The organism is Amantichitinum ursilacus (assembly GCF_001294205.1).
Taxonomy (GTDB): domain Bacteria; phylum Pseudomonadota; class Gammaproteobacteria; order Burkholderiales; family Chitinibacteraceae; genus Amantichitinum; species Amantichitinum ursilacus.
In genome coordinates this window covers 113878-169851 of sequence record NZ_LAQT01000003.1, presented here as the reverse complement: position 1 = coordinate 169851, position 55974 = coordinate 113878, and the positions used below count along the sequence as shown (strand labels likewise).

Annotated in this window: 56 protein-coding genes (2 of these 56 cut by a window edge); 17 read left to right on the top strand and 39 right to left on the bottom strand. The window is 60.5% G+C overall.

Translation table 11 applies throughout. The annotated features are described in order from the left end of the window. From WG78_RS05605 to WG78_RS05585, 5 genes are all read left to right on the top strand, one after another. On the top strand, positions 1-711 hold the 3' portion of the coding sequence (locus tag WG78_RS05605; protein WP_053936813.1) for a TolC family outer membrane protein. It extends 633 nt beyond the left edge of the window; the window shows 711 of its 1344 coding nt (coding positions 634-1344); its start codon lies off the left edge, out of view; the stop codon is at positions 709-711. A 193-nt stretch (positions 712-904) separates the two neighbouring features. Further along, complete coding sequence (locus WG78_RS05600) at positions 905-1231, top strand: H-NS histone family protein (protein WP_053936812.1); 327 nt, start codon at positions 905-907, stop codon at positions 1229-1231. Positions 1232-1350: 119 nt separating this feature from the next. Continuing rightward, a complete protein-coding gene (locus WG78_RS05595) occupies positions 1351-3507 on the top strand; it encodes a UvrD-helicase domain-containing protein (protein ID WP_053936811.1) in 2157 nt (718 codons plus the stop codon). Further along, on the top strand, positions 3504-5171 hold the full coding sequence (locus WG78_RS05590) for a response regulator (protein WP_053936810.1): 1668 nt from the start codon (positions 3504-3506) through the stop codon (positions 5169-5171). Before WG78_RS05595 ends, WG78_RS05590 begins: the two co-directional genes overlap by 4 nt. A 97-nt stretch (positions 5172-5268) precedes the next feature. Then, positions 5269-5568 (top strand): STAS domain-containing protein, encoded by a 300-nt coding sequence (locus WG78_RS05585; RefSeq protein WP_053936809.1) that lies wholly within the window; start codon positions 5269-5271, stop codon positions 5566-5568. 39 nt (positions 5569-5607) lie between these two features. Here WG78_RS05585 and WG78_RS05580 read toward each other — a convergent pair whose 3' ends face one another. The 6 genes from WG78_RS05580 to WG78_RS05555 form a co-directional block, all read right to left on the bottom strand. Then, on the bottom strand, positions 5608-7506 hold the full coding sequence (locus tag WG78_RS05580) for a potassium transporter Kup (RefSeq protein ID WP_053936808.1): 1899 nt from the start codon (positions 7504-7506) through the stop codon (positions 5608-5610). 82 nt (positions 7507-7588) lie between these two features. Next, positions 7589-8140, bottom strand: coding sequence for a 1,6-anhydro-N-acetylmuramyl-L-alanine amidase AmpD (ampD, locus tag WG78_RS05575; protein ID WP_053936807.1), 552 nt, complete (start codon positions 8138-8140; stop codon positions 7589-7591). Continuing rightward, positions 8137-9651 (bottom strand): ubiquinone biosynthesis regulatory protein kinase UbiB, encoded by a 1515-nt coding sequence (gene ubiB, locus WG78_RS05570; protein WP_053936806.1) that lies wholly within the window; start codon positions 9649-9651, stop codon positions 8137-8139. The genes ampD and ubiB overlap by 4 nt, the downstream gene beginning before the upstream one ends. A 51-nt stretch (positions 9652-9702) precedes the next feature. Further along, positions 9703-10251, bottom strand: a complete 549-nt coding sequence (locus WG78_RS05565) for a ubiquinone biosynthesis accessory factor UbiJ (protein WP_053936805.1) — start codon at positions 10249-10251, stop codon at positions 9703-9705. Positions 10252-10290: 39 nt separating this feature from the next. Beyond that, positions 10291-11028, bottom strand: coding sequence for a bifunctional demethylmenaquinone methyltransferase/2-methoxy-6-polyprenyl-1,4-benzoquinol methylase UbiE (gene ubiE, locus WG78_RS05560; RefSeq protein ID WP_053936804.1), 738 nt, complete (start codon positions 11026-11028; stop codon positions 10291-10293). Positions 11029-11041: 13 nt separating this feature from the next. Beyond that, positions 11042-11422 (bottom strand): gamma-butyrobetaine hydroxylase family protein, encoded by a 381-nt coding sequence (locus tag WG78_RS05555; protein WP_053936803.1) that lies wholly within the window; start codon positions 11420-11422, stop codon positions 11042-11044. An 868-nt stretch (positions 11423-12290) separates the two neighbouring features. Between WG78_RS05555 and phoB the strand changes: the two genes are divergently transcribed. From phoB to tal, 3 genes are all read left to right on the top strand, one after another. Then, entirely contained in the window at positions 12291-12977 is a 687-nt protein-coding gene (gene phoB, locus WG78_RS05550) for a phosphate regulon transcriptional regulator PhoB (RefSeq protein WP_053936802.1), read from the top strand. A 177-nt stretch (positions 12978-13154) separates the two neighbouring features. After that, entirely contained in the window at positions 13155-14444 is a 1290-nt protein-coding gene (phoR, locus tag WG78_RS05545) for a phosphate regulon sensor histidine kinase PhoR (protein WP_053936801.1), read from the top strand. Between the two features lie 235 nt (positions 14445-14679). Further along, positions 14680-15759, top strand: coding sequence for a transaldolase (tal, locus tag WG78_RS05540; RefSeq protein ID WP_053936800.1), 1080 nt, complete (start codon positions 14680-14682; stop codon positions 15757-15759). An 83-nt stretch (positions 15760-15842) separates the two neighbouring features. On the opposite strand, the gene WG78_RS05535 is transcribed toward tal, so the two are convergent. The 19 genes from WG78_RS05535 to WG78_RS05445 form a co-directional block, all read right to left on the bottom strand. Next, positions 15843-17075, bottom strand: a complete 1233-nt coding sequence (locus tag WG78_RS05535; RefSeq protein ID WP_053936799.1) for a beta-ketoacyl-ACP synthase — start codon at positions 17073-17075, stop codon at positions 15843-15845. Beyond that, positions 17072-17806 carry a 3-oxoacyl-ACP reductase FabG gene (fabG, locus tag WG78_RS05530; RefSeq protein WP_053936798.1) on the bottom strand — a complete coding sequence of 245 codons (735 nt, stop codon included), beginning with the start codon at positions 17804-17806 and terminating at the stop codon, positions 17072-17074. The genes WG78_RS05535 and fabG overlap by 4 nt, the downstream gene beginning before the upstream one ends. Continuing rightward, on the bottom strand, positions 17803-18261 hold the full coding sequence (locus tag WG78_RS05525) for a hotdog family protein (protein WP_053936797.1): 459 nt from the start codon (positions 18259-18261) through the stop codon (positions 17803-17805). The genes fabG and WG78_RS05525 overlap by 4 nt, the downstream gene beginning before the upstream one ends. After that, the gene (locus WG78_RS05520) at positions 18258-19421 is read right to left on the bottom strand and encodes a beta-ketoacyl-ACP synthase (RefSeq protein WP_053936796.1); all 1164 of its coding nucleotides are present in this window, start codon (positions 19419-19421) and stop codon (positions 18258-18260) included. The genes WG78_RS05525 and WG78_RS05520 overlap by 4 nt, the downstream gene beginning before the upstream one ends. After that, positions 19418-19957 (bottom strand): DUF3261 domain-containing protein, encoded by a 540-nt coding sequence (locus WG78_RS05515; RefSeq protein WP_053936795.1) that lies wholly within the window; start codon positions 19955-19957, stop codon positions 19418-19420. The genes WG78_RS05520 and WG78_RS05515 overlap by 4 nt, the downstream gene beginning before the upstream one ends. Next, positions 19957-21195, bottom strand: coding sequence for an NAD(P)/FAD-dependent oxidoreductase (locus WG78_RS05510; protein WP_053936794.1), 1239 nt, complete (start codon positions 21193-21195; stop codon positions 19957-19959). Before WG78_RS05510 ends, WG78_RS05515 begins: the two co-directional genes overlap by 1 nt. 16 nt (positions 21196-21211) lie before the next feature. Further along, positions 21212-23533, bottom strand: a complete 2322-nt coding sequence (locus WG78_RS05505) for an MMPL family transporter (RefSeq protein WP_152969072.1) — start codon at positions 23531-23533, stop codon at positions 21212-21214. Continuing rightward, complete coding sequence (locus WG78_RS05500) at positions 23526-24140, bottom strand: outer membrane lipoprotein carrier protein LolA (RefSeq protein WP_053936793.1); 615 nt, start codon at positions 24138-24140, stop codon at positions 23526-23528. The genes WG78_RS05505 and WG78_RS05500 overlap by 8 nt, the downstream gene beginning before the upstream one ends. Further along, a complete protein-coding gene (locus tag WG78_RS05495) occupies positions 24137-24592 on the bottom strand; it encodes an acyl-CoA thioesterase (RefSeq protein WP_053936792.1) in 456 nt (151 codons plus the stop codon). The genes WG78_RS05500 and WG78_RS05495 overlap by 4 nt, the downstream gene beginning before the upstream one ends. Further along, the gene (locus WG78_RS05490) at positions 24579-26108 is read right to left on the bottom strand and encodes an HAL/PAL/TAL family ammonia-lyase (RefSeq protein ID WP_053936791.1); all 1530 of its coding nucleotides are present in this window, start codon (positions 26106-26108) and stop codon (positions 24579-24581) included. The genes WG78_RS05495 and WG78_RS05490 overlap by 14 nt, the downstream gene beginning before the upstream one ends. After that, on the bottom strand, positions 26105-27040 hold the full coding sequence (locus WG78_RS05485; RefSeq protein ID WP_053936790.1) for a lysophospholipid acyltransferase family protein: 936 nt from the start codon (positions 27038-27040) through the stop codon (positions 26105-26107). The genes WG78_RS05490 and WG78_RS05485 overlap by 4 nt, the downstream gene beginning before the upstream one ends. Next, positions 27040-27792, bottom strand: coding sequence for a glycosyltransferase family 2 protein (locus WG78_RS05480; RefSeq protein ID WP_053936789.1), 753 nt, complete (start codon positions 27790-27792; stop codon positions 27040-27042). Before WG78_RS05480 ends, WG78_RS05485 begins: the two co-directional genes overlap by 1 nt. Then, positions 27789-29510, bottom strand: coding sequence for an ApeI family dehydratase (locus tag WG78_RS05475; protein ID WP_053936788.1), 1722 nt, complete (start codon positions 29508-29510; stop codon positions 27789-27791). The genes WG78_RS05480 and WG78_RS05475 overlap by 4 nt, the downstream gene beginning before the upstream one ends. After that, on the bottom strand, positions 29497-30033 hold the full coding sequence (locus WG78_RS05470) for a COG4648 family protein (protein WP_053936787.1): 537 nt from the start codon (positions 30031-30033) through the stop codon (positions 29497-29499). The genes WG78_RS05475 and WG78_RS05470 overlap by 14 nt, the downstream gene beginning before the upstream one ends. 1 nt (position 30034) lies before the next feature. Beyond that, positions 30035-30289 carry an acyl carrier protein gene (locus WG78_RS05465; protein WP_053936786.1) on the bottom strand — a complete coding sequence of 85 codons (255 nt, stop codon included), beginning with the start codon at positions 30287-30289 and terminating at the stop codon, positions 30035-30037. 98 nt (positions 30290-30387) lie between these two features. Further along, a complete protein-coding gene (locus WG78_RS05460; RefSeq protein WP_053936785.1) occupies positions 30388-30654 on the bottom strand; it encodes a phosphopantetheine-binding protein in 267 nt (88 codons plus the stop codon). Then, entirely contained in the window at positions 30641-31423 is a 783-nt protein-coding gene (locus tag WG78_RS05455; RefSeq protein WP_053936784.1) for a lysophospholipid acyltransferase family protein, read from the bottom strand. The genes WG78_RS05460 and WG78_RS05455 overlap by 14 nt, the downstream gene beginning before the upstream one ends. Then, positions 31423-32142, bottom strand: coding sequence for a beta-ketoacyl synthase chain length factor (locus WG78_RS05450; RefSeq protein WP_053936783.1), 720 nt, complete (start codon positions 32140-32142; stop codon positions 31423-31425). The genes WG78_RS05455 and WG78_RS05450 overlap by 1 nt, the downstream gene beginning before the upstream one ends. 303 nt (positions 32143-32445) lie before the next feature. Then, complete coding sequence (locus WG78_RS05445) at positions 32446-35184, bottom strand: glycosyl hydrolase family 18 protein (RefSeq protein ID WP_083458790.1); 2739 nt, start codon at positions 35182-35184, stop codon at positions 32446-32448. Positions 35185-35826: 642 nt separating this feature from the next. On the opposite strand from WG78_RS05445, the gene WG78_RS05440 reads away from it, so the two are divergent. Together WG78_RS05440 and WG78_RS05435 are read left to right on the top strand one after the other, a co-directional pair. Continuing rightward, complete coding sequence (locus WG78_RS05440) at positions 35827-36423, top strand: 6-pyruvoyl trahydropterin synthase family protein (protein ID WP_053936782.1); 597 nt, start codon at positions 35827-35829, stop codon at positions 36421-36423. 38 nt (positions 36424-36461) lie between these two features. Then, positions 36462-36848, top strand: coding sequence for a nuclear transport factor 2 family protein (locus WG78_RS05435; RefSeq protein WP_053936781.1), 387 nt, complete (start codon positions 36462-36464; stop codon positions 36846-36848). A gap of 2 nt (positions 36849-36850) precedes the next feature. Here the strand turns inward: WG78_RS05435 and WG78_RS05430 are convergent, their stop codons facing one another. The 5 genes from WG78_RS05430 to WG78_RS05410 all read right to left on the bottom strand — a co-directional run bounded on the left by WG78_RS05430 (position 36851) and on the right by WG78_RS05410 (position 42268). Next, positions 36851-37966, bottom strand: a complete 1116-nt coding sequence (locus tag WG78_RS05430; protein ID WP_083458788.1) for a VanZ family protein — start codon at positions 37964-37966, stop codon at positions 36851-36853. A 50-nt stretch (positions 37967-38016) separates the two neighbouring features. After that, on the bottom strand, positions 38017-39078 hold the full coding sequence (locus tag WG78_RS05425) for an ABC transporter substrate-binding protein (protein WP_053936779.1): 1062 nt from the start codon (positions 39076-39078) through the stop codon (positions 38017-38019). Between the two features lie 387 nt (positions 39079-39465). Continuing rightward, positions 39466-40245, bottom strand: a complete 780-nt coding sequence (locus WG78_RS05420; RefSeq protein WP_053936778.1) for an ABC transporter permease — start codon at positions 40243-40245, stop codon at positions 39466-39468. Then, positions 40235-41170, bottom strand: coding sequence for an ABC transporter permease (locus WG78_RS05415; protein ID WP_236691989.1), 936 nt, complete (start codon positions 41168-41170; stop codon positions 40235-40237). Before WG78_RS05415 ends, WG78_RS05420 begins: the two co-directional genes overlap by 11 nt. A 9-nt stretch (positions 41171-41179) precedes the next feature. Beyond that, on the bottom strand, positions 41180-42268 hold the full coding sequence (locus WG78_RS05410; protein ID WP_053936777.1) for an ABC transporter ATP-binding protein: 1089 nt from the start codon (positions 42266-42268) through the stop codon (positions 41180-41182). A 176-nt stretch (positions 42269-42444) separates the two neighbouring features. On the opposite strand from WG78_RS05410, the gene WG78_RS05405 reads away from it, so the two are divergent. Both WG78_RS05405 and WG78_RS05400 read left to right on the top strand, forming a co-directional pair. Further along, positions 42445-43767: a deoxyguanosinetriphosphate triphosphohydrolase gene (locus WG78_RS05405; RefSeq protein ID WP_053936776.1), complete on the top strand. Its 1323-nt coding sequence runs from the start codon at positions 42445-42447 to the stop codon at positions 43765-43767. A gap of 104 nt (positions 43768-43871) precedes the next feature. Next, positions 43872-44111: a hypothetical protein gene (locus WG78_RS05400; RefSeq protein WP_053936775.1), complete on the top strand. Its 240-nt coding sequence runs from the start codon at positions 43872-43874 to the stop codon at positions 44109-44111. Between the two features lie 33 nt (positions 44112-44144). On the opposite strand, the gene hda is transcribed toward WG78_RS05400, so the two are convergent. After that, positions 44145-44816, bottom strand: coding sequence for a DnaA regulatory inactivator Hda (gene hda, locus WG78_RS05395; protein ID WP_053936774.1), 672 nt, complete (start codon positions 44814-44816; stop codon positions 44145-44147). 315 nt (positions 44817-45131) lie between these two features. Between hda and purM the strand changes: the two genes are divergently transcribed. The 4 genes from purM (at position 45132) to WG78_RS05375 (ending at position 49543) form a co-directional block, all read left to right on the top strand. Beyond that, positions 45132-46175: a phosphoribosylformylglycinamidine cyclo-ligase gene (gene purM / locus WG78_RS05390; RefSeq protein WP_053936773.1), complete on the top strand. Its 1044-nt coding sequence runs from the start codon at positions 45132-45134 to the stop codon at positions 46173-46175. 94 nt (positions 46176-46269) lie between these two features. Next, positions 46270-46875 (top strand): phosphoribosylglycinamide formyltransferase, encoded by a 606-nt coding sequence (gene purN, locus WG78_RS05385; RefSeq protein ID WP_053936772.1) that lies wholly within the window; start codon positions 46270-46272, stop codon positions 46873-46875. Beyond that, positions 46872-48152, top strand: a complete 1281-nt coding sequence (locus WG78_RS22325; protein WP_053936771.1) for a DUF3108 domain-containing protein — start codon at positions 46872-46874, stop codon at positions 48150-48152. Before purN ends, WG78_RS22325 begins: the two co-directional genes overlap by 4 nt. Positions 48153-48178: 26 nt before the next feature. Then, positions 48179-49543, top strand: a complete 1365-nt coding sequence (locus WG78_RS05375; RefSeq protein ID WP_083458786.1) for an RsmB/NOP family class I SAM-dependent RNA methyltransferase — start codon at positions 48179-48181, stop codon at positions 49541-49543. 102 nt (positions 49544-49645) lie between these two features. On the opposite strand, the gene WG78_RS05370 is transcribed toward WG78_RS05375, so the two are convergent. The 8 genes from WG78_RS05370 to WG78_RS05335 form a co-directional block, all read right to left on the bottom strand. Then, on the bottom strand, positions 49646-49858 hold the full coding sequence (locus tag WG78_RS05370) for a hypothetical protein (protein WP_152969070.1): 213 nt from the start codon (positions 49856-49858) through the stop codon (positions 49646-49648). Between the two features lie 385 nt (positions 49859-50243). Next, a complete protein-coding gene (locus WG78_RS05365) occupies positions 50244-50693 on the bottom strand; it encodes a ClpXP protease specificity-enhancing factor (protein WP_053936769.1) in 450 nt (149 codons plus the stop codon). Between the two features lie 62 nt (positions 50694-50755). Continuing rightward, on the bottom strand, positions 50756-51361 hold the full coding sequence (locus WG78_RS05360; RefSeq protein WP_053937021.1) for a glutathione S-transferase N-terminal domain-containing protein: 606 nt from the start codon (positions 51359-51361) through the stop codon (positions 50756-50758). Between the two features lie 185 nt (positions 51362-51546). Further along, positions 51547-52326, bottom strand: a complete 780-nt coding sequence (locus tag WG78_RS05355; protein WP_053936768.1) for a cytochrome c1 — start codon at positions 52324-52326, stop codon at positions 51547-51549. A gap of 14 nt (positions 52327-52340) precedes the next feature. After that, on the bottom strand, positions 52341-53681 hold the full coding sequence (locus tag WG78_RS05350; protein ID WP_053937020.1) for a cytochrome b: 1341 nt from the start codon (positions 53679-53681) through the stop codon (positions 52341-52343). A 22-nt stretch (positions 53682-53703) separates the two neighbouring features. Then, positions 53704-54288 (bottom strand): ubiquinol-cytochrome c reductase iron-sulfur subunit, encoded by a 585-nt coding sequence (gene petA / locus WG78_RS05345; protein WP_053936767.1) that lies wholly within the window; start codon positions 54286-54288, stop codon positions 53704-53706. Positions 54289-54465: 177 nt separating this feature from the next. Beyond that, on the bottom strand, positions 54466-54975 hold the full coding sequence (locus WG78_RS05340) for a hypothetical protein (RefSeq protein WP_152969069.1): 510 nt from the start codon (positions 54973-54975) through the stop codon (positions 54466-54468). 6 nt (positions 54976-54981) lie between these two features. Then, positions 54982-55734, bottom strand: a complete 753-nt coding sequence (locus tag WG78_RS05335; protein WP_053936765.1) for a Nif3-like dinuclear metal center hexameric protein — start codon at positions 55732-55734, stop codon at positions 54982-54984. A gap of 14 nt (positions 55735-55748) precedes the next feature. On the opposite strand from WG78_RS05335, the gene WG78_RS05330 reads away from it, so the two are divergent. Then, positions 55749-55974, top strand: partial view of a Do family serine endopeptidase gene (locus WG78_RS05330; RefSeq protein WP_053936764.1) — the 5' portion only. 941 nt of this gene lie beyond the right edge of the window; 226 of the gene's 1167 nt are visible here — the first part of the coding sequence; its start codon is at positions 55749-55751; its stop codon lies off the right edge, out of view.

Here is a 55974-nt window from a genome sequence, read left to right as displayed (position 1 = left end):
TTGCTGACCGCGCTGGACGCCAACGCGCTGGCCACGCCCTCGCCCAACCAGACGCCCACGCCGCCCGATCCGCCACGCGTCTCCGACTGGCTGAGCATGTCGGTGCAGCACAACGCCAATATCGAACAGCAAGCGTTGGCCGTGGATATCGCCACCGCCGAAATCGATAAATATCGCTGGCAAACCGCCCCCACCGTCAGCGTGGTCGGCAGTTACGGCGATCGTTGGGATCGCTCGGGCATTTCCAAATCCACCGGCATCGATACCACCACCGGCGGTTCGATTGGTCTGCAATTGTCGGTTCCGCTTTACACCGGTGGTAATCGCAGTTCGCAATATCGCGCCGCCATTGCCACGCGCGAACAACAACGTGATTTGCTCGAAGCTGCGCGCCGCACCGCCAACCAACAAGTGACCACCGCATTTCTGGGCGTGCAAAGCGGCGCGGCGCAAATCCAGTCGCTGAACCAGGCCGTTAAAAGCAGCGCCAGTTCGCTGGAATCCACGCGCGTGGGCCGCCAGGTGGGCGTACGCACCACGGTGGATGTGCTGAACGCCGAGCAAACTTATTTTCAGGCGCGATATGACCTGGAAGTCGCACGTTATCAATATTTGTTGTCAAGATTACAATTGGCCGCTGCCGCCGGGACGCTTGATTTTCCAGAACTGGAGACGGTAAACCGTTGGCTGATTCAGGATAAAAATAATTAATCTCTAATTAACGCAGATATAACAGACTCTATTTCCATTGTTGATACATCCATTAATTGGTGCGCGATGTTATGGCTTGAATTGTTAAAACCCCGCACGCATAATCAGTTAATGGCCGCCGCGTTATGGCGCCCGCAGTGCAACCCGTCCCTCACTTAAAACGGTCGCTTTATACGCCTCAAGGAGAAAACCAATGGAATTAACCGGTCTGTCGCTGCCCAAACTGTATCAACTGCAAAAAGATCTGGAACGCGAAATCGTTTCGCGCAAAGAATCCGACAAGGTTTCGTTGCTGAATGAACTGCAACAACTGGCCGCCGCGAAAGGTTTTTCGCTGAATGAAGTGCTGGGTCTGGATAGCGGCCGTAAAGGCAAAGTCAAAGCCACTACGTCGACCTCCAAAGCGCAATTCCGCAATCCCAATGATGCCACCCAGACCTGGTCTGGCCGCGGCCGCAAACCGCAATGGGCGATCGACTGGCTGTCCACGGGCAAATCGCTGGAAGATCTGCGCGTTTAAGCCGCACGCACCGGCCCGCCACCCAAAGCCGGTATAGGGATATCGATCAAAGGCAGCCAACGGGCTGCCTTATTCTTTTGTGCAGTACAATCACCGTCTGTTTCTTCTGGTTACCCCGTATGCCGCATCCGCTTACCGAATCGCTGAATCCCGAACAACGCGCCGCCGTTGAACTACCGCCCGAGCACGCGCTGATTCTGGCCGGAGCTGGCAGTGGCAAAACGCGGGTACTAACCACGCGCATTGCGTGGCTGTTATCCACCGGCCAGATCAGCCCGGCGGGCCTGCTGGCGGTGACGTTTACCAACAAAGCCGCGCGCGAAATGCTGGCACGCATTACCAGCATGCTGCCGCTTAACCCGCGCGGCCTGTGGGTGGGCACGTTTCACGGCCTGTGTAACCGCATGCTGCGTTTGCATCACCGGGATGCCGGACTGCCGCCGTCGTTTGCCATTCTGGATAGCGCCGACCAACTGGCTGCCATCAAACGCGCCATGAAAACGCTCAATGTGGATGAAGAACGTTTTCCGGCGCGCGCCACCTCGCATTACATCAATGGCAACAAAGAAAAAGGCCTGCGCGCCGCCGATGCCGAAGCATGGGACGATTATTCGCGCGTGCAACGCCAGGTGTATACCGAATACGAACAGCAATGCCGCCGTGAAGGCGTGGTGGATTTCGCCGAATTATTGTTAGCCAGTTACGAACTATTGCTGCGTAACACGGCATTACGCGAACATTATTGCAGTCGCTTCAAGCACATTCTGGTGGATGAATTCCAGGATACCAATGCATTGCAATATGCCTGGCTTAAATTACTGGCAGGCGAAGGCAATGCCTTGTTTGCCGTTGGCGATGATGATCAATCGATTTATGCATTCCGCGGCGCACGCGTGGGCAATATGATCGATTTCCAGAAAGATTTTGCGGTTAAACACGTAATCCGGCTGGAACAGAATTACCGCTCGCACGGCAACATTCTGGCCGCCGCCAATGCAGTCATCGAACACAATACCGATCGCCTGGGCAAACAATTGTGGACCTCGGAAGATCAGGGCGAGCCGCTGCGCATTTACGAAGCCGCCACCGATACCGAAGAAGCCGGCTTTGTGGTGGATGAAATCAGCACGCAACATCGCGAAGGCGTATCGCTGGATGAAATTGCAATTCTGTATCGCTCCAACGCGCAATCGCGCGTGATTGAACATGCGCTGGTGGCGGCAGGATTGCCGTATCGCGTGTATGGCGGTTTGCGCTTTTACGAGCGCCAGGAAATCAAACACGCGCTGGCTTATCTGCGCCTGGTCGCCAACGAAAACGACGATAACGCGCTGCTGCGCATTATCAATTTTCCGGCGCGTGGTATTGGCAACCGCACCATCGAAACGCTGACCGACACCGCGCGCCTGGGCGGCATGAGCCTGTGGCAAGCCGCCTGCAACAGCGGCAGTGGCCGCAGCGCCGCCGCCGTCGGCCGCTTTGTGCAGATGGTCGACGCCATGCGCCAGCAAGCGCAAGGCCTGGCAATGCCGGAACTGGTCAGCATGGTGTTAACGCTATCCGGCCTGCTGGAGCACTACCGTAATGACAAGGATGGCGAGGAACGCGTTGCCAACCTGGACGAACTGGTCAACGCCGCCGCGGCGTTTGTCAGCGAAGATGAAAACGATCTGATCACCTTTCTGGCCAATGCCTCGCTGGAAGGCGGCGAGCACGAAGCCCAACCGGGCCAGCAAGCGGTGCAGCTGATGACCATCCATGCCGCCAAAGGGCTGGAATTTCATACCGTATTTCTATCCGGCATTGAAGAAGGGCTGTTTCCGCACGATAACAGTTTGTCAGACCCGCTCGGGCTGCAGGAAGAACGCCGCTTGATGTATGTGGCGCTGACGCGGGCGCGCCGTCGCTTGTATCTGTCGCTGTCGCAAAGCCGCATGTTGCATGGCCAGTGGCGTTATGCCCCGGCCAGCCGTTTTCTGAATGAGATTCCGGCCGGGCTTTGCAAATACCTTAACCGCGGTTACGCGCCCGACAGTTTTGGCAGCAGCGCCTCGGCGCCCGCGCCCAGCCCGCGCAGCATGCCCGCCAACACCCGCGCCAATGCGCCTGCCCACGGCCTGAACATCGGCATGAACGTGCGCCATCCCAAGTTCGGTTTGGGTGTGGTGGTGGACCATGAAGGCGGCGCCAATGGCAACGTGCAGGTCAATTTTGCGGAACATGGTCTGAAATGGCTGGCCGTGGCCTACGCCAAACTGGAGCCCGTTAACGGATGAACGACGCAGTAGAGATTCCCAGCCTGGTGGGCGCGCGTGCGCTGGTCATCGATCGCGCCAATGAGATGCGCGCGGCACTGGGCACCGGGCTGGCCGAATTCGGCGTCGAGACCATTGATTACGTAGGCAAACCGGCCGACGCGCTGGCCCGCATCAACGCGCACGCCTATGACGTGGTGCTGTGCGAATACGATCTGGGCCAGGGGTTTGACGGCCTGCATCTGTTTGAAAGCTGCCAGCAACACCAACTGCTCAAGCCCTCCTGCATTTTTATGATGATCACCGGTGAACGCCGGCTGGCGCAGGTGATGGGCGCGGTAGAGCTGGTGCCCGATGGCTATCTGCTCAAGCCGTTCTCGGGCGCGGAATTTGCCAACCGGCTGGCGCGTGCGCTCAAGCGCAAGGGCGGCTTTCGCCGTATCGATGCGGCCGTGCGCAGCGGTGACTATCAGGGCGCTATTGCCGCCTGTGATCGCGAAATCCATCTGCGCCCGCTGGAAGCGCCCGAATTCCAGCGTATGAAAGGCCATCTGCAATTGATGATTGCCGAATATGCCGCCGCCGAAACCACCTACCGCCAGGCCATGTCGCAACGGCAAGCGCCGTGGGCGCAAATGGGCTTGGGCCGCGCCTTGTTTGGTTTGAAGGATTATTCGAGCGCGCGCACCTGTTTTGAAGCGGTCAGCTCGCAATATGAATTGATGATCCAGGCCTATGACTGGCTGGCGCGCACGCAAAACGCCCAAGGCGACCCCAAGGGCGCGCAAAGCACGCTGGGCCGCGCCTTGCAACGTTCGCCGCTGGTAGCGCAACGGCAGCGCGCCATGGGCCGTCTGGCCGAGCGCAATGGCGAACTGCAGCAAGCGGAAGGTGCGCTCACGCAAGCGCTGGAGTTGTCGCGCGGTTCGTTCTGGCGCGAGCCCGCCATTTACGGCGAGCTGGGTCGTGTGCAAGTGGCGCGCAGCGATGTGGGCGCGGCACGCCGCACCATGCAGCGTTTGCGCACCGACTTCAAAGGCGATACCTCGGCTGAGGTGATCGGCCAACTGGTCGAAGCGGCGGTACTGGAAGCGCTGGATGACCACAAGCGCAGCGAGCAGATGTTCCGCGCCGCGTGCGAACAACTGGATGCGCTGGAAGACGTACCCGCGAATGTGCTGCTGGAAGCGTCGCGCCATGCTTATGCGCGCCAGCAAAAAGAACGCGGGGAGCATTTTGCCCGCGCGGCGCTACGCAGTGCCCACGACGACGCCGAATTGCTGGCCAGCGTGGAAGGTTTGTATCTGGCGCAAGGCGATGCCGAAACGGGCCGCCGTCTGATCGAAAACGCCACGCGCGATATCGCTGACATCAACAATCTGGCCATCGACGCCGCCAAAGCGGGTGATTTGCAACGCGCCGCGGAGCACTTCATTACCGGGCTGGCGGCGGTTAAAGGCAACGTGCAAGTGTTGTTGAACGCGGCCAATACGCTGCTGACGTGCGTCAATCAGGAGGGCTGGAACGAACGCTATATGACGCTGGTCAACCAGTATCTACAGCGTGTGCGCCGGCTGGATCCGGCCAACGGCAAGGCCCGGCAGCTGAACGAGGCGTTCCGCCGCACCCAGTTCCGCTATGGTATCGACGCCGAAACCGGCCGCAAGACCGGTTCGATTTCATGACTATGTTTAAAGGGTTGCACTGCATAAAAGGCAGTAGGTGACTTGCGGCGCGCTCCGGTAGACTACCCGCGACGCCGACTTATAAGGAGAACGCTTGATGCACGCTGCTTTGAAGCTGGAACAGAACATTGCCCAAATCCAGCTCAACGGGCATTTCACTTTTGAAGCGCACCGCGACTTCAAGCAGGTGACGCAAGAGGCGCTGGATAACCCGTCGGTGACGGCGCTAACGCTGGATTTTGCGGGGGTCGACTATATGGATTCGGCCGCGCTGGGCATGTTGCTGCTGCTGAACGAACGCGCGGGCGGACGGCGGATTACCCTGGTCAATTGCAAAGGTACGGTAAAAGCCGTGCTGGACATCGCCAACTTCGGCAAGATTTTCGATATCAAATAAACCATAGGGTGGGACTCCGCGTCCCACCCTATGTCGTTTCTACAGCTCGACCTGCATGCCCATTTCCACCACGCGGTTGGGTGGGATACGGAAATAGTTGGTGGCCCGCGTGGCGTTGCGCGTCATCAGCGAGAACAACCTGCGCCGCCACCACGTCATTGCCGGGTACTTGCCTTCCACGATGGTCTCGCGCGACAAGAAGAACGACGTCTGCATCGGGTCAAAATCGAGCGCAGGCTGCAATTCTTCCACCTGCTTCAGAATCGACGGCACTGACGGTTCTTCCTTGAAACCATACGTCGAAATCACCTGATAGAAACTCTCGCCCAGCTTGCGCACCACCACGCGCTCACGCCGTGCCACAAACGGGATATCGGCGGTACGGATGGTCAAGAACACCACGCTTTCGTGCAGCACCTTGTTGTGCTTCAGATTATGTAATAGCGCGTGCGGCACGCTATCCATGCTGGTGGTCATAAAGATGGCGGTGCCTTCCACGCGCTGCGGCGGCGAGGATTCCAGGCTTTCCACAAAGCCCTGCAACGGCAACTCGCCTTCCCGCAGCCGCTCGCCCAGCAACACACGGCCGCGCTTCCACGTCGTCATGAAGGTGAATGCGATCATGCCAATGACCAGCGGAAACCAGCCGCCATCGGGCAGTTTGAGCATATTGGACGACAAGAACAGCAAATCCACACCCAAAAACACCACCAACAGCGCACGCATCAGATAGCGGCGTTGTTTGCTGGCCGTGCGCGCCAGCACGTTAAAGGCCAGCAGCGTGGTCATCACCATCGTGCCGCACACCGACAAGCCATACGCGGCCGCCAGGTTGTCCGAGGTGCGGAAAGTCAGCACCAATACAATCACCGCCACCAGCAAGAACCAGTTGATTTGCGGTACATAGATCTGGCCGATTTCCTGGTCTGAAGTGTGGTCAATATCCATGCGCGGACAGTAGCCCAGCTGGATTGCCTGGTTGGTCATCGAGAACGCGCCCGAAATCACCGCTTGCGACGCAATCACCGTGGCCGCAGCCGCCAGCACCACCAGCGGCGCCAGCGCCCATTGCGGCGCCAACAAAAAGAACGGGTTCTTGATAGCGGCGGGATTATGCAGCAACAGCGCGCCCTGGCCGAAGTAGCACAACGCAAGCGACGGCAGCACCAGGCTAAACCACGCGATGCGGATCGACTTCATGCCAAAGTGGCCCATGTCGGCATACAGCGCTTCGCCACCGGTGACCGACAGCACCACCGCGCCCATCACCACAAAGCCGCGCCACGGATACGCCACCATAAAGTCGATGGCATGCATCGGGTTGATGGCCCACAGCACTTCGGGCGCCTTGATGATGCTGTTGATGCCCATCACGGCCAGCACAAAGAACCAGAACACCATGATGGGTCCGAACAGCTTGCCCACACTGGCGGTGCCGTGGCTCTGGATGACAAACAGCCCGATGATGACCGCGATGGTAAGCGGCAGGATGTAGGGGTCAAGCGTATGCGAAATAACGCTGATGCCCTCAAACGCCGACAACACCGAAATTGCTGGCGTGATAATGCCGTCGCCATAGAACAGTGACGCACCAAAAATGCCCAGCCCCATCAGGATATAGGCCTTGCGGCTACGCGGCTCGATGTCGCGTAACGCCAGCGCCATCAGCGCCAGAATGCCGCCTTCACCGCGGTTGTCCGCGCGCATGATCACGATCACGTACTTGACCGAAACCACGACCATGATGGCCCAGAAGATCAGGGAAAGAATGCCGAGAATGTTGGCAGCGTTGATCGGCAAGTTGCCGTGTGCGGTCAGGCAGGTCTTAAGCGTATAAAGCGGGCTGGTGCCGATATCGCCGTACACCACACCGATCGCGCCCACCGTCAGCCGCGCCAGTTTGGCGCCCGACGGTGCATGGCTGGAATGTGCGCTCATGCTGCGAAGGTCTCTGTAATCAAAACGGAATAAAGCGGAAGAACCGGGCGCGATTATAGCCCTGTGCCGTTGTGGTGCACCTCTATTCGGGTTCCAGCTGCGGCAATGCAACATAAATGCGCCGCCAATCAAAGTATGGACCAGGATCAGTCTTGCGCAACGGCGCGATATCGTTATGCCCCACCACGCAGCGCAGGCCACAAAAGCGGGTCAGATGCGCCGCCAGCTCAATCAGGGCGGCGTATTGCGGCTCGGTGTAGGCGATGTGATCGGTGCCTTCCAGCTCGATGCCGACGGAAAAATCATTGCAGCTATCCCGCCCGCGCCAGTGCGAAACGCCGGCATGAAACGCTTTTTGCAGCACCGGCACAAACTGGAGCACCGCCCCATCGCGCCGGATAAAAAAATGCGCCGACACGCGCAACGCGCCCAGATCGGCAAACAGCGGGTCGGTGGGTGCAAGCGAATTGGTAAACAACTGCTCGACCGTGTCACCGCCAAACTGCCCCGGCGGCAGGCTGATGTTATGCAGTACCAGCACATCCACCGCCACGCCATCAGGCCGCGGCGATTGATTGGGGCTGGGCACATGCCGCGCGTTGGCGTACCAACCGGCGGCATCAAACGCGTTCATCGCAACACCACCGCCGTCAGAATACCCGCCAGCAAGGCCGCGATTACGCCCAGGATGTAATTGCGTTTGCGCTGTTCCCACACCAGGCCGTGATAGCCCTGCTGCAGCAAGCCGGCCGGATCATGCGCCAGCAAATCGTTGATCTTGCGCGGCAGCGTGGGCAGCATCGCCGTCCACAACGGCGCTTCGTGCTTGATATTGCGCCACAGCCCGCGCCAGCCGATCTGCTCGTTCATCCAGCGTTCCAGAAACGGCTTGGCGGTTTGCCACAAGTCCAGATCGGGGTCGAGCTGGCGTCCCAGGCCTTCGATATTGAGCAGCGTTTTTTGCAGCAACACCAATTGCGGCTGGATTTCAACATTAAAGCGGCGCGACGTTTCAAACAGGCGCATTAACACCTGGCCAAACGAAATCTGCGAAATCGGCTTGTTGAAGATGGGCTCGCATACGGTGCGCACCGCGGCTTCCAGTTCTTCCACGCGCGTGTCGCGCGGCACCCAGCCCGATTCAATATGCGCGGCGGCCACGCGGTGATAGTCGCGATTAAAGAACGCCAGAAAGTTGATGGCCAGATATTGTTTATCCGAGTCCGACAGCGTGCCGACAATGCCAAAATCGAGCGCGATATAGCGGTTATCCGGCGCGACAAAGATATTGCCCGGGTGCATATCCGCGTGGAAAAACCCATCGCGAAACACCTGGGTAAAAAAGATTTCCACGCCATAACGGCCGAGCTTTTTAAGGTCGATGCCGGCTTCCTGCAATTGCGCAATACGGCCAATGGGGATGCCATCCATCCATTCCATGGTCACCACTTCGCGCGCGCACCAGTCGTAAAACACTTCGGGCACGATCAGCTTGTCCGAGCCCAGAAAGTTGCGGCGCAATTGCGAGGCATTGCCCGCCTCGACCATCAGATCGACTTCGTCATGCAGATATTTGTCGAACTCGGCCACCACTTCGCGCGGGCGCAGGCGCTTGCCATCGCGGAACAAGCGCTCCACCAGGCCCGCCATCACGCCCATCAGGGCCAGATCGCTCTCAATGACGGGGAGGATGCCTGGGCGCAGCACTTTGACGGCGACGGCGCGGCCATCATTCAGGCGCGCGCGGTGCACTTGCGCAATCGACGCGGACGCCACCGGCGTGCGATCAAACTCGGCATACAGTTCGCCAATCGGACGGCCGAGCGCGGTTTCGATGACGGTGACCGCCACATCGCCGGCAAACGGGGGCACGCGGTCCTGCAGAAACGCCAATTCATCGGCGATATCGGGCGGCATCAAGTCGCGGCGAGTGGACAAAACCTGGCCAAACTTGACGAAGATCGGGCCCAGCGCTTCCAGTGCCAGACGCAATCGCACCGCGCGCGGCGTGCTGATCTTGCGCCAGAACAAGGTGCGATTAACCAGCACCGACAAGCCACGCACCCGCTCGTGACCGAGCAGGAATTCATCAAGCCCGTAGCGATAAATCACGTAGGCAATTTTAAGCAGGCGGAAGAACCGCATGGAAATCCCGGAATATTTTCAAGAAAGAGGCTGGGGCCGGCAGCGGCGCGACTAACCCAGTCGCTGCAGCCGCTGTTCCAGCCGTGCGACGTCGTCGCGCAGGGTGTCGACGGCGCTGCAGAATTCAGCCACATGTTGTTTCCGCGCCAACAGCGGCGCTTCATCACGCCAGTACTCGCCCAGTTCCAGCAACAGGCGCGAGCCGATGGCGCCGGGGATGCCGCCGACACGTTCGGCAAACCACGTCAGCCGGTTGGCCGCCACATCACCAATCAGGCTGGACAATTCTTCGGCCATATCCCAGCGCACGCCCGACAGGATCTGGCCAATGGCGGCGGCCAGTTGCTCGTCGCCATTCAGCCCCACCTTGCGCGATGCCGCTTCGCGATCAAACAACCACGTACTGAAGAACGACGGCGACAGCGTGATGGTGGCCTCGGCAGGCATATCGACATCTTGCAGCGTGCCATCCGGCTGGATGCCCAAGGTGCCCGAAAACGCGGGCAGCACCAGCCGCACCACGCGGCCGGCATAGCCCGCCAGCGCCACTTTGCTGGTGTGATCATGAGCGAGCAAACGATTGAGCAAACTGGCAAGCATGCGGTGTCTCCGGGCGGTGGATGGCGAGCGATCGGACAGTTAGAACTTGATGCCTTTATGCAGGGCGACCACGCCCGCCGACATATTGTGGTAGTCCACTTTGCCAAAGCCGGCGTCGTACATCATGGTCTTGAGCGTGTCCTGATCCGGATGCATGCGGATCGATTCGGCCAGGTATTGATACGAATCGGCATCGTTGGCCACCAGCTTGCCCATAAACGGCAGCAGCTTGAACGAATACAGATCATAGGCGGGCTTGAGCGGCGCCCACACGCGCGAGAACTCCAGCACCAGCAAGCGGCCGCCGGGCTTGAGCACACGGTACATTTCTTTAAGCGCCTGGTCTTTGTGCGTCATATTGCGCAGGCCAAACGCCACCGAGACGATATTGAAATAGTTATCCGGGAACGGCAGCTTTTCGGCATCGCACAGGGCCACCGGCGTTGCCACGCCAGCATCCAGTAAACGATCACGGCCCACGCCCAGCATCGAGCTATTGATGTCGGTCAGCCACACCTGGCCGGTTTTGCCCACTTTGCGTGCAAACGCTTTGGACAAATCACCCGTGCCGCCTGCGATATCCAGTACGCGGTCGCCGGCTTTGGCGCCGCTGGTTTCGATCGTGAAGAACTTCCAGGCGCGGTGCAGGCCGGCCGACATCAGGTCATTCATCACATCGTATTTTTGCGCCACCGAGTGAAACACCTCGGCCACTTTTTGCGCTTTTTCTGATTCTTCGACGGTCTTGAAGCCGAAATGCGTGGTTTGATCACTCATAGGTCCATCCCTTTCAATGCTGAGAGCCGTAGGGCACGCCGGCAGCCGCCAGCCGATGCAGATAGTCTTGCCACTTGGTGGCGTGGTCGCGGCCCAGTTCGTACAGGTATTCCCACGAATACAGGCCCGAATCGTGTCCGTCGTCGAACACCAGTTTGATGGCGTAATTGCCCACCGGTTCGATGCCGACCAGGCTGACGTTCTGCTTGCCCACCTGCAGCACGCCCGGGCCTGCGCCATGGCCGCGCACTTCGGCGGACGGGCTGTAGACCCGCAGGTATTCGCAAGTCAGCTGATACCGCTGGCCATCGTCAAATGCCACCTCCAGCACGCGCGAGGCTTTATGCAGTTTGATTTCGGTGGGCTGCGGGGTATCTGGCGTCAATCCAGCCATAAGCGCTCCTGAAAATTTGGGGCGATTGTACCCGATCCGACATGGGAGCCCCAGCGGCGTGGGGGGTGGGGCTGGGGCTGGGCGGGGAAGTTGGTCTTGGTGGCTTGAGCCTGCGGCGCATGTTTTGAGGTTCGGCTTATGCCGAAGAGACCCTTAGCCGCTTGGCCTGTGGCGCGTGTTTTGGGGTTTGGCTTATGTCGAAGAGCTTTAACCGCTTAGCCTGCGGCGCATGTTTGATACCCGGGGGTGCCCGGGAGCACGTCGGTGTTCAATGAACACTTATCGTGCAACTTTGCTTCGCCAAAGAAAAAGTAACCAAAAGAAAGGCGACCCTCCGCGCGATAAAGCTGCGCAGAAGGGATAAGGTCAAAAGCCGAAACTAACCGTCTGCATAACCGGGTTTTGCAGCTGCCGCTCCGCGGACGCGAGGCTCAGTCGGAGCCGCTGCGCTGTCTCCTACCTTCGCCCGCTCAGGAAATGGTTGGGGTTTTGCACACGGGGTTGCCTCGTTGCTGCGCAACATTGGGTGGGCGTGGTGACTGAGCCACGACTGTTTTAGCTGGAGTTGGGTTTGAAGGCTTTAGCAATAGCGCAGCGCATTGCCAGTAACAACAGTCCCGGCGTTGAGGCCGTTGCAGTGCGTCCAGTTTGCGTGCCGCCGGAGCACAGAAAGCGGAGTGGGCTTGTTGCCCATGAGCATTGCGCGCACCGCCGGCACGCAAAATGGATGTGCTGCAACGGCCTCCTCTCCAAAGACTTGTAATATTGTGTTCACATTTAGGCCTTAATCTCGCAACAATTTCGGGGCAGCCATCCCTCGCTTCCAACTAATCCGGCTGCCGCGCCACCCCGTACCACTGAGGTTTAAATGCCAGCCAATATCCTGCTTGTCGAAGACGAACCAGCCATCCAGGAACTGATCGCTTTCAATCTGACGCAAGCTGGTCACCACGTCATGCGCGCCGATTCGGCGGAGTCCGCGTCGCATATCGTGCGCAACGCACTGCCTGATCTGATTTTGCTGGACTGGATGCTGCCCGGCATGACCGGCATCGACTTTGCCCGCAAATTGCGCGCCGAAGAGCGCACCAAGCAGATTCCGCTGATCATGCTTACCGCGCGCTCGGACGAGCAGGACAAAATCGTCGGCCTGGATACCGGCGCCGATGACTACATCACCAAACCCTTCAGCCCGCGTGAACTGCAAGCGCGCATCAAAGCCGTGCTGCGCCGCCGTTCGCCGCAAGTGACCGATGATCTGGTGGAGGTGCAAGGTCTGCGGCTGGATCCGATTACCCATCGCGTGACCGGCAACGGCGACGCGATCGACCTTGGCCCCACCGAGTTCCGCCTGCTGCACTTCTTCATGACCCACCCCGAGCGTGTGCATTCGCGGGCGCAGTTGCTCGATCAGGTGTGGGGCGACCACGTGTTTGTGGAAGAACGCACGGTGGATGTGCACATCCGCCGCCTGCGTTCGGCACTGGAAATCAGCGGCTACGATCGCCTGATCCAGACGGTGCGCGGCACGGGTTATCGCCTTTCGGCGCAGTAAGCCGCCCGCCTTCGTGGCATCATGGCGGCGCTACTGCACACCTTGACGCGCTAAAAACCGCTGTCACATCAGCTTGGCAAGCTTGTCGGCGCTCACGCTTTAGCGCGTGGCTCGATGGGCTGTCGGATGCGGTGTGCCCGTTCGCCCCCTTCTCTATTCCAGCGTCGGAAACCCTGAATGATCTGGCTGCGTTCGCTGATTTATTACCTCTCGATTGCCGTGGTGTGCCTGTTTGCAGGCGCGATCGGTGGTGCGACCTGGGGTCTTGGCATGGCGGTTGTGATGTTGTCGCTGGCCATCGCCTTTCATCTCTTCAACCTGGGCCGTCTGCATATCTGGATGCAGAACCCGCGCGTAGACAATGTGCCGGGCAGCTTTTTGATGTGGCAGGACGTGTTCGACCGGCTGTATCAACAAGTGCGCGTGCAAAAGAAGGCGCAAGAACGGCTGGCGCATGCGCTGGACCGCTTTACCAGCGCCGGCGAAGCCTTGCCTGACGGCGTGGTGATTCTGGACGAGCATGACCGCATCGAATGGTGCAATCCGGCCGCCACGCAGCATCTGTGCATCGACCGCGTGAGCGACGTCTGGCAGATCATCACCAACATCGTGCGCCAGCCGGCCCTGCGCGATTATCTGCGCAGTCAGGATTTCACCCATCCGGTGGTGTTGCGCACTACACGGCCGCAAGAACACGTGTTGTCGGTGCAGCTGGTGCCGTTTGATATGACGCGCAAATTGCTGCTCAGCCGCGACATTACCCAACTGGACCGGGTGCAGACCGTACACCGCGACTTTATCGCCAATGTGTCGCATGAATTGCGTACCCCGCTGACGGTGGTGGGAGGCTTTATCGAAACGTTTATCGATTTGCCCGACCTCGAACCCGCCACGCGTAATCAACAACTGCAATTAATGTATGACCAGACGCAGCGCATGACGCGGCTGGTGGATGATCTGTTGACGCTGTCCAAGCTCGAAAACGGCCAGCAAATGAAAGAAGAAGAAGTCGACGTGCAACAGTTGATTGTGCTGATGCAGGCCGAGGCCGATGGTTTGTCGCAAGGCAAGCACCGCATCGAACTGGGCACGCTGGCCACGCAACGTTTGATGGGCAATCACGACGAACTGCATTCGGCGTTTGGCAATCTGGTGTCCAACGCCATCCGCTATACGCCCGCGGGCGGCACCATCACGCTGAACTGGCGCGTGGATAACGGCCAGGGTGTTTTCAGCGTGCAAGACACCGGCATTGGCGTGGCGCCCGAACACGTGCCACGGCTGACCGAACGCTTTTATCGCGTTGACCGTGGTCGTTCACGCTCCACCGGTGGCACCGGCCTGGGCCTCGCCATCGTCAAGCACATCCTGCAGCGGCATCAGGCGCAGTTACAGGTTAAATCGCGCCTGGGCGAAGGCAGCGAGTTCGCCGTCAAATTTCCGGCGCATCGACTCTTACCCGATTAAACTTTTGGCTGACTATTAAACAAAAGTACCCCGCCGTTTGCCGAAAACACTTACGCGAGTGTTTTAAATTCGCCAGGCGGCCCCATATACTGGCGTACCCATGGGCGCGTGCGATCGTCGACTTCACATATTTTTTAGCGGGCGATCGGTGTCAAACCCTTTCGGTTGGCGGATAATACGCGGCGAATCGCGCGGGTCCGCGCCGTTTTTTCAAACAAAGATTAAGGTGAATGCAATGAGTAGAATCGCTGCCATCAAGCCCTTTGGGCAACGCATCTGGCTGGATAACCTGTCCCGCGGTCTGATCAAATCGGGCGAACTGGCCAAGCTGTTGCAGGAAGACGGCATTGCAGGCGTCACCTCCAACCCGGCCATCTTCTACAAGTCGATCAGCTCCGACGCCCTGTACGCAGGCGATCTGGCCGAACTGAAAAAGCAGAACCTGAGCGCCGAACAACGCTACGAAGCGCTGGTTGTGCCGGATATCCAGGCCACTTGCGATCTGACCGCATCCATCTACCGTGACAGCAATGGTCTGGATGGCTACGTCAGCCTTGAAGTGTCGCCGGCTCTGGCTAACGACGCCGCTGGCACCATCGAAAACGCCAAGCGCCTGTGGGCCGCCATCAACCGCCCCAACGCCATGATCAAAGTACCGGCCACCCCGGCTGGCGTGATCGCGTTTGAAGAACTGATCACCTCGGGCATCAACGTTAACGTCACGCTGATGTTCAACCTGGTTCACGTTGACGACATCCTGAACGCCTATGTGCGCGGTCTGGAAGCACGTGTTGCCGCTGGCCAGCCGATCGACAAGATCCAGGCCGTGGCTTCGGTGTTCCTGTCGCGCGTGGATACGCTGATCGACAAGAAACTGGACGCGATCGGCTCCGCTGAAGCCAAGGCACTGCAAGGCAAGATCGCTATCGCCTTCGTTAAAGTGGCTTACCAGCACTACAAAAAGCTGTTCCACGGCGACCGTTTTGCTGCACTGAAGGCCAAGGGCGCCAACCCGCAACGCCTGCTGTGGGCTTCCACCGGCACCAAAAACGCAGCCTTCCGTGACACCATGTACGTGGAAGAACTGATCGGCCCGGAAACGGTTAACACCGTGCCGGACGCTACCCTGGACGCCTTCCGCGACCACGGCGTTGCTGAAAACAAGCTCGACACGCAAATCGAAGAATCGGTGCAAGCACTGGTTGCCCTGCGCAACCTGGGCATCAACTACAACCTGATCGGTGAACAACTGCAGGTTGAAGGTCTGAAGCTGTTCGACGAAGCGTTCGACAAGCTGCTGCAACTGACCGCCTAAGCAGTCATTCAGCAATAAAAAAACCGGCTCTGGTAGCCGGTTTTTTTTCGTCCGCGATCGGGCCGATAAAGGCCTGGCCGCGTTTAACGTACGCGCCGAAACACCAGCGAGGTGTTGATGCCGCCAAAAGCAAAGTTATTGCTAACCACATAGTCGCAATCCAGCTCGCGCCCGTCACCGACGATGTAATCAAGTTCGGCGCAACGCGGGTCGGGCGTACTCAGGTTGATGGTGGGCGCAAACCAGTTGCGGTTCATCATCTCGATGCTCAGCCACGCTTCCAGCGCGCCGCATGCGCCCAGCGTATGGCCCATATAGCTTTTGAGACTGGAAATGGGCATGCGTGGGCCAAACACCTGGTGCGTGGCCTGCGTTTCGGCGATATCGCCTTGCTCGGTGGCCGTGCCGTGGCCGTTAACGTAACCGATGGCATCGGCCTCCAGCCGCGCATCCTGCAGCGCCAGCCGCATGGCGATGGCCATGGTGTTGGCATTGGGCTGCGTAATGTGGCTGCCGTCGCAATTGCTGCCAAAGCCGATCAGCTCGGCGTGGATGGTGGCCCCGCGCGCGACGGCGTGTTCGTACTCTTCCAGGATCAGCGTGCCTGCGCCCTCGCCGATCACCAGACCATCGCGGTTGGCGTCATACGGTTGCGGCGCGCTGGTGGGGGCATCGTTGCGCGTGCTGGTGGCAAACAGCGTGTCGAACACGGCGGCTTCGGTCACGCTCAATTCTTCGGCGCCACCGGCGATCATCACATCGGCCTGACCATAACGGATGGCCTCAAACGCGTAGCCGATGCCCTGGCTGCCCGAGGTACAGGCGCTGGAGGTGGTGTAGACGCGGCCAGTCAGCCCAAAAAACACCGCGATATTCACGGCCGTGGTGTGGCCCATCATTTTCAGGTAGCTATTGGCGTTCACGCCTTCCGTGGACTGGTTCCACAGCATCTTGCCAAAGTCGGCCACCGCATCGGGCGTGCCGGTGCTGGAGCCATAGGCCACGCCAGTGCGCCCGCCCGTGACGACCGGATCGCCCAGCAAACCGGCTTGCGCCAGCGCCAGCTCGGCGGTACGCACCGCCATCAGCGCCACCCGGCCCATGCTGCGCGTGCGTTTGCGGTTATAGATTTCGGGCGGCAGGTCAAACGGCGCGGCGGGTGCGCCCAGCGCGGTATTCAGCCCGTCGTAGTTGGTCCAGGCTTCGATACGCTGCACGCCGCTGCGGCGCGCGCGCAGGCTGGCTTCAATGCTGGGCCAATCGTTGCCGATGGGGCTGATGCCGGCCATGCCGGTGACGACCACGCGGCGCATCATGCCAGGCCTCCGTTAACCTGCAGCACCTGACGCGTAATGTAGCTGGCATCCGGCGAGATCAAAAAGCTGACCGCGGCCGCCACTTCTTCGGCCTGCCCCATGCGTTTGGCGGGGATCATTTTGAGCGCCTCTTCCAGCACGATGGGGTCGACCATCTCGGTGTCGATCAGGCCCGGGGCCACGCAATTGACGGTGATCTTGCGCTTGGCCAGTTCCAGCGCCAGCGCTTTGGTTGCGCCAATAATGCCCGCCTTGGCCGCGCTGTAATTCACCTGGCCCCGATTGCCGATCACGCCCGATACCGACGACAAGGTCACGATGCGACCGGGTCGGCGCGTCTGGATCATTGGCATTACCAGCGGTTGCAGCACGTTATAAAAGCCATCCAGATTGGTGAGGATGACGCTATCCCAATCCACTTCGCTCATGCCTGGGAACGGCGCATCGGCGGCGATGCCCGCGTTGCAGACCACGCCGTACGGCGCGCCATGCTGCGCCACATACGATTCCAGCGTGGCGCGGGTCTCCAGACGGTCGGCGACGTCAAACTGCAGGATCTGTACGCGGCGGCCCAGCGCGGTGATCTCGTTGGCGACGGCCTCGGCCTGTTCGCGGCGGCTGCGACAGTGCAGCACCAGATCGTAGCCTTCGCGCGCCAGGCGCAATGCGATGGCGCGGCCGATGCCGCGGCTGGAACCGGTGACGAGGACGGTAGAAGCGGAAGAACTCATGCGTGCTCTTTAAGGTATGCGGCCAGATCATCTGGCTGATAGGCGGAAATCATGGCCTCGGCCAGCAGCGTGCCATCCGGGCTGGTAATGCGACACTGCGTCACGGCGATGCCGTTATCGGCTTCAAATTCACGCGTCGCGGTAATCAACAGCGGTTGCCCCACGGCAAAGCCGGCGACGTGCGTGATATAGCGGCGCGTGCCCAGAATAAAGCCCACACGCGGGGTTTCACCGCGTTGCAAACCGTTCCAGCCCGCCAGCGCGGCCGTGGTTTGCGCCATATATTCCAGGCCCAGCCACGCGCCCACTTCGCCGTTCAGGTCAAACAAGCCATCGGCGCGCGGTGTAACGCGAGCAGTCAGCGTGTGGCTGTCGACGCTGATCAGTGCGTCCAGCAATAGCATCGGGCCCGCGTGCGGCACCAGATCGGCGATAGGAAAGGAATGTGGCTTCATGTTGCAAGGACCAGAGCAATGTTATTGCCGCCAAAGGCGAACGAGTTACTGATAACGGCGCGTACTGCGGCGGTCTGGCCGACGGCCACCAGCGGCAGCGGCGCCAGCGCCGGGTCGGCTGCGCCATCCCAGCAATGCGGCGGCAGCCGGTGTGCGGGGTCGGTCAGCGTCAGCCAGGCCAATACGGCTTCGAGAGATCCGGCGGTGCCCAGGCAATGCCCGGTCAGCGCCTTGGTGGAACTGGCGGGCACGCCGGGCAGCAACGCGGCGACCGCAGCGTGTTCCATCGCGTCATTTTGCGGCGTGGCGGTGCCGTGCAGATTGGCGTAGCCGATGTCGGCCGCCGTCATTTCCGCGCGTTGCAAAGCCTGTTCGATGGCGGCGCGTGCGCCACGCCCATCCGGGGCCGGCGCGGAAATATGATGCGCGTCCGAGCTTTCGCCCCAGCCAGCCACACGCACAGTCGCCGGGGTTTTGCTTAATACCAGCAGCGCGGCCGCCTCGCCCAGGTTAATGCCACGGCGGTTAACGGATGACGGCAAACACACGCCAGGGGCAATCGATTCGATCGAGCCAAAACCCGCCACGGTAAAGCGCGCCAGCGTATCGGCGCCCCCCACAATCACCACATCGGCCACATCGTGCTGCAGCAAGCGCGCGCCTGCGGCAATCGCCTTCGCGCCCGAAGTACAGGCGGTCGAAATACAATACGCCGGGCCCGTCACGCCCAGTTCATGCGCTAGCAGCGCCGCCGGCGAGCCCAATTCTTGCTGCCGATAATGAAAGTCATCCGGCAAATCGCCCTGTTCCACCCATGTGCGCATGGCGTCTTCGCCGTGCGAAATGCCCGAGGTGCTGGAGCCCACCACGATGGCGATGCGTTCCGGGGCTACATCCCGCGTCAGCGCCTCCAGCGCGGGCCGGATTTGCGCCAGCGCGGCCAGCAGCATGGCGTTATTGCGCGAACGCAGGGGCAGCGGCAAATGCTCGACCGACGGCAGTTCGGCATCCACCTGGCCCAAAAACATCTCGCGTTGCGGGCTATACGCCGTGGTGGCGCGCAGGCCTGGGCTGACCCCGGCGAACAGATGCTCGCGGATGTCCTGCAGCGTATTGCCCAAGGCGCACAGTGCGCCCACCGCGTTGATATAACAGGTCATTGCACGTCGCTCGAAGTAATGGTGAGCGTGTAATACAACTGATGATGATGCAGCACCGCCTGGCCTTGCCAATGGTCGGGCTGGTCGTACTGGATATCGACTGCCACCGCGTCATCGCGCCACAACGTGCGCGCCGCGACGGTGTCTTCCACGCGCCAACCGTGCGGCAAGGCGGCCGCCAGTGCGTCGTGCTGCGCATAAATCAATAACAAATCATTCAGGATGCGCTGCGGCGGCAGTTTCATGCCGGGCACCAATTGCGCATCCAGATTCTTTCCATCGTAGTTCAGCGTAGCCAGCCGTACGCCCATGGCGCTGCTGATCATGGTGAGCTGATCGGGCTCCAGTTGCAGCACCGACTCCATCACCGCGCTGCCAGTCGGCCAGGTAATCTGCGTTTGCTGTTGCACCGTGCGCGGCGTGCCCAGCGCGGACGGCGCAATCTGCAGCAAAGGCAGATCGCGCGTCAGCAAGCTGGCGCAACCGGCCAGCGGCAGCAGCACAAGCAACAACAGGGCACGTATGTAACGCAGCATCAGGCGCTCACCGCCGCATCCAGCGCCGCCAGCCAACGTTCGGGCGCACGTACGCATGGATTGGTTTCGTCCCAGGCGTAACCGGCCAGAATACTGGCGATCATGCGGCGGATTTCCTCGTTCTTGCCTTTGTAATAGATCAGTTTCTGAAAGCGTCCGTCATACCAGGCCGTCACAAAGGCACGGAAGGCATCCACGCCACGCTTCAGCGGCACGGCATAGTCGGCTTCCCAATCCACGGTTTCGCCATCCAGCATGCGCCCCAGCGCTTTGGCGGCCAGGCTCGACGACGTCATCGCAATCGTTACGCCCGATGAGAACACCGGGTCGAGAAACTCGCCGGCATTGCCCAGCAACGCAAAATGCTTGCCGTACAGCGATTTGACGTTAGCGGCGTAACCAGTGATCTGGCGCACCGGGGTATCCCACACGGCGTCGGCCAGCAGCGCTTTCAGGTTGGGCGCTTCGTTCACCAGCGTTTGCAAACGGGTTTGATCGTCGCCGCTGTATTGCGCCAGAAACGCCGGTTCGGCCACCACGCCTTGCGAGCAGCGGCCGTTGCTGAACGGAATGGTCCAGTACCACACGGCTTCGTGCTGGGGATGGGTGGTGATGATGATCTTGTTGCGATCAAACGAACCCGGCGCGGTACGGTCCTCGATATGGGTAAACAGCGCGCCGCGAACCGGAAAGCTGGACGGTGTTTCCAGATCCAGCAAGCGCGGCAGCACACGGCCAAAGCCGCTGGCGTCCAGCACAAAGCGCGCTTCTACGCGGTACTGCTCGCCGCTGGCGTTGTCTTTGACGGTCAGCGCCGGTTGCTCGCCCTCGACCTCGGCGGCCAGCACGGTTTGTTGATAGCGGAATTCCGCACCCGTGCGCGCCGCGCCATCAGCCAGTACTTTATCGAAAGCGCCGCGTTGCACTTGATAGGTGGTACCCCAACCCGCGCTCCACTTCTCGCGAAAATCAAAAAACGTCGTCTCGGTCGCGCCGCGCGCAAAGGTTGCGCCGTTCTTGTACTGAAAACCCGCTTCGACCACGTCCTGCAGCAAACCCGCTTCTTCGATATACGCCATGCTTTGCGGCAGCAAGCTTTCCCCGATCGAAAAACGCGGAAAGGTTTCGCGTTCCAGTACCAGCACGCGGCGGCCTTGCTGGCGCAACAAGGCGGCGGCAATCGCGCCGGAGGGGCCTGCGCCGATGATGACGACATCGGTGGTTTCAATGCGAGACATGAGACAGCAATTGCCTTTAATCAGAAGTTGAAGAAGGGAGCCGGAACAACGGCGCCAGCAGCCACACCAGGCCGATGCCGCTGAGCGTGGCCAGGCCAAACGCGTGCAGCGCCGGGGTATGGCTCAGCGCCAGCAAGCCAAACGACAGCAACGTACACGCGGCCGCCAGCGTCACCGCCAGCCACACGCGGCCATCTTGCGGATGCTCCAGCAAAAAAATGCCGTAATCCATGCCCATGCCCAGCACCAGCAGCAGCGTAACCACGGTCAGCAATTGTACGGGCGCACCGAGCAAACCCAGTAACGCCAGCGTTAATAGTGTGGCAAGCGCGGGAGGCAACAGCACGCGCCATGCCTGTTGGCGATAGCGCCAGCTCAGCACGATAAAGCTCAACACATAGGCCCCGATGAGCACTTGCGTCAGCAACAGGCGATAACGCGTCATCAGGCGCGAGATGTCGGCCACCTTATCCACCCACGTCACGCCATCGACGTGCAGTTGCGCCAGCTCGCCAGTCACCGCGTTTTGGGTCAGCCCTTGCAGTAACACCACGCTGGCATAGCCCGTGCCTTGGTGGCCCAGCCACAAATACGAGGTGGCTTGCGCGGCGGGCGATTGGATCCAGGTATCAAACGTCAGCAGCGGTGCGGGCTGGCGTTGTTGCGCAATCCAGCCCGGTTCCAGCCCGATCTGCTCAGCCACGCCTTCCAGCAAACCGGGGGCCTGATCGATATGCGATTGCCGCCACGCCGCATTGGCGCGTTGTTGCGCCGCCGACGGCAACCAGCGGCTGATGCGCTCGGCGCCCGCCAGCTTGCCTTGCGCTACAAACGGCGCAAGTCGCGCGGCCAGCGCTTCTTCGCGCTGCAACACTTGCTCGGGCGTGGCGCCTTGCACGATAAACAGCTGCGCCGGGCTGGGTAGCCCCATCACGCGGCCAATATCGATCTGTTCTTTCAACAAGCCAGCGTCGATGCCCGACAGCGCACGGATATCGTCGGAAACCTGCAAACGACTGATGCCCACGCCCAGCATCAGCAGCAACGGCAAGGCCAGCCAGGCATGGCGTTTACGCAGACGCGGCCAGCGCGCCAGTGACTGGCTAATCCAGCGGCTCAGCGGCGTGGCCGGCAACTGGCGGCTGGCCAGTAAAGGAAACCACAACATCACGGTCAGCCAGGCTGCCACGATGCCGATGACGGCAAACGCCGCCATCTGCGCCAGGCCCGGGAACGGCGTCAGCGCCAGGCCCAGATAGCCCAAGGACATCGTGCACACCGCCAGCGCCATGCCCGGCAGCAAACGCCGGTAGCGCGCGGGCACGGGCGTGTCGTTATCGATGCTGGCCGCCAGCGCCAACAGGCTGTAATCCACGGCCACGCCCACCAGGCTGGTGCCAAACACCAGCGTCAGCATGTGGATATGGCCGTAAATCTGCAGGACCAGCGCGGTGCTGACCAGACTGCCCACCGCCACCGACAGCGCAGCCAGCGCCACCGGGCGCAAGCCTCGAAAGGCCAGCAGCGCCAGCACCAACACGCCCAGCGTCGAGCCCACGCCGATGGTGGACATCTCGGATTTCGCGCCGCGCGCGGCGGTGGCCGCATGCAGAATCACCCCGGCACGGCGTAGCTGCACATCGGGAAATTGCTGTTGGAGCCGGGCCGCTGCAGCTTCCAGCCCGTCCAGCACCTGTTCTTGCAAACCCAGCGAAAACGCACTGCCCTGCAGTGTATACGGCAGCACCACATAGTTAACGCCGCGATCGCTGGCGCGCAGATAGCCATCGATGGGCCGCACTTTGTTGGCGCCCGCCAGACTTTGCAGCCAGTTGGTATACAGCCCGAACGGATCTTGCTGCCACGCCAGCGGCCCGGTGCCTGCGGGCGAATAGGCCGCCGCCAGCGCGCGCTGGCTCCAGTCGGTGTTGGCCGGTGCCTGCGCATCGCTGGGCGACAGCAGATTGTGTCGATACGGTGCATAAAACCGGCTGATGCTATCCAGCGCCGCGCCCAGCGCTTGCGGTTGCAGCGGCAAGGGTTTGATTTGCTGTTGCCAGAACTGCGCAGCCGCTGCGGCGCGGTCGGCATCGGCCGCGCCCAGCATAAACACCAGATGGCGTTCGCCTTGGCGCGCCAACGATTGCAACGCTTCTTCGGCCAGCGGATTGCGCTGATCGCGCGGCAACAGCGCAAACAGATCGGTATCGATGCGCGTGGGCAGGCTGTGGCGCTGCCACAGCAACGCGCCGCCCAGGCCGAGCACCAGCGCCAGCCACAGCAAGGCCAGCACCATAAGCCAGCGCGGCAAGCGCGCCGCGTCCAACGGCTTAGTCAAAGCTGCCGGCCTCGTTGGGCGCCAGCGCTTGCGCGGTGCTCACGTCGTGCATATCGATGCGCGTGATGTCGCCGCTGGCGGAGTTCAGCTCGATATGCTCGACCGTGCCCGCGCCTTGCAGCTGGATGCCCGCAATCAGCTTGGCCAGCGTGGCGTCTTTGGGCGTCAGCGCCATGCTCCAGTGCTTACCATCCACTTTGCCGTCGGCGCTAAACATGCGACCCAAGGCCGACACATCGCCCGAAAACAGCGAAAACAACAGGCTGCTGACGGTTTTGACGGTGGGCTCTTTATCGGCGCTGAGCTTCATCATCACCTGATCGCCATTGCGCTGAACGATCTCGCTGCGCGTTACGCGCAAAGTGCTGGGAAACGGCTTTTGCGCCTGCCAGATCACGCCCTTCTGTTTGTCGACCAGAAACGCCCCGGTGGAGGTCAACGGCTTTTTAACGCCATTCAGTTGGCGCAACTGCGTGAACTGACCGCGGATGACCGGCGCATCAATCAGCCGGCTTTGCACGTCTTTGAACAAGGCGTCATCGGCGTAAACCTGCGTGGCGCACACAGCCACAGCCAGCACGGCCAGGCGACGAAAAATCGGCATCATGCAAACACTCCCAGTTTCTGCAACAGCACCGGCGGGCAGACGTAACACATCTCGCCACTGGCGCGCACCACCGCTACCTGGATGGTATGACCGCGCGTCAAACGCGCGCCGGTGGCGTGGTCATGGATTTCGTAACGGACTTTAAGGCGGTTTTCCCACTCGACAATCCAGGCGCTGACCACGATGCGTTGCATATAACGCAGCGGTCGGGCGTAGCGGATATTCAGTTCGATCACTGGCCACACATAGCCCGATTCGCGCATGGCGGGCACGTCGTAATCCAGTTGCTGGAACAGCGCCGTGCGCGCGTGCTCAAAATAGCGCACGTAATTGCCGTGCCAGACAATATCCAGCGGATCGAGATCGTGGAACGGAATGGTCAGCTCCACTTGCGCGCGCCAACGTGAATCGGCGGCGGCGTTGCCGGGGCCCGGCGCATCAATCGGCGGCATACAGGCTCCACGCTTGCGTATCGATGCGCGCCAGCAACTGCCGCAACAGCGGCTCCAGCGCCACATCTTCGTCAATAAACGCCACTTCGGCCGTCAGCTGCGCATTAAACGCTTGCGCCGCCGGGCGTAACGCCACCGTTGCGCCGCCAGCGCGTTGCCGCAGCGCCAGGCCCTGGCGCACGGTAATCAGCATCGCGGCCAGCACTTGCTCAGTCAGCTGCAGCACGCGCAGACAATCGCGCGCGGCGATGGTGCCCATACTCACCTTGTCCTGATTGTGGCATTCGGTGGACCGCGAAAACACCGAGGCCGGCATCGTCAGCTTCAGCGCCTCGGCCGTCCACGCCGACACGCTGATCTGCAGCGCCTTCAGCCCATGGTTGATGGCGGCGCGCGGCCCGCTTGCGCCAGACAGATTGGCGGGCAGACCGTTGTTGTAGCGCGCATCCACCAGCAGCGCCATTTGCCGATCGAGCAAATCCGCGATATTGGCCACCAGGTTTTTCAGGCTATCCATCGCAAATGCGATATGGCCGCCGTAAAAATGCCCGCCATGCAGCAAGCGGCCCGTGTCGGGGTCGATCAGCGGATTGTCGTTGGCGCTATTCAGTTCGTTTTCGATGGTGTCGCGCAAAAAGGGCAGCGTGTCTTGCAAGACGCCGATCACATGCGGCGCGCAGCGCAACGAATAGCGGTCCTGCAGGCGTTGTTCCTGGCCCACGTCTTCGATATCGCTGGCAATGCGCGCCGCCACCTGCTGCTGGCCTGCATGCGGCTTGGCGGCAAACAGCGCGGCGTCAAAGTGATAGGCATTGCCCGCTGCAGTCGCGACGGCCAGGCTGGTGATGCGCGTGGCCAGTTGGCTGACGTAATTGGCTTTGTCCCATGCCAGGCACGCCAGCGCGGTCATCACCGCCGTGCCGTTCATGATTGCCAGGCCTTCTTTGGGGCGCAGTTGCAGCGGGGTCAGGCCGATGGCCGCCAGCGCTTGCGCGGCCGCCTGGGTTTCGCCCGCAACCAGCACATCGCGCTCGCCACACAAGGCGGCGGCCACATACGACAGCGGCGTCAGATCGCCACTGGCCCCCACCGAACCTTCGGCCGGAATCAGCGGCAGCACATCGTGCGCCAGCAAGCCATGCAGTTGTTGCAGCAATTGCAGGCTAACGCCGGAATAGCCGCTTTTAAGCGATGCCAGCCGAGCCGCCAGAATCGCCCGCGTTTGCGGCGGGCTGAAATGCTCGCCCAGCCCGCAACCGTGATAGGTGTACAGATGGCGCGGCAGCTCTGCCACCAGATCAAGCGGAATGCCCACCGTGCACGAATCGCCATAGCCGGTGGTCACGCCATAAATCTGGCCGTGTTCCGCCAGCATGGCATCGAGCTGGGTCGCGCCGGTTTCGATGCGCTTGCGCCAGGCGGCGTCATCGCTCAAAACGGGCTGGGCCTGGCGGCGCGACAACGCCACGATGTCTTCGATGCGCAAACGCGCGGGGCCGAATACCACGGCAGTCATCGTTGCTCTCCGCGAGGGGCAGCGCCCCAGAAATCAAAGAAGTTAAACCACTGGAACGGTGCGGCCAGGCAGGCGTGCGCCATCTGCTCGGCATAGGCCTGCGCCAGTACGGTGGCTGCGCCCATGCGATCCGCACGCGGCAGACGCACGCCGTCACTGAGCACCCGGATATTGATATGCGATTGCTCGCCTTCGCGCCGCGCAATCAGGCTGATCAGCGGGCAGCGCAGCATATTGGCCAGCAGATAGGGCCCAAACGGCAGCGGCGCGCTGGCGCCCAGAAAATCCACCTGCAGCACCGGGCCGCGTTCGGACACCGGCACGCGGTCGCCCGCAATCACGATAAATTCGCCGCGTTCTACTTTCTCGGACAGCATCACTGCGGTCGCGGGCGAGAAATCGGTCACCTGGATCAGATCAAGCTGGCTGTCGGGGGCCAGATCACGCAGCACGCGGTTAAAGCGCGCGGCGTGGCGCGTGTGTACAAAAATATTGAGCTTGATGCCACGGCGACGATGGCGTGCGATGGCGCGACACAGCTCGAAATTGCCGATATGCGACACCACAAATACCCCACCGCGGCCCGCATCCAGCAATTGCAACACGGCTTCGCGCCCGGTGACGGTGACGTCGCCCAGCCGATCGGGATCGCTCCACGCCAGGACTTTGTCGACCAGCGCCTCGGCAAACGCGGCGAAATGACGCAGCACATTCAGCAAGGTGGGCGCGGGCGTAGTGCCGTGGCTGTGCAGATACAGCCGCTTCAGATAATCACGCGAAGCCCGCCGCGCCACCGCTCGCGTCAGCACATACCACGTCAGCACCGGGTACAGCGCCACGCGAAACGGCCAGCGCCCGCACAGCCGATACAGTGCAAACATGAATTTCATGCCGCCGACAAAGCCGGCTTCGCCGATGCGCGACCAATGCATCAGGCGCACCGCATGCCGGCGCGGCCGGTGACAATGCGCGCCAGCAACAGCGGCAACCGCGGCAACATGCCAAGGAACAGCCGCGCGTGCATCAACGAAATGCGGATGTTGTCGTGCAGCACATCAAAGTGCGACACGCCATCGCTGGGATAGCTGACGTGCACCGGCACATTAACAATGCCGACGCCGCGCCAGTCCAGCCGCACCAGGATTTCGGTATCGAAATCCATGCGCTGGCCGATATGCGCGCGCTGCGCCAAGGCCAACGTGGCCGCCAGCGGATACAGGCGCAAGCCACACATCGAATCCTTGATACGCAGCGACAGCGTGTTGATCCACACCCAGATGTGCGTGGCATAGCGGCCATACAGCCGCGCTTTGGGCACCGAGGCGTCGTAGATCGGATAACCGCAGATCACCGCATCGGGGTGGGCCTGCGCGGCGTGGATCATGCGCGGCAGATCGCGCGTGTCGTGCTGGCCATCCGAATCAATCTGGATGGCGTGGGTATACCCCAACGTCTGTGCCGCGCGAAAACCCGCCAGCACCGCCGCGCCTTTGCCTTGATTGCGGGGCAAGCGCTCCAGCGTTACTGCGGGCTGCTGCGCCAGTTGCGCCAGCACGGCGGCGCATTCGGCGCTGCTGCCGTCGTCGACCAGCAACACCGGCAAATCCAGCGCGCGCAAGGCGGCTACCACGGCGCCGACGGCGCGCTCATGGTTATAAACGGGGATAACGGCGCACAGCTTCATGCGGCCTCGAAACGCATACGGCCGCTGGAATGCGCGCGGGCGCTGTCCTGCGGCTTTTCGCTGACGTAGCTGAAGTTGAGCTGCTGTTTATCAACGCGGTAATCCAGCGTGAGCGTCACGTGCGCATCGGGCAGGATGACGTTCTGGAACTTGATCGCGTCCATGCCGCAAAAGCGCGGCGGCAAGGCAAAGTACTGGCGGGCAAAATGCACGGCCCAGTCGATCTGGGTCACGCCGGGCAGCACGCCTTGCTCGACAAAATGGCCGGCAAAATGCGCGCCGTTGTGCGGAATATGCAGTTGCAGCACCACGTGATCGCTGGACTGGCTGACGCCGGTAATGTCGGGATAACGCGGTCGCGCCGCAGGCACCGGCGCATCAAACAACGCCTTGATATCTTGCTCACGCACCTTGCTCATGCTGGTTTGCGGCAAGGCATCCACAAAGCGCCAGCGGCGTGGCAAGGCCACCGGATCAAACCGCTGGGCCAGTTTTTCGCGCAGCGTACGTCCCAATGCGGCGTGACCGAGTGCCTGCGCCTGCGCACGACCTGCGGCGTTAAGCACCACGGCGGCGGCCAGTTCGGTGCGCTCGCCCGCCAGCACAATCACGCGTGATTCACTCATCCAGCCGGTTTGCGCCAGGGCGGCTTCCAGCGCATTCAGCGACACGCGTTTTTCTTCGATCTTGGCGATCCGGTCGGCGCGGCCAAGCAAGCGGAACTGGCCATCGGCGTCAAACTGCGCCTGGTCGGCGGTGACAAACCAGTCCGGGCTGGGCAGATAGGGCGAGCGCAGTTGCAGCAAGCCATCTTCCGACAAGGCCACTTCGACCTGCGGTAACGGTATCCACGCGGCGCTGGGCTGGTCGCGCCAGGCAATGCCGCCGGTTTCCGAACTACCAAAGATTTCGCGCACGGCCAGCCCGCACTGGGCGCGGATCTGGTCCGACGTGGCGGCCGGCAACGGGCCGCCGGATGAGAAGATGGCCACGTGATGTGCAGCCACCGCAGCCCAATCCAGCGTATCGGGCAGACGCTTGAGAAACGCCGGGCTGGACACCAACACCTGCGGCACGTTGGCGGCAGCGACGGTCAGCGCTTCGGGGAAAGCCAGCGCCTGCGCGGCAAACGGGCGGCCCGACACCAGCGGCCAGATCACGCGAAACAACAAACCATATAAATGCTGTTGCGACACCGTGGCCACCACCAGCGCATCGGCCGGGATGGTGGCGCCAAACACGCTGTCTTGCGCCTGCATCTCGTCATTGAGCTGGGCCAGGCGTTTTTCGATGCACAGCGGTTCGCCGGTGGAGCCCGAAGTAAATACGGCTACGGCACGCAGCGTCGGGTCGAGCGGCTTCAGCGGCACAGTGCAAGTGGAACGCGCCCAGCCACATTGGTCAGCGCCCGCAAATTCGCCCAGCAACACAACGGCGCGCTGGCGCATTTGCGCCTCGGTGGCGGGCGTGGCATCAGCGGGCAGAATCACGCAGCGGCCCGCATGCCAGGCGGCCAGCAGCCAGACGCAAGCGCGATAACAATCGGTGTCGTACAGTGCGACATCGCCCGCCGGCAGGCCTTGCAGCAAGGCGCAGGCGCGCGCCACATCCACGCGCCATTGCGCGCGGCGCACCCAGCCGCCATCACGCCAGGCCAGCGGTAAAGTATCGGCGCCCGCCAGCGCGCCGCAGCTTAGATCAAATTCAGTGTTGCTCATCACGTCTCACACGCTGGCGCACAAGCCATTCGCCAGCAAACAGACAGGCCATCGCGATATACGCGATGACACCGTTATACAGCGCCCAGATCCGGGCATCGCCCCACAGCACAGTCAGTAAAGCCAGCGTGCCATTGAGCGCAAAAAAACCGCACCACACCATCGTCACCTTGCGCGTATAGCGCACGCCGGACGGGGGCAGATCGGGGTCGGTCAGCCGCGCCAGCCGTTCGATGACCGTTTGCGGCGCACGCAAACTCAGCGCAAACACCAGCAACAAACAGGCATTGACCAGCACCGGGTACAAGCGCACGGGCAAATCATTGCGCGCCACCAGCGCCACCCCGCCGCACACCGCGGCCACCGGCGCCAGCCACGCCATGCCGGGCAAGGCGTTACGTCTGCGCCAGGCCAGCGGCAACAAGGCCAGCCCCACCAGCCAGAACGGCCAGTGCAGATAGCGAAACAGCCAGAACAGCGCCGGCACGCTTAAACCGGCCAGCGCCGCCAACCATGCGGGCATGTCAGGCCCCGTGTTCCTGCAATTGCCGATACACCGCTTCGACCACGTCCTCGACCGTACGCACGGCTTTAAACGCCTCTGGGGCCATTTTTTTGCCGGTGGCTTGCTTCAGCCGCACGATCAGATCCACCGCATCAATGCTGTCGATATCGAGGTCTTCATACAAACGCGCCTCGGGCTTGATCAGCGCGGGCTTGATCTCAAAGGTTTCGGCCAGCTCTTTGGCAATCCAGTCGTAAATGTCCTGCTTTTGCATCTTGCTCTCCACCCCGCCCGGCCGCAGTGGCGCGGCGTGCGGCGGGATTGATCCTGATCATTAACTTGCCGTAGTCGGCTTGCTGATTGTTTGCACAATTATTGGGTACGGTGCGTGCCCACATAGGCCGCCAGCGCCGCCACCGAGGCAAAATGCTGGCGCGTTTCTTCGGAATCAGCGGCGAAACTAAGGCCATAGCGCTTTTGCAGCGCCACGCCCAGTTCCAGCGCGTCAATCGAATCCAGGCCCAGGCCATCGCCAAACAGATGCGCATCGGTGTCGATGTCGGCGGGGGTGATTTCTTCCAGATTCAGGCTATCGATGATCAGGGTCTTGATCTCGGCGACCAGGTCAGCTTGGGTCATGTCGCGCTATCTCTTCGCTAAAAAATTGTTCTAGCCACGTGGTTAACCACCTGGCCTGTAAAGGGGCCTCGCCATGGCCGGCGAGCAACGGCGCCAGCTCGATATCGTCGAGCACATGCACGCAAAAGTGCGGCTTGTGTGAGGGCGGACGATACCATTTGCTGCGCTTGGTCAGTGTCGGCTCAGACACGGTAATGATGACCGGCGTAATCGCCGCCAGTCCGCGCACGGCGATATTGGCCGCGCCACGCTGAAAATGCTGCGGCTGGCCCGGCTCGTCGCGCGTACCCGCCGGAAAAATGATCAGGTTATTGCCGCGCCCGATCGATTCCAGCCCCGTTGGCACCAGATCGGGTCCGACGGCATTGCTGATATAGCCCGCCATGCGCACCACACCCGCGGTAAACGGATTGCGCCACATCGCGGCTTTGACCACGCAATCGGGCTGTTCAATCAGGCCCATCAAAATCACGACATCAATCAACGACGGGTGATTGGGCAGAATCAGCAAACCCTTGCGCTGCAGTTTTTCGCGGCCATGCACGGTGAGCGTCATCGCGCCCGTGGCCTGCATCAACCACACTTGCGCCGCCATCGCGCGATGCACGATGCGTTTGCCCACTTGTGCGCGCTGCGGCGGCCGCCACAACACAAACACCAGCGGCACCAGCACCAGCTGCATCAACGCGCCGCCCAGGCCAAACAACATAAAGCCCAAGGCAAACAGCGCTGCCCTGCCCACGCGCACGGCCGTTGCGTTCCAGGCCATTACAGCGCCAGCGCGCGGCTGATGCACCAACCGGTCTGGCCAAGCGACAGCGTGGGCGCGTCGGTCAGCAGAAAGCGCAGCAGATCAAGCGGGGCGGCATCTTGCCCGTTGCCCGGCTGATGATGCAAGCGCAATTGCGCGCCCGGCGTCAGCGTCAGCAAATACGCGAAGGCAGGTGTTGCAGTTTCGCCATAGCGCTCGTACAGATCGGGCAAAGGCTCATCACACAACAGCAGCCGCACGCCGGGCGCGCCATCGGCCAGTTGCATCGCGGCTTCGATCAAGCCGCCCAAGGTGGTTTGCGTGCCTGCCGCCAATGCGGACACTGGGGTTTGTTGCTGCGTGGCGATGGTATACAGACCGCCAATCGCGTTATGCACCGACATGCTGAACGACTGCGGCGACACCGCCCCGGTCTCGGCCAGTTCTTGCAGCAAGGCGGTCGAGCGCAGGATTTCGCCATAGCGCGACGCCACCACCAACGGAAAATCCGCGGGCGCAGGCTGCGCATACAGGGTCTCCAGCGCCATGCGCCCCAGCTTTTGCGCGCGCCGCCGCAACATCGCGGGCATCGCCGCCACCGCAGGCTCTTGCTGCTGCGCCTGGCGCTCACCGGTATGCGCCCAATGCTGCCAGGCCTCAGGCGTAGTCAGATCGCTCGCCCAGGCAGACCAGGCGTGCAGATTAAAGCTGAGCGAAGCGGCAGATGTGGCGGACATGGACGGGTTTACAGCGGAGCCGTTTTAAAAAATCGATTGAAAACAAAAGCCTGCATCAATCAAGGCGGCCGCCATCGTGCCATAGCGGGCAGACGCTGGCAAATTCATCGGGCCGGGCCTGGCTTGCCAGACGCATCGGTTTACCTGGGGCATGCGTTGTGGTCGATGACTTGAGGGGTGGGACTGGGCGTCCCCGTCCAGACCCACCCTATGCCAGGCTCGCGGCCATGAGCCATTTTTCCAAAAAACAAACCCGGCACAAGGCCGGGTTTGGGGTACTGCGATCACGGATGGCTACGGGGCTTATTGCAGGCCCAGCGGGGCATCCGGGTTTTCTTGCTGCAACACGTACTTGTTGCCGCCGATGGTGACCACGTAGTTGGACGGGCCCGAGATCGGCAGGTAGTAGTTGAGCGCCACCGTTACCGTCGCGCCTGGCGCCAGCGATTGCCAGGTGGGCAGGCTGAACGACGCGTGGTTGTAGTTGGCTTTAAAGCCACCGATGTTGTTGGGGCCGCTGTAGCCAGCCTTGGTGGTTTTGAGGCCAAAGCCCGATTGGTCCGCCATGGTGGCCGGAGCCGACACAGGGTAATCGAACTCGATGGTGGTGCCGCCCGCGATGGTTTGCGTGGTGTTGTTGGTGATTTCCATCTTCGGCGTGATCGGGTAGTTGTTGTCACCCAGCGGCCATTGGTCGAGCACGATGGCCAGTTTCACGGCAGAGGTCGGCAGCGCGGTTTCGGCCTTGGTGTTGCCGTAGGGCGGGGCAGCGGTGAAGGCGGCGTACAGATCATTGGTCAGCGTGTAACCAATAAAGTACTCACCCTTGCCGCCGTTTTTGGTGGCATCCCAATCGTAATCGCCAGCCAGTTCCCAGATCATGGCGCCGCCAATCCCGTTATTGACGATGTACTGCGCCTTGGCCTTGATCGACTGCTCGGTTTCGGTGGAGATAAACACCTGCTTGGTGGCGTTCCACAACCACGGCGCCACCAGCGCGGCGCTGTAGTTCGGCACATAGGTGCCGGTCAGCGTTTTGTCGGTAACTTTATAGGCGTCCAGATAATCCGGGACGATGCCGTTTTGCAGGTTAAGCGCATGCCACAACGGGTTGCCGCCGCCCGGAACCGGATTGCCCTGGCTGTCGAGGTCGTACCACACGTTGTCGATGCCGGTTGCGCCCGTGCCGCACGTGGCCACACCGGCGCACGTTACCGTGCTGCTGGTGGTGCCGCTGGTGCCCCACAAACCGTTGGTGCCGCCGGTCACGCCTTTCCAGCCCCGCGTGTAATACGGCACGCCGATATTGATCCGGCCGGCTTGCATTGCGCCGCGGTAGTAGTGATACGCCCAGTCGGTGTTCAGATAACCAATGCCACCGTACTGGCCCGCGCCATACACGCCACCGGCTTTCAGTTCGGCATCATTGCCATCGTCATACAACGCGGCATTCGGCCCCACGTACTGGTTCCACGAGCCATGCAGGTCGTACGACATCAGGCTGGCGTAGTCCAGATATTGCAGACCGGCCATGTTTTCTTCGCCACGCAAAATCCAGCCCGAAGCCGAGCCGGCAATGCTGAGCATGTAGTACTTCTGGTCAGCCACCGCGGCGGCATCCAGTTTCTGGCGGATGGATTTGAGCAGCAGCGTATAGCTGGGCATCAGGCCCTTCAGACGTGGAGTGGACAAGCTGAAATCCAGCGGATTGCCCGCTTGCGCGTTGCTGGTGGGATGCTCGTAATCGATATCCACGCCATCAAAGAAGGTGTACTGGCGCAGGAACGCCACCACCGAATCGGCAAACGTGTTGATGCCCGCAGTATTGGCGCTGCCATCGGCATTGGTGGTCATGGTGTAGAAGCCGGTACCGCCAGCCCAACCGCCAATCGACAACATGATCTTGACCTTGGGGTTGGCCTTTTTGTATTGCGCCAACAGGTTGAAGTGACCGTTGTACGGCAGCGAGGTATCCATGGCCGCGCCTGCGACGCCGGGCCAGGTGAGGCCGATTTCGGGGCTGGTGGCGCTGGTGTCGATCTGCAGCTTGTAGCTGGTCGGGTTGACCGAGGCAAACGCATAGTTGATATGCGACACCTTGGACCACGGAATGTTGTTGACCAGGTACGCCGGTGTGCCGTCCTTGCCGGTGCGCCAGCTGGCGAAGTACGCCACGATGCGGCGGCTGAGGTTGTTGGCCAGCACTTCGCGGCCATTGGCGTCATACACCTTGCAGTACGGCACGCTGGTGGCGCCCGGGATCAGGCCATCCGGACGGCAGGCATTGGCAGACGGCGTCGGCGCCGGGGTGGGCGTTGGCGCGGGCGTCGGGGTTGCAGTCGGCGTCGGCGTGGGGACTGGCGTCGGTGCGGCCGTCGGGGTTGGGGTGGGTGCCGGCGTCGGAGTGGGCTTCGGCGTTGGCGTGGGGGTCGGGGCCGGAGTGGGGGTCGGCGTCGGTGCTGGCGTCGGCGTGGTGCTGCCGCAATTGCCGACGATCAGCCACGGTTGGCCGCTACCCGCAGTGCCGGAATTGGTGGCGGGGCTGTTGCCCTGCGTCCACCAGTTGGCTTTGTAGTTAACGCCGTTGAGGCTGACCAGTGCGCCTGCGTTATACGCGGTAGTGGCACTCCAGGTCGGGTTGCAACCGCTGGCCGGGGTCGGCGCGGGCGTCGGTGTTGGCGCGGGCGTAGCGACTGGCGTGGGCGCCGGCGTCGGGGCAGGCGTCGCCACCGGGGTGGGCGCGGGGGTTGCCACCGGCGTCGGGGCCGGGGTGGGCGCTGCGGTCGGCGTCGGGGTAGGTGTGGCGCTGCCGCCGGTATCTACGCCCAGATCTTTCCACAGGCTCGGCGTGCTGGCCGGGTTCCAGTTGGCGCCCACGTAATCGGTCTGGGTGACCAGCGCCTGATAATCGTGGCCGTTATAAACAACAATGCTGCCAGCGGTATAAGTACCGCCATCCTGCCAGGCCGGATACGCGGCAAACGCGCATACCGAGACCAGGGCAGCAGGCAAGGCCGCAAGGGCCAGCCGGGTGCTCTTCATGATTTTGTCTCCATCCATACTCTGGTTAACGCACGCTCTGTACGTGCCTCTGCGTCGGCATTTTTTGTAAGAAAACGAATTGCCAACGGCGCGCGGGGGGCCTTTTTCTGGCCGTTTAACCGCGTGCATCGCTGATTACCATTGAAGGGCCAGAGGCTGTCAACACGGTGGATTGGGGGTGGGATGCGCGGTTTGGGCACTGGTATTAGCGCAAGCTGAGCTGGCGTGATCCATGCCGTGGTCATTTTTATGCTGCGCCGCAATATAAAAATGGCGAGGCCTTGCCCCGCGCGGCCTGGCGCGTGCGGCTGCACACAATCAGCAGGCCCTGATATAGGCGCGGCGCGGCGTGTGGCTTATCGCAGTGTCTTCACGGCACCGCTTTTCGCCGCTGAACGGTGGCATTTTTGTTTCAGAACGCTGGCGCGCGTACGGCGTTTACCTTACGGCGGTGGCAATTTGCGGGAGCCGTGATTGAGTGAATGGCTTTGGGTGGTGGGTCTGGACCCACCCTATGCACCGCTTTTATGGGGCCGCTCCGAATCCGCCGCGCCACGCGGCTGAACTGCGCCACGACGGCTGCGGGGTTGCTCGAAAAGCGGGCAACATGATAAAACCCGAGTTCATTACTCAGGTTTTATCATGCTGATCCGCAAGCTCTTCAAGTTCGAAAACGCCCATATCGTGCGCAACTGTTCCAGCGATCGTTGCCGCCATTCCATCCACGGCCACAGCTATAAGGTTGAGGTGCTGCTGGAGGCGCATACGCTGGACCACGGTCAGATGGTGTACGACTTCGGTTTGATGAAGGGCACCATCAAGGACGTGATCGACGCGTTTGATCACGCCATCTGTTTCTGGGACAAGGACGACCCCGAGTACATCCGTCTGTGCAAGCAATTCAGCGCGCGCTGGATCGCCTTGCCGGTTTCGCCCTCCGCCGAGCAGTTTGCTCGACTATTCTTTATCGTCATCGACGCCATTTTGCAGAACACGGTGATGAAAAACGGCGAAGGCGATGTGCGCCTGCATTCGGTGATCGCGCATGAAACCGACACCGGCTATGCGCAAGCTTTCCGTGAAGACGCCGACAATGCCCGCATGGGCATCATCCGCCCCGCCGACATCGTGTTTTCGGAGCAAGTACTGGCGGAATGGCAAGACCCGCAGATGATGCAAAAGCTGATTGCGGGCCAGACGTTTGTAAACCCCGATGTGCCGTTGCAAGTAAAGGTCTGAGGGCCGCTGCGGCAGATCGTGTAACAGGACAGACCGACATGATTTCCGCAGAAACCCATCCCGATCCGGCCGCGCTGATTCAGGCGCAGCTGGATGCCTATAACGCGCACGATATCGATGCGTTTGTCGCCTGTTATGCCGAGGACGTGCGCGCCGCGGTGTGGCCGTCCGACGCCACGCGCTTGCAAGGCCGCATTGCCTTTGCCGGTTATTATCGGCTGCACCGCTTCAACCGCCCCAACCTGCATGCCGAACTGGTCAACCGCATCGTGTTTGGCCATGTGGTGATTGACCACGAGATCATTACCGGGCTGGACCAGTTAACGGTGGAAGTGGTGGCGATGTACCAGATCAAGGATGGCCTGATCGCCAGCGTGCATTTTGTGGAATACGAGCCCGATATCGGTTTTGCGCTGGAACCGTAGGCTTACCAGACGGGCTCGTCGTGCGGACGCGCCAGCACGGCAAACCCCAGCAGGAAGATCATCGCGCCATACGGCCAGATATCGCTGATCAGCGCCGCCAGCCCGCGGAAATGCATCAGATGGCCGTAGTGCCATCTAAACAACGGCAGCATGGCCGATAGCTGCGGCACCAACGGCCACAACCAACTGACCAGCACCGCCGCCAGCAGGCAGATTGCGCCCGCCAGGGCGCGCACGCGGCGCGGCAAGCGCCAGAGCACGGCCAGCAATGGAATCGACGCCAGCCCGCCCAGCGCCACATTCCAGTTAATCCAGATAAAGAACTGGCTCCAGCGCAACATGATGGCGGCAAACACAATCTTGCTAAGCACCACCAGGCACACCAGCGCGATCAGCGCGCGCGGAATATTGCGGCTGTAGCGCACCAGCACCGAGGTAAACAGGCACACGCCCAGCGTATTGAGCAGCATGCCGCCGCCTTCGAGCAGATCCAGAAACAGTCCTGGGTCTTGCATCGGCGCGAGGATGGGTTGCGGTATACCGCGCGGCTCATCCACCACGCCAAAGAACGGTACCGACGGATCAAACTGGGTAATCAGCCACAGGCACAGCCAGACCAGGCCCCATTCGGCCGCGCCGCCCGGATACAGATGTTTGTGGCGGAACACCAGCCACGCGTGCTGCATGCGCCGCGTGCGCAAGGCCACCGCCCCCACCGCGCCGATCAAACCGCCCACGCCGTTAGAGAGAATGTCCATATTGCTGGCGATACGGCTGGGAATGAACTGCTGCACAAACTCGACGCCGCACGACACCAGTACGCACACCAGCGCGCTGATCAGCCACGCCAGCGCGGGCCAGCGCCGGATCATCAACGAGGCGCCGATGCCCAGCGGCACATAGGCCAGTACGTTGATGGCGTTATCAAAAAACGTGTAGTAGTACGGCAGCGGATAGGTATAGAACGCGAACACCGGCTCGCCGGTATAACGCCAGTCGGTAAACGGATAAAAGCTGACCAACAGCACCACCAGCAGGTAGCACCAGAAAAAATAGCGCGAGAGTCGCGTATGGGGGTGAGCGCTGGCGAGAAAGCTGATGGGAGGGGAAGCGCGCATAGGGGCCGTTAATTAAAAGGGGGCGGGCCTGGCAGCCCACCCCCGCCAGCTTATCGGGCGGTCTTCACTTCCGTCCAGAGGCGGTTCAGATCACGCAGCGGTTTGCCTTCCAGCGCGTTGAGCTGATACAGCTTTTTCATGTTGTCCGCAGTCGGGAAAACCGCGTTGATGGCCTTGATGTCGCCATTCACAAACTGGCCGGCAGCGGCGTTGGGGTTGCCCGAGCCGATCATGTTGGTCAGCTCGGACGAATTCTTGCCATCGAGCATGAAGTTGATGAACTTGAAGGCCAGATCAGGGCGCGGGGCGCTCTTCATCACCATCATGTTATCCACCGACAAGGTGTTGCCTTCTTTCTGCAGCGTGTAAGCAATGCCAAACGGGCGCTTGGCGGTGTGCGCGTCGGTGTTGGCCTGGAACATGTCGTTGGAATAACCATGCGCCAACCAGATATTGCCCACCGTCAATTCCTTGATGTAGCTCTGGTTGTTAAAGGCGGCCCAATACGGCTTGGCCTTGATGATGGTGTCTTTGGCTTTCTGCCATTGCTTGGCATCGGTGCTGTTCGGATTAAAGCCGTTGTACATCATGGCGGCGGCGAACAGTTCTTTCGGGTCATCCAGCACGGTGACCTTGCCCTTGATCTTGCTCAGCACGGCCGGATCAAAAATCGCGGCCCAACTGGACGGATCGATGCCCAGTTCCTTGATCTTTTTGTCGTTGTAGCCGATCAGCGTGGTGGTAAACGCGTACGGCACCGAGTACTTGTTGCCCGGATCAAACTGGCTGTTCATGAATGAGGCGTTCATGTTTTTCAGATTCGGGATCTTGCTCTTGTCCAGCGGCTGCACCAGACCTTGCTTGATCAGCGGCGGCAGCGCAAAACCGGTCGGCACGACCACGTCGTAGCCCTTGGCGCCAGCGGCCAGCTTGGCCAGCATTTCTTCCATCGCGCCGTAATAATCCTGGACCACTTTGCACTTACAGTCGGCTTCGAAATGCTTGACGGTTTCGGGCGCGATGTAGTTGTTCCAGTTGTAGATATGCAATACATCTTCGGCTTGCGCAGCAGCGCCCGTAGCCAGCATCAACGCCAACAACAGCTTTTTCATGTCTGAGACTCTCCGGTCTGAACCACTGAAAAAAAGTGCGGGAGGCATGCACCCGCACCCATGATCAAAAACAATCAGCGCCCGATTATGCCAGAGGTTATGCCGCGAATGCCGGTGACGGCCGCCCTGTGGTTAATTTGCCGCCAACCCGCGCCACCATTGCCCCGCAGCGGTGCAACGGGCGTAAAAAACCGCCCATTAAAGGGCGGCAAGAACAAATGCATAGGGTGGGTCTGGACCCACCACCCAAAGCCGCGAGCTCGGTGCGCCGAGCCTGACAATACCGCTTCGGGTGGATGGCGTTTGCTCGCGCCACCCAAAGCCGCCCGGCATTGCTGTTAGCCTGGCCAGCCACTTTGAAGGGTGGGTCCAGACCCACCCTATGGGTTAATGGCTGGCGCGCAGCGCGCCGGGGGCCAGTTTGGCGGCGATCATGATCAGCGCCAGCGTCAGCAGCATCAGCAGCGACGAGATCGCATTCACTTCAGGCGTCACCGCAATCTTCAGCATCGAGTAAATCTGCAGCGGCAACGTCGAAGCGCCCGCGCCCGCTACAAAGTACGTGATCACAAAATCATCAATCGACAGCGTAAACGCCATCAACGCGCCCGCGATAATGCCTGGCAGGATCAGCGGAAATGTCACGCGCCAGAACGCCTGCAATGGCGAAGCGCCCAGGTCGCGCGCGGCTTCGACCAGCGATTCGTCCATGCCCTGCAAACGCGAGCGCACCACGATGGCGACAAAACCGATCGAAAACGCAATATGCGCCACCGTAATCGACAGATAACCCATGCTGAAATTAAGCGTCACAAAGAACATCAGCAACGACAAGGCCATCAGGATTTCGGGAATCGCAATCGGCGTCAGCACCAGCACCGGCAGCAAGCGCAGCCGATACTTGTACATCGACAACCCCGCCAACGTGCCAAAGAAGGTGGCGAAAATGCTCGACACCAGCCCGATCAGCAGCGAGTTGCGCGCCGCGGTCAGCATCTGTTCATCGCTAAACAGCACGCCATACCAATGCGTGGTAAAGCCCACCCATTCGGCATTCAGGCGCGAATCGTTAAACGAGTACACCACCACAATCAGCAGCGGCAGATACAGAAAACCGTAGACCAGCAGCGCGCACGCCCACAGCCATTTTGATTGCTTAGAGTGCATTGCGTTTGCCTCCGCGGCCCAGCAGGCTCATCAGGCCCGCCATGATCAACACCGACAGCGTCAGCATGATGGACAGCACCGAGCCGAACGGCCAGTCACGCGAATCCAGAAACTGCTGTTTGATCAGGTTACCGATCATGATGCCGTCGGTACCGCCCACCAGATCGGGCACCGCAAAAATGCCCAGCGCCGGAATAAACACCAGCGCCGCGCCCGCGTACACACCCGGCAGGCTAAGCGGCCAGGTGACTTTCCAGAAGCGCTGCCAGCGCGATGCGCCGAGGTCTTGCGCGGCATCGAGTAAGGCCATGTCGTGCTTCTCAAGATTGGCGTAGAGCGGCAGCACCATAAACGGCAGATGCACATACACCAGCACCAGCACCACCGCGAACGGCGTAAACAGAAACTGCAACGGCTCGACGCCGAACATGCCCAGAAAGCCGTTGACCACCTTGGCAAAGTAACCCTGCGGCCCCAGGATAATCATCCAGGCGTACACGCGGATCAGAAAGTTGCTCCAGAACGGCAGGATGACCAGCAGCACCAGCAGATCGCGCCATTTTTTGGGCGAACGGGCAATCAGCCACGCCAGCGGATATGACAGCACCAGGCACAGCAGCGTGGTCAGGCCCGCATAGCAGAACGATTTGATAAATAGCTCGATAAACACCGGCTCCTGAAAGAAGCGGGCAAAGTTATCGAGCGTAATGTAGTCATGCCAGTTTTGCGCATTGATAAGCAGCGTGGTTTTGCCGGTAGCCGCATCGGTGCCAAACAGCGGCATCAAGCCGCCGTAATCGCCCGGAAAACGAAACGCCGCCAGCGCCATCATGCCGGTAGGAATGGCAAAGAAGATCAGCAGGTACAGCAGCGGCGGCCCGGAAATCAGCCACTTCGACACGCGTTTGGAGGTACTGATGGACACGAAGCCCCCTTACGCCAGCACGAAATGGCCGGCGTCAAAGCGCCATGCCAGCTCGACCTGATCGTTGTCATCAAAGAAACGGGCGCGGCCCGGTGCGGCGTTGGGCAGCATGGTTTCGATCAACATGCCGTTTTCCAGCTCGACGATGTAGACCGTCACATCGCCCAGATACAGACAGTCGTGCACTTTGCCTTTGAAGTGCACTTCATCGGCATTGCCGGTGGCCACGCTGGCGCCCAGCTTGATCTTCTCGGGGCGCAAGGCCAGCGTGCCTTTCTGGCCCACTGTGGCACCGGCCACCGGCAGCGTATCCAGCGTGCCGACCCCTTCGATTTCGATCTGCATACGCTCGGCGCTAACGCTGCGGATGGTGGCGTCCAGCAAGTTGCATTGGCCGATAAAGTCCGCCACAAAGCGGCTTTTGGGGTACGAGTAGATATTCTCGGGCGCATCGAGTTGCTCAACCTGGCCCTGGCTCATCACCGCAATCCGGTGCGACAAGGCCAGTGCTTCGCCCTGATCGTGCGTCACATAGATAAACGTGATGCCGACTTCTTTTTGCAGATTGATCAGTTCCAGCTGCATTTGCTCGCGCAGCTTGGCATCGAGCGCTGACAGCGGCTCATCCAGCAACAGTACGCGCGGACGATTGACCAGCGCGCGCGCAATCGCCACGCGTTGCCGCTGGCCACCCGACAATTCGCTGGGCATGCGCGTGGCAAATTGCTGCAGGCGCACGTCTTCGAGCACTTCAGCCACGCGCGCCTTGATCTGGTCGGGCGCAACGCCCGCCATCTTGAGCGGAAACGCCACGTTCTGTTGCACCGTCATATGCGGGAACAACGCGTAGCTCTGGAATACGGTATGCACCGGGCGCTTTTCGGGCGGCACGCCATTCAGCGACTTGCCATCCAGCAGCAGTTCGCCGCTATCGGGTTGCTCAAAACCGGCCAGCATCCGCAGTAACGTGGTCTTGCCGCAGCCCGACGGGCCCAGCAACGTAAAGAACTCGCCGGCCTCTACGCTGAGGCTGACGTGATTGACGGCGGTAAAATCGCCGAAGCGCTTGACCACGTCCCTGATTTCCAGCAAAGCCATGCCGTTCCCCTGAAAAAAACGCGCGCTAGTTTAACCGGAAAGCGCCCCACGGCCCAGACGTTTAAGTATCGGCCGCGCCTACAGTTTGTGTAATCAGCGGCCCGATTTGTGAGCCCGGCAAGCCCGCCCGGCCCGGCGTATGATGGGCGCCTGTCTTGCTACCCGGATTCTGGATCATGATGGACTGGCACCGCCTGCTAAGCGCCAACCGCCTGGGCGCAGCGCGTGACAACGCGCCCGACGACGAACTGTCGCGCAGCGATTTTCATAAAGACCACGACCGCATCGTGTTCTCGTCGCCCTTCCGGCGGCTGGGCCGCAAAACCCAGGTCCACCCGCTGACCGAAAACGACCATGTGCATACGCGCCTGACGCACTCAATCGAAGTCGGTTGCGTGGGCCGCAGCCTGGGTTTGATTGTAGGCGAGCAATTGCGCCATGAACTGCCTGCGCACATTTCGCCGTACGACCTGGGCGCCATCATCCAGGCGGCCTGTCTGGCGCACGATATCGGCAATCCACCGTTTGGCCACGCGGGCGAATACGCCATCCGCGACTGGTTTCGCCGCGATGACCATGCCTATTTATTGCAGAATCTGTCGCCCAATGAACGGCGTGATCTGCAAACCTTTGAAGGCAACGCACAGGGTTTTCGCGTGGTGACACAGCTGGAAAACCATCGCTTTGAAGGTGGCATGCGGCTGACTTACGCCACCTTGGGCACCACGCTTAAATATCCGTGGACCAGTGAATTTGCGGGTGAGAAAGGCAAATTCAGTTGCTATCAATCCGAAACCCATTTGCTGGAACAAGTGGCGCTTGAACTGGGCCTGCCCGAAGTCGCACCGGGCCGCTGGGCACGCCATCCACTGTCGTATCTGATGGAAGCGGCGGACGATATTTGTTACGCCATTCTGGATCTGGAAGACGGCATCGAGATTGGCATGTTGCCGTATGACACGGTAGAACCGCTGCTGATGAAGATTTGCGGCGGCGATACCGAACTCCTGCAGATGGAAGTAGCGGCGGCGCCATCGGTGCGGCGCAAGATTTCGCTGCTGCGCGGCAAGGCGATTGGCCGTTGCGTAACCGAGGTGGCCAAGGCGTTTATCAAGAATCACAAGAAGTTATTGGCCGGCGAATTTAGTGGCGACATGCTCGGCGATTGCCCGGCCAGCCTGCGCCACGGCATCGCCGAAGCCAAACAACTGGCGCGCGATCAGATTTTTAATGCGCGGCGCAAAGTGGAAATTGAAGTCGGCTCGTTTACCTGCCTTGATATCCTGCTGGATGCGTTTTGCAATGCAGCCTGGCAATTACGCGTATCGCCGGAATTGCCGTTCCGCATGAAGCGGATTCTGGATTTGATGGAATACAACGCGCCGAAAAAAGAATGGCCGATTTATCAAACCTACGGCCGGGTGCTGGATTTTATTGGCGGCATGACGGACAACTACGCCACCTATCTGGCGCAACAAGTCGGCGGGATGGGCCGCTGATCCCGGCCACGCTTCCTCCGAAACATATCGATACCGCCCGCGCATGGAGTGTCGCCACAATCTCACGTAATCTGTGCGCGTTTATCCTTGTTGCCGGAACCGGAATGCGCCCTACCCTGTTGATTGCTTTTGCTTTTTTACCCTTGCTGGGCGCATGTGGGGTGGTTTCGACTGCGGTGGATGTCGGGGTGACGGCGGTGAACGTGGGCGTAACCGCGGTCAACGTAACCACCACGGCGGCCGGTGTGGCTTATGACGCGGGCAAAGCCACGGTGAGTGGCGTCACTACGGTGGGCGGCTGGGCGATTGATGCGGCGCGTTCTGCACCACCTGCGGCGCCCTGACGGCTGACGCGGCCCATGGCCGCGTTGATCCTGCTAGAAATCGCGATCCGCGTGCAGCACTTCGCGCAATAGCGGCACCGTCACCGGGCGTTTTTGCGAAAGCGCATAGCGATTGGCCTGGGTGAGCACCGATTGCAGGCTGACCAGATCGCGGTCGGTATGGCGCAACAAATATTCGGCCGCTTCGGTCGACAAATCAAAACCCCACTCGCGCGCCTGTTTGCGCAACGCGGCCAGCTTGTCGGCATCGCTTAAAGGCTTGAGCTGATACACCAGGCCCCAGCCCAGGCGCGTGGTCAGATCGGTGCGTAATTCCAGCTGCATCGGCGGCACCGGGCCGGTGGCAATCAGACGACCATTGCCTTCACGCAACGTATTGAAGTGATCAAACAAGCGGATCTGCGCTTCAAAATCGAGATGCTCGACGTTATCGACCAGCAAGGCGGCGTCGGGCGCGATGGTGAGCGGCAAGGCCTGGCGCGCGCAATCCACCAGAATGGCGCCAGGCACGCGTTGCCGCGCTGCCGCCAGCAAGTGCGATTTGCCCACACTGGGGCCGCCCCATAGATACATGAACGACGCGTAGCTTTCGCCCGAAGCCCATTCGCCCAGCATGAACAAGGGCTCGGCGTTTTCGCCCGCCACATAGCCTTCAACGCTGGGCGGCTGTGGCAGATAGAGGTCCAGCACCAGTTGCTGGCTCATGGGCGGCCACGCTGCGACGGCACGGTGGCGCCAACCCGCGGACGTGCCGAAAGGCGCAGGCCAGCGAAGGCGGTGCGCAAGCGGAACATCGGCTGACGGGGAGTCGGGCGTTTCATCGCGGGATGCGTTAAAATACGGCGCTTTTGAATCGAACGGTCGTCAATTCTAGCTGCAACGCGCTATTCCCGCCATGAACGTGGGATAGATGCCGGTTTTACGCGCACCCCGCAGGCTGGCTTCAGGCACTTTTTGTCGACCGCTTTGACTTACCCGTTACGCAAACCGTTGTAGATCACGATGACCACGAGGCCACGCATGACCACCACCACCCCCGGTTTGAGCTATCGCGATGCAGGTGTCGATATCGACGCTGGCGATCAGCTTGTAGAGAACATCAAACCCTATGCCAAGCGCACCATGCGCCCCGAAGTTCTGAGCGGCATCGGCGGTTTTGGTGGTCTGGTGGAAATCTCGAAAAAGTACAAAGAACCGGTGCTGGTTTCGGGCACTGATGGCGTGGGCACCAAGCTCAAGCTGGCGTTCGAGCTCAATCGCCATGACACGGTCGGCATCGATCTGGTGGCCATGAGCGTCAACGACATTCTGGTGCAGGGCGCTGAGCCGCTGTTCTTCCTCGATTATTTTGCCTGCGGCAAGCTGCATGTGGATTCGGCTACCGAAGTGATCCGCGGCATCGCCCACGGCTGTGAACAAGCCGGCGCGGCGCTGATTGGCGGCGAAACCGCCGAGATGCCGGGCATGTATCCGGTGGGCGAATACGATCTGGCCGGCTTTGCCGTCGGCGTGGTCGAAAAAGCCAATATCATCACCGGCGAGCACATCAAGCCGGGCGATGTGGTGCTGGGCCTGGCCTCCAATGGCGCGCATTCCAATGGTTATTCGCTGGTGCGCAAGATCATGCATCTGGCCGAAGCCGATTACGCGGCGGAGTTTGATGGCGGCAAATCGCTGGCGGATGTGGTGATGGCCCCGACGCGCATCTACGTCAAACCGCTGCTGAAACTGATGCAAACGCTGACGGTGAAGGGCATGGCCCACATCACCGGCGGTGGTATTTCGGAAAACGTGCCGCGCGTGCTGCCCGCCAATGTAGTGGCGCAAGTCGACGCCAAGAGCTGGACCATGCCCAAGCTGTTCCAGTGGCTGCAAGAGAAAGGCAATGTGGCCGCCGACGAAATGTATCGCACGTTTAACTGCGGTATCGGCATGGTGGTGATTGTGGATGCGGCGGATGCCGATGCCGCAATCGCCACGCTGGAGGCTGAAGGCGAAACCGTGTACCGCATTGGTCTGGTGCGCGAACGCCAGGGCGACGAGCATCAGACCCAGGTGGCCTGATCCGGCGCAGTAATCGCCAGGCCGCCCGTGTCTGTTCTGCAGCACGGGCGGCTTGTGTTTTTAGCCTCTCCTCTCCGGCACTGATATCCGCCTTATGAAGAACATCGTCATCCTGATTTCTGGTCGCGGCAGCAACATGCAGGCGATCGTCAACGCGCGCATTGCGGGCGCTCGTGTTGCCGCCGTGATTTCGAACCGGCCGCAAGCGGCAGGACTGACATGGGCGCAGCAAAACGGCATCGCCACCGCGGTGCTGGATCATAAAGAATTTGCCGACCGCGACCAGTTTGATGCCGCGCTGATGACGCTGATCGACCAGCACGCGCCCGATCTGGTGGTGCTGGCTGGCTTTATGCGGATTGTGACCCCGGCGTTTGTGGCGCATTACGCCAACCGCATGATCAATGTGCATCCGTCGCTGTTGCCCGCGTTTACTGGTTTGCACACGCATGCGCGCGCCATTGAAGCGGGCGTCAAACTGCATGGTTGCACCGCGCACTTTGTAACGGCCGAACTCGATCATGGCCCGATCATCGCGCAAGCAGCGGTGCCAGTGCTGGACGACGACACGCCCGAAACGCTGGAGGCGCGCGTACTGGAATGCGAGCACACGCTGTATCCGCAGGCGGTCGCCCGCTTTGTGGCCGGTGGCCTGCAGATCGATGGTCATCGCGTGCGCGATACGCAGCAGGTGGCATGACCGCGCCGCGCGCCCATCGCCGCTGGAGTCGCTCGCGCCTACTGTTGCTGGGCGCTTTTGTGTTATCGCTGATCCTGCATGTAATCACCGTTAGTGGCGATCTGATCTACGCATGGTGGACCAATACCCCGATCGATCTGAATGAAAAGCTGAGCAAGGTAACGCACAAGCTGGAAGATCAGTCGTGGGACGACGACGAGCTGCCCACGTCGCTGAAGAATGTAAAACGGCCAGAACGACAGACGATCTGGCTGCAGCCCAAACAACCGCTGAAGCTGGCGGCGGCGCCCACGCCGGTGCCGACACCCGCGCCAACGCCCAAGCCAAAACCGCGGCCCAAGCCGACGCCGACGCCCAGCCCGGTGCTGGCGGAAACCGGTACGCCGGCCAGCAGCGCATCCGAAGTTGCAGCGGTCACACCGACGCCGGAACCGCTGTTTACGGCCGATAAAGCCTCGGCCGCAGCCGCCAGCATGATGATGGCCGCAGCCACGCCGATACCGACCGTGCCGCCCGCACCCGCGCCCGCATCGCACCCGGCTGCAGCGTCCGCGCCAGATGCCAGTGCGGTGGCGGCGCTGGCCAATGGCCCGCTCAAACACAAAGGGTTTCCGCGCCATGCGGTGATCACGTATCTGTATCGTGGCTTGCCGATACCGGCGCGCATGACCTGGGAAGTTGAAAACGGCCGTTACAGTATCCGGCTGGCGGCGGCGATGTTCGGCAAAAGTCGGGCTTTAAGCAGCGAAGGCAGTATCAGCAGTCGCGGTCTGGTGCCCGAGCACTACACCGACATGCGTGACGGCAAGGTGCAGAACGAGGCCGTATTTGATTGGGCCAACAATGTCGTAAACATGCATGATGGCGACAAACATCCCACCGGCGCGCTAAAACCGGGCGATCAGGATTTGCTGTCGGCGCCGTTCCAGTTTGCGCAACAGGGTTCGCGGCTGAAGGACTTTACGTTCTCATTGGCCAGCGGGCGCAAGTTTTATCAGGACGTGCCGTTCGAGATACGCGGCCAGGCCACATTGCGTCTGGGCGGCAAGCCCGTTGACGCGGTGGTGCTGCATGGCACGTTTGAAGATCGCGTGTTTGATTTCTGGCTGGCGCCGCAATGGTCTAACCTGCCAGTACGCATGGTGATTGTGTTGGGCAAGGACGCGCCGATCGATGTGGTGGCCACCGAGGTGACCATCGAAGGCAATACCGTGCTCGAACCGCCGATTGCGGGCATAGATCGTCCGCATCCGCCTGGCGGCACACTTAACCGTTAGTTTTTTATCCTTACCAAAGAAGCACCATGATTCTCACCCCGATTCAATATGACGCCGTACTGGAAGCGCTGGACCAGATCCTGCCGTTTTCCGCGCCGGCTGACGTGTGTATGTCGCGCATGTTCCGCGAAAACAAGCGCCTTGGCGCGCGTGATCGCACTGCTATCGCCGAAACCGTATTTGCGCTGCTGCGTAATCTGCCCAAGCTGAAATGGGTGGCCGGTGACGACGCCGGTGGCCGTTTATGGCTGCTGGCGCTGCATTCCGCCGTCGAAAAACGCAATATGAAAGAGCTGGCGACCACGTATCGTGAAAACCAACTCGACATCGCGCAGAAATGGAAAGCACTGGACTGGAACACCGCCCCACTGGCCGTGCGCGCTAACCTCACCGAGTGGATTGTGGAAGCGCTGCAAGCCGAAGGTCGTAGCGAAGAAGAAATCCTGGCTGTGGGCAATTCGCTGGCGCACAACGCCGCGCTGGATATACGCGCCAACATTCTCAAAACCAAACGCGACACGCTGCTGGAACAACTTAAGGCGGAAGAATTTCCGGCTGAAGCCACGCCGTATTCGCCATGGGGCATCCGTCTGGTGGGCAAGCCCAACCTGGCGCGCCATCCGCTGTTTCTGGCCGGCAATTTTGAGGTGCAGGACGAAGGCAGCCAGCTGCTGGCGATTCTGACTGGCGTTAAGCGGGGCCAGATGGTGACCGATTTCTGCGCAGGCGCGGGTGGCAAGACGCTGGCGATTGGCGCGGTGATGCAATCTACCGGCCGTTTGTACGCGTTTGATATCTCGGAAAAACGCCTGGCCAACCTGAAGCCGCGTCTGGCGCGTTCGGGCTTGTCGAATGTGCAGCCGCAGTTGATCGCGTCGGAGCACGACCAGAAGATCAAACGTCTGGCGGGTAAGATGGATGCGGTGCTGGTGGATGCGCCGTGCTCGGGCCTGGGTACGTTGCGCCGCAATCCGGACCTGAAATATCGGCAGTCGCCCAAGAGCGTGAACGAGCTGAACCAGTTGCAGCAATCGATTCTGGCTTCGGCATCGCGCCTGGTGAAGGCCGGCGGCCGTCTGGTTTACGCCACCTGCAGTATTCTGGATCGCGAGAACAAGGAAGTGGTCGACGCTTTCCTCGCCACGCACCCCGACTTTGAGCGCATCGACGTGCGTGATCTGTTGGCCAAAGAAAAGATCGAGCTGGCGCTGACCGGCACCGATCTGCAACTGACGCCGATGCAGCATGGCACCGATGGTTTCTATGCTGCGGTGTTGCAGCGCAAAGCCGCTGGCGCCAAGCCCGCCCCTGCCGACGCCGCAGAAGAAGGTGAGACCGTCGCTGATGCTGTGCCTGCCACTGAGGCTGATGCGGGCGCTGATGCCGAATAAGCCAAGGCGTTAAGCCGGACGTAAAAAAACCCGCAGCGGTAGAAGCTGCGGGTTTTTTTTTGGCTGTCTGGATGCGCTCGTTGCGCGTGGCGATGTCGAAACTTATTCGACGATCATCACCAGCTTGTCGACCGGCTCCATGCGGCTCTTGCCCGGACCCCAGCACACTTTAGCGCGCTTGCCCACTTGGTACAGGACGATGCCGTCGATGCGTTCCGGCTCGCCCAGGGCGCTGGCGCGGTTAACGCGAGTGTTGGGGGCCAGGGATTGAATGTCAGAACCAATCTTGCCGAAGAACGGGATGCTGATAGCCATGATGCTTGCTCCTGCGAGTTGAATGTCAATGAGCGAATCATACACCATGCGTAGTTAAACTACGTAGCCAAATTTAAAACGTTCGTCGGTTTTTAACTACATTCTAGCGGCAAGCAAATTTGTCAGTGTTACATAAAATGCTTTATTAACAGCACATTGCATTCATTATTTCGCGTTTTACAGCGCAAAAAGCCAAAAATCACGTAGTACAAATGATGCGAGCAACAATTATAACCGCACCATTTTGGCTTAATACTACGTAGTTTTTGCATGCAAACTGCACTACATCGGGGATCGGCGGCGCTTTACCTCGCGACCGACGCAAAAAAGCCCGCTACCAGAGCGGGCTTTTACGTTGTGACCCGTAGTGCGGCCACAAAAACAGTTATTTGACTACGCGTAGATGCGAACGGCCTGCCGGACGTGGCGGCTCAGGCGGCGTGTGATCATCGTCGTCATCCGGCTTGTCGGCGCTATGGTCCGAAGCGGCCGGCGCGTCATCCAGCAAGGCGGCTTCGGGCGGCGCTTCGTATTCAAAGCCCATGCCTTCACCGTTTTCCCGCGAGAAGATCGACACCACAGCGCCCACGGGAATCACGATATCGCGCGACACGCCGTTAAAGCGCGCTGAAAACGACACAAAATCGTTACTCAAGCTCAGGTTACGTGTGGCGTTATAGCTGATATTGAGCACGATTTCGTTATTCTTTACGTACTCCATCGGCACCTGCATCTTGTCGCGAACGGACACGACCAGGTACGGCGTAAAGCCATGATCAGAGCACCATTCGTGAATGGCGCGGATCAGATAAGGTTTGGTGGAGATCGATGACATGAACGTACCCCGATAACGAGGACTGCGCGGCCGAATGTGGCCGCGCCTGTCCTCACTCTATATCACTTGCGCATGGCTTTTTCGTTGGCGGTCAGCGAATCAATAAACGCCTGACGGCTGAACAGACGCTCACCGTATTTCATTACCGAAGCCAGCGGCTTGGTCACTTCGATGCCGTAGTGCTCAAAGCGCCACAGCAGCGGTGCAATCGCCACGTCCAGCATCGAGAACTCTTCACCCAGCATGAACTTTTGCTTGGTGAACAGCGGGGCGATCTGGGTGAGGTTGTCGCGGATGGTGGTGCGGGCCAGGTCTTGCGCTTTCTTGGTGGCCGCGCCGTCTTCCAGCGTTTTGACGTGTACGAACAGCTCGCGTTCAAAATTGAACAGCATCAGGCGAGCGCGAGCGCGCATCACCGGATCAGCCGGCATCAGTTGCGGATGCGGAAAGCGTTCGTCGATGTATTCGTTGATGATATTGGATTCGTACAGCGTGAGATCACGCTCAACCAGCACCGGAACCTCGTTGTACGGGTTCATGACGGCCAGGTCTTCCGGCTTGCTGTGGACATCGACGTCGATGATTTCGAAGTCCATGCCTTTTTCAAACAGGACAATACGGCAGCGATGGCTAAACGGGCAGGAGGTGCCGGAATACAGCTTCATCATAAACGGGATACTCCAGATGGATTTCGCAAAGCGTTGAATTTTAAAGCTTTTGCTGCAGAAAAGCGAATTTAGGCACATAAGCCCATGATCTGCAACGATAAATCGCTATTTTCCTGGAATATTTCAGACGTAAAAAAACGGAGCCCGCAGGCTCCGTTTTTATTGATACCGGCAAACTGTCACGCTTAGTGCTCGACGTCTTTCCAGTAGTCTTTCTTCAGCGCATAAACCAGCGGCAGCAGAATGAACAGCAGGAACAACACGACCGCGTAACCGATCTGCTCGCGATGGATTTGCGCCGGTTCGCTCATGTAAACCATGAAGTTAACCAGATCGCCCACGCGCTTGTCGTAGTCGGTGGTATCGGCCTTTTCGCCGTCCAGATGGGTCAGCAGACCCGCTTGGGTGAGCTTGACACCCACCAGCGTCTGCACGTCTTTGCCGTTCACTTTCTCGGTTTTGTAAACCGGATCCTGGCGACCTTGCAGCTCCCACAGCACATGCGGCATGCCCACTTTGTCGAACACGGCGTTGTTCCAGCCGGTCGGGCGGGAATCATCGCGGTAGAACGAACGCAGATAGGTATACAGCCAGTCCGCGCCACGGGCACGGGCTTCCAGCGACAGATCAGGTGGCGCGGCGCCGAGCCATTGCTTGGCATCGGCGTTGGTCATGGCCACTTTCATGATGTTGCCGACCTTGTCGGTGGTAAACATCAGGTTGTTCTTGATCTGGTCTTCGGTCAGGCCAATGTCTTGCAGGCGGTTGTAGCGCAACATGGTTGCACCATGACACGACAGGCAATAGTTAACAAAGGTCTGCGCGCCGCGTTGCAGCGATTCAGCGTCCTGGATGTTAACCGGGGCCTTGTCCAGCTCAGGGCCACCTTCTTCAGCAAAAGAGAAAGAGGCCAGCGGCAGTGCCAGTACAGCGGCGGCAAGCCAAACACGTAAATTCAGTTTCATGGCTGCGGTTGTCCTTAAATCACTTTGGCGAAGAGCGCGGCCAGCGCGAACGTAATCAGGAAGTACACGATCATCTTCACCTTGGCCGAGAACGGCGGCACGGTGGTGCGATCAGGCACAGGCTTGTACGTATCGATCTTCGAGATGATCGGCATGCCGAGGAAGAAGGCGAAATACACCACGGACAGAATGCGCGAAACCAGCGTGCGGATATCGGTCGGCGGCAGCGCACCCAGCATGCCCAGGCCGATAAACGCCACGATAAAGGCCACCAGCGCGCCCTTGAACACCGGACCGCGATAACGCACGGACTTGACCGGCGAGCGATCCAGCCACGGCAGCAGCGCAATCATCACCACAGCGGCGCCCATCGCCAACACGCCCCACACCTGCGTGCCCAGGAACGACGGCACGGCGCGCAGAATGGCGTAGAACGGCGTGAAGTACCAAACCGGCGCAATGTGCGGCGGCGTCTTCAGCGGATCTGCCGGGATGAAGTTGTTGTCTTCGAGGAAGAAGCCAAACATGTTCGGTTTAAAGAACACGATGCTGGAGAACACGATCAGGAACACCACTACACCCAGGATGTCCTTGATGGTGTAGTGCGGGTGCATCGGCACGCTGTCGATCGGGTAACCAGTTACCGGGTCTTTGTGCTTTTTGATATCCACGCCGTCCGGGTTGTTGGAACCCACTTCGTGCAGCGCAATCAAGTGAGCCATCACCAGCGCCAGCAGCACCAGCGGCACGGCAATCACGTGCAGCGCAAAGAAGCGGTTCAGCGTGACGTCCGACACCACGAAGTCACCGCGGATGAAGGTGGACAGATCCGGGCCAATCACAGGGATCGATGCAAACAGGTTAACAATCACCTGCGCGCCCCAGAACGACATCTGACCCCACGGCAGCAGATAACCGAGGAACGCTTCGGCCATCAGGCACAGGAAGACCAGCGAGCCAAACACCCAGATCAGTTCGCGCGGCTTGTGGAACGAGCCGTAGATCAGACCGCGGAACATATGCAGGTAAACCACGACGAAGAACATCGAGGCGCCGGTGGAGTGCATGTAACGGATGATCCAGCCACCCGCGACGTCGCGCATGATGTATTCCACCGAGTTGAACGCGACGGAAACGTTAGTGCCAGGAATCCACGAGCCATCCGGCTTGTAGTTCATGGTCAGGAAAATACCGGTAACGATCTGCAGCACCAGCACCAGCAGGGCCAGCGAGCCGAAGAAATACCAGAAGTTGAAGTTTTTAGGCGCCCGGTATTCGGACATCTGGGACTTCCAGGTGGCGGTCAGCGGAAACCGCGCGTCCACCCAGTCCAGGAGTTGTTGTGCTTTGCTCATGTTCATGCCTCAGTAGTGGCGTTTACTTGTCTTCACCGATACGAATCGTGGTATCGGTCAGGAACTTGTAGGGCGGGATCGGCAGATTCAGCGGTGCCGGCACACCCTTGTAAACACGACCGGCGAGGTCGTACTTGGAGCCATGACAGGGGCAGTAGTAGCCGCCCAGCCAGCCCGGGCCCAGATCGGCCGGCGCGAGATCCGGACGATAAGTGGGCGAACAGCCGAGGTGGGTGCAGACGCCGGTAGCAACCCAGATCTCAGGCTTGAGTGCGCGTGCTTCATTTTTGGCGTAGTCAGGCTGATCGCTCGAATCCGATTTCGGATCGGCCAGTTCGCCATCCAGCTTGGGCAGGCTGTCGATCATTTCTTTGGTGCGCTTGACCACCCACACTGGCTTGCCACGCCATTCCACGTTGACCTTCTGGCCCATTTCGAGCTTGCTGATATCAACTTCCACCGGTGCGCCTGCGGCCTTGGCGCGCTCCGAGGGCAAAAAGCTGGCTACAAAAGGTGTGGCAATTCCGGCCACGGCCACGGCGCCTGCGCCGCTGCTGGCGAGCAGCAGAAACCGCCGTTTGCTGTTATCAACGTGCTGGTCACTCATAACCCGATCCCTGACTTGATGGTGAACGAGAAACCGTCGTGGGCGGTCTTTAAAAGACGCAACGCCACCCGGTCCCTGGTTAAAACTGCTGAATTCTACCCGACCGACGGCCTGAACTCAAAGCCGCAATATCATGAGGGTTATTTGACCGCCACAAGCATTAACGGCCGGTGTTGCCTAGTGCCAGTTACCGCCTTGCGCGTAACCGCCCAGTTCCTGATTGAGTTTGTCGGCCACCACGCCGGTGATCTCGGCGACTTTTTCGCGCGCCGTTCCAGGATAGCTCACCTGAAACACCCGTGCCGAAAGCTGCAGGCCGCCATTAACCGGCGCCAGCAGATAAACCATGCGCGCTTCGGTCGGTTGCTTGGCATTCGGAATAGTCTGGGCAAATTCGGCCTTGTTGCTGGAGCGATTGCGCAGCGTCATGCCCTTGCCGGTCCGGTATTTGACGACGTCATCCAGGATGGCGGCAGCCGGGCGGCCCGCAATCAGCACGCTGGGCGCGGCGGTGACTTTGGGCAGTTTGGTATCGGGCAACGGCTGGCCCAGTGGCACCGGCGTAATCACGTTGCCGCTATGTGCGGTCGAAGCGGTGGTCGGGGAAGACGTGCTGGCGCAGCCAGCCAGAATCAGCGCGGCCACAAGGGCGACGCCAGCATGGCGAATCGAAAGAGTAGAAGTCACAAGCATTTACACCGGATTGGGAATGTCGAGATGAGTCACATCAAGGCCGAAGTGTTCCGCCAGATGTGCGCCCAGCGCGCGAACCCCGCCACGCTCGGTGGCGTGGTGACCGGCGGCGACAAAGGCGACGCCGGATTCACGCGCGGTATGGGTGACGAACTCGGAGGCCTCGCCCGTCACAAAGCAATCAATATCCAGCGTCGCGGCTTCATGAAAAAAGCTCTGCGCGCCGCCGGTACACCAGCCGATGCGACGTAGCGGTTTGTCCAGATCGCCAATCAACAAGGGCTCGCGCTCCAGCATGCTATGCAAACGCGCGCCCAGCTGACGCAAAGTGACAGGCGCATCAAATTCTCCGATCCACGCCAGGTTCTGTTCGCCAAACTGCCCCACCGTCCGCGCGCCCAGAATTTGACCAAGCGTCGCGTTATTGCCCACGTCCGGGTGGGCGTCCAGCGGCAAGTGATAAGCGAACAGATTAATATCCGTGCTGATCAGGCGGGCGATGCGGGCTTTTTTGGTGCCCGTGATCGGGGCGGCTTCGCCTTTCCAGAAATAACCGTGATGCACCAGCAAGGCGTCCGCGCCAATGGCATGGGCGGCTTCAATCGCGGCCAGACTGGCCGTGACAGCCGTGGCAATGCGCTGGATACTGGCGCGGCCTTCAACCTGAATCCCGTTCGGGCAGTAATCGCGAAATAAAGAAACCCGCAAGTATTGTCCGATATAATTTTCAAGCTCTTGTCTGGAAACCGACATCAACCCACGCCTTTATGAAAAAACTCTGGCTGATTTTCGCACAAACCACCACCATCGGGCTGGCGATCTGGTTTCTGCTCACCTTGCTGAATCCGGCGTGGTTACCGGTTAACAAGGCGCGCGAAGTGATCACCCTGCGCGAATCCAATCGCGCTTCAGCCCCTGTCGCGTCGATGCCGACGCGCGAAACGCCGCCTTTGGCGGTGAGCTTTAGCGCCGGTGCGCGCAAGGCCATGCCCG

Excerpts from the sequence above, each read along its gene's own strand:
- ubiB (WP_053936806.1), bottom strand. The coding sequence starts at position 9,651 with ATGCGGTTCTTCCGCCTGCTTAAAATTGCCTACGTGATTTATCGCTAC.
- WG78_RS05405 (WP_053936776.1), top strand. The coding sequence starts at position 42,445 with ATGATGGACTGGCACCGCCTGCTAAGCGCCAACCGCCTGGGCGCAGCG.
- phoB (WP_053936802.1), top strand. The coding sequence starts at position 12,291 with ATGCCAGCCAATATCCTGCTTGTCGAAGACGAACCAGCCATCCAGGAA.
- WG78_RS05590 (WP_053936810.1), top strand. The coding sequence starts at position 3,504 with ATGAACGACGCAGTAGAGATTCCCAGCCTGGTGGGCGCGCGTGCGCTG.
- ampD (WP_053936807.1), bottom strand. The coding sequence starts at position 8,140 with ATGAACGCGTTTGATGCCGCCGGTTGGTACGCCAACGCGCGGCATGTG.
- hda (WP_053936774.1), bottom strand. The coding sequence starts at position 44,816 with ATGAGCCAGCAACTGGTGCTGGACCTCTATCTGCCACAGCCGCCCAGC.
- WG78_RS05525 (WP_053936797.1), bottom strand. The coding sequence starts at position 18,261 with ATGAAGCCACATTCCTTTCCTATCGCCGATCTGGTGCCGCACGCGGGC.
- WG78_RS05490 (WP_053936791.1), bottom strand. The coding sequence starts at position 26,108 with ATGACTGCCGTGGTATTCGGCCCCGCGCGTTTGCGCATCGAAGACATC.
- WG78_RS05510 (WP_053936794.1), bottom strand. The coding sequence starts at position 21,195 with ATGTCTCGCATTGAAACCACCGATGTCGTCATCATCGGCGCAGGCCCC.
- WG78_RS05535 (WP_053936799.1), bottom strand. The coding sequence starts at position 17,075 with ATGATGCGCCGCGTGGTCGTCACCGGCATGGCCGGCATCAGCCCCATC.
- WG78_RS05500 (WP_053936793.1), bottom strand. The coding sequence starts at position 24,140 with ATGATGCCGATTTTTCGTCGCCTGGCCGTGCTGGCTGTGGCTGTGTGC.
- WG78_RS05435 (WP_053936781.1), top strand. The coding sequence starts at position 36,462 with ATGATTTCCGCAGAAACCCATCCCGATCCGGCCGCGCTGATTCAGGCG.
- ubiE (WP_053936804.1), bottom strand. The coding sequence starts at position 11,028 with ATGAGTGATCAAACCACGCATTTCGGCTTCAAGACCGTCGAAGAATCA.
- WG78_RS05595 (WP_053936811.1), top strand. The coding sequence starts at position 1,351 with ATGCCGCATCCGCTTACCGAATCGCTGAATCCCGAACAACGCGCCGCC.
- WG78_RS05400 (WP_053936775.1), top strand. The coding sequence starts at position 43,872 with ATGCGCCCTACCCTGTTGATTGCTTTTGCTTTTTTACCCTTGCTGGGC.
- WG78_RS05335 (WP_053936765.1), bottom strand. The coding sequence starts at position 55,734 with ATGTCGGTTTCCAGACAAGAGCTTGAAAATTATATCGGACAATACTTG.
- WG78_RS05495 (WP_053936792.1), bottom strand. The coding sequence starts at position 24,592 with ATGCCGCCGATTGATGCGCCGGGCCCCGGCAACGCCGCCGCCGATTCA.
- WG78_RS05465 (WP_053936786.1), bottom strand. The coding sequence starts at position 30,289 with ATGCAAAAGCAGGACATTTACGACTGGATTGCCAAAGAGCTGGCCGAA.
- fabG (WP_053936798.1), bottom strand. The coding sequence starts at position 17,806 with ATGAGTTCTTCCGCTTCTACCGTCCTCGTCACCGGTTCCAGCCGCGGC.
- tal (WP_053936800.1), top strand. The coding sequence starts at position 14,680 with ATGAGTAGAATCGCTGCCATCAAGCCCTTTGGGCAACGCATCTGGCTG.
- WG78_RS05580 (WP_053936808.1), bottom strand. The coding sequence starts at position 7,506 with ATGAGCGCACATTCCAGCCATGCACCGTCGGGCGCCAAACTGGCGCGG.
- WG78_RS05350 (WP_053937020.1), bottom strand. The coding sequence starts at position 53,681 with ATGAGCAAAGCACAACAACTCCTGGACTGGGTGGACGCGCGGTTTCCG.
- purN (WP_053936772.1), top strand. The coding sequence starts at position 46,270 with ATGAAGAACATCGTCATCCTGATTTCTGGTCGCGGCAGCAACATGCAG.
- WG78_RS05460 (WP_053936785.1), bottom strand. The coding sequence starts at position 30,654 with ATGACCCAAGCTGACCTGGTCGCCGAGATCAAGACCCTGATCATCGAT.
- WG78_RS05370 (WP_152969070.1), bottom strand. The coding sequence starts at position 49,858 with ATGGCTATCAGCATCCCGTTCTTCGGCAAGATTGGTTCTGACATTCAA.
- WG78_RS05365 (WP_053936769.1), bottom strand. The coding sequence starts at position 50,693 with ATGTCATCGATCTCCACCAAACCTTATCTGATCCGCGCCATTCACGAA.
- WG78_RS05360 (WP_053937021.1), bottom strand. The coding sequence starts at position 51,361 with ATGATGAAGCTGTATTCCGGCACCTCCTGCCCGTTTAGCCATCGCTGC.
- WG78_RS05375 (WP_083458786.1), top strand. The coding sequence starts at position 48,179 with ATGATTCTCACCCCGATTCAATATGACGCCGTACTGGAAGCGCTGGAC.
- WG78_RS05555 (WP_053936803.1), bottom strand. The coding sequence starts at position 11,422 with ATGGCTGGATTGACGCCAGATACCCCGCAGCCCACCGAAATCAAACTG.
- WG78_RS05355 (WP_053936768.1), bottom strand. The coding sequence starts at position 52,326 with ATGAAACTGAATTTACGTGTTTGGCTTGCCGCCGCTGTACTGGCACTG.
- WG78_RS05600 (WP_053936812.1), top strand. The coding sequence starts at position 905 with ATGGAATTAACCGGTCTGTCGCTGCCCAAACTGTATCAACTGCAAAAA.
- WG78_RS05455 (WP_053936784.1), bottom strand. The coding sequence starts at position 31,423 with ATGGCCTGGAACGCAACGGCCGTGCGCGTGGGCAGGGCAGCGCTGTTT.
- WG78_RS05520 (WP_053936796.1), bottom strand. The coding sequence starts at position 19,421 with ATGACCTGTTATATCAACGCGGTGGGCGCACTGTGCGCCTTGGGCAAT.
- WG78_RS05420 (WP_053936778.1), bottom strand. The coding sequence starts at position 40,245 with ATGCACTCTAAGCAATCAAAATGGCTGTGGGCGTGCGCGCTGCTGGTC.
- WG78_RS05425 (WP_053936779.1), bottom strand. The coding sequence starts at position 39,078 with ATGAAAAAGCTGTTGTTGGCGTTGATGCTGGCTACGGGCGCTGCTGCG.
- WG78_RS05440 (WP_053936782.1), top strand. The coding sequence starts at position 35,827 with ATGCTGATCCGCAAGCTCTTCAAGTTCGAAAACGCCCATATCGTGCGC.
- petA (WP_053936767.1), bottom strand. The coding sequence starts at position 54,288 with ATGAGTGACCAGCACGTTGATAACAGCAAACGGCGGTTTCTGCTGCTC.
- WG78_RS05565 (WP_053936805.1), bottom strand. The coding sequence starts at position 10,251 with ATGCTTGCCAGTTTGCTCAATCGTTTGCTCGCTCATGATCACACCAGC.
- phoR (WP_053936801.1), top strand. The coding sequence starts at position 13,155 with ATGATCTGGCTGCGTTCGCTGATTTATTACCTCTCGATTGCCGTGGTG.
- WG78_RS05475 (WP_053936788.1), bottom strand. The coding sequence starts at position 29,510 with ATGAGCAACACTGAATTTGATCTAAGCTGCGGCGCGCTGGCGGGCGCC.
- WG78_RS05450 (WP_053936783.1), bottom strand. The coding sequence starts at position 32,142 with ATGTCCGCCACATCTGCCGCTTCGCTCAGCTTTAATCTGCACGCCTGG.
- WG78_RS05430 (WP_083458788.1), bottom strand. The coding sequence starts at position 37,966 with ATGCGCGCTTCCCCTCCCATCAGCTTTCTCGCCAGCGCTCACCCCCAT.
- WG78_RS22325 (WP_053936771.1), top strand. The coding sequence starts at position 46,872 with ATGACCGCGCCGCGCGCCCATCGCCGCTGGAGTCGCTCGCGCCTACTG.
- WG78_RS05485 (WP_053936790.1), bottom strand. The coding sequence starts at position 27,040 with ATGCATTGGTCGCGCATCGGCGAAGCCGGCTTTGTCGGCGGCATGAAA.
- purM (WP_053936773.1), top strand. The coding sequence starts at position 45,132 with ATGACCACCACCACCCCCGGTTTGAGCTATCGCGATGCAGGTGTCGAT.
- WG78_RS05410 (WP_053936777.1), bottom strand. The coding sequence starts at position 42,268 with ATGGCTTTGCTGGAAATCAGGGACGTGGTCAAGCGCTTCGGCGATTTT.
- WG78_RS05470 (WP_053936787.1), bottom strand. The coding sequence starts at position 30,033 with ATGCCCGCATGGTTGGCGGCGCTGGCCGGTTTAAGCGTGCCGGCGCTG.
- WG78_RS05515 (WP_053936795.1), bottom strand. The coding sequence starts at position 19,957 with ATGCTGCGTTACATACGTGCCCTGTTGTTGCTTGTGCTGCTGCCGCTG.
- WG78_RS05585 (WP_053936809.1), top strand. The coding sequence starts at position 5,269 with ATGCACGCTGCTTTGAAGCTGGAACAGAACATTGCCCAAATCCAGCTC.
- WG78_RS05445 (WP_083458790.1), bottom strand. The coding sequence starts at position 35,184 with ATGAAGAGCACCCGGCTGGCCCTTGCGGCCTTGCCTGCTGCCCTGGTC.
- WG78_RS05480 (WP_053936789.1), bottom strand. The coding sequence starts at position 27,792 with ATGAAGCTGTGCGCCGTTATCCCCGTTTATAACCATGAGCGCGCCGTC.